Origin of the sequence: Pseudomonas oryzihabitans NBRC 102199 (genome assembly GCF_000730625.1) — a bacterium.
GTDB lineage: Bacteria > Pseudomonadota > Gammaproteobacteria > Pseudomonadales > Pseudomonadaceae > Chryseomonas > Chryseomonas oryzihabitans.
In genome coordinates this window covers 1-55353 of the sequence record NZ_BBIT01000008.1, presented here as the reverse complement: position 1 = coordinate 55353, position 55353 = coordinate 1, and the positions used below count along the sequence as shown (strand labels likewise).

Annotated in this window: 51 protein-coding genes (1 of these 51 only partly in view); 32 read left to right on the top strand and 19 right to left on the bottom strand. The window is 67.2% G+C overall.

All coding sequences use genetic code 11. The annotated features are described in order from the left end of the window. Positions 1 to 150, bottom strand: the 5' portion of a protein-coding gene (ydiJ, locus tag POR01S_RS10355; RefSeq protein WP_042135658.1) for a D-2-hydroxyglutarate dehydrogenase YdiJ. The gene continues 2880 nt to the left of window position 1, outside the view; the window shows 150 of its 3030 coding nt (coding positions 1-150); the start codon lies at positions 148 to 150; the stop codon falls past the left edge of the window. A 151-nt stretch (positions 151 to 301) separates the two neighbouring features. On the opposite strand from ydiJ, the gene POR01S_RS10350 reads away from it, so the two are divergent. After that, a complete protein-coding gene (locus POR01S_RS10350; protein ID WP_027596841.1) occupies positions 302 to 1207 on the top strand; it encodes a LysR substrate-binding domain-containing protein in 906 nt (301 codons plus the stop codon). Further along, positions 1204 to 1911 carry a GntR family transcriptional regulator gene (locus POR01S_RS10345; RefSeq protein WP_027596840.1) on the top strand — a complete coding sequence of 236 codons (708 nt, stop codon included), beginning with the start codon at positions 1204 to 1206 and terminating at the stop codon, positions 1909 to 1911. Before POR01S_RS10350 ends, POR01S_RS10345 begins: the two co-directional genes overlap by 4 nt. Positions 1912 to 1974: 63 nt before the next feature. Here POR01S_RS10345 and POR01S_RS10340 read toward each other — a convergent pair whose 3' ends face one another. Beyond that, positions 1975 to 2928, bottom strand: coding sequence for a PDR/VanB family oxidoreductase (locus POR01S_RS10340; RefSeq protein WP_042135651.1), 954 nt, complete (start codon positions 2926 to 2928; stop codon positions 1975 to 1977). A gap of 10 nt (positions 2929 to 2938) precedes the next feature. Continuing rightward, positions 2939 to 3997 (bottom strand): aromatic ring-hydroxylating dioxygenase subunit alpha, encoded by a 1059-nt coding sequence (locus POR01S_RS10335; RefSeq protein WP_042135649.1) that lies wholly within the window; start codon positions 3995 to 3997, stop codon positions 2939 to 2941. A gap of 377 nt (positions 3998 to 4374) precedes the next feature. Here POR01S_RS10335 and POR01S_RS10330 point away from each other — a divergent pair, with 377 nt between their 5' ends. From POR01S_RS10330 to POR01S_RS10315, 4 genes are all read left to right on the top strand, one after another. After that, entirely contained in the window at positions 4375 to 5718 is a 1344-nt protein-coding gene (locus POR01S_RS10330; protein ID WP_042135647.1) for an MFS transporter, read from the top strand. A gap of 106 nt (positions 5719 to 5824) precedes the next feature. Further along, positions 5825 to 6655, top strand: coding sequence for a p-hydroxycinnamoyl CoA hydratase/lyase (locus tag POR01S_RS10325; protein WP_042135645.1), 831 nt, complete (start codon positions 5825 to 5827; stop codon positions 6653 to 6655). Between the two features lie 39 nt (positions 6656 to 6694). Then, the gene (locus POR01S_RS10320; protein ID WP_042135642.1) at positions 6695 to 8143 is read left to right on the top strand and encodes an aldehyde dehydrogenase; all 1449 of its coding nucleotides are present in this window, start codon (positions 6695 to 6697) and stop codon (positions 8141 to 8143) included. Between the two features lie 75 nt (positions 8144 to 8218). After that, a complete protein-coding gene (locus POR01S_RS10315; protein ID WP_042135637.1) occupies positions 8219 to 10087 on the top strand; it encodes a feruloyl-CoA synthase in 1869 nt (622 codons plus the stop codon). A 446-nt stretch (positions 10088 to 10533) separates the two neighbouring features. Here the strand turns inward: POR01S_RS10315 and POR01S_RS10310 are convergent, their stop codons facing one another. Further along, entirely contained in the window at positions 10534 to 11268 is a 735-nt protein-coding gene (locus tag POR01S_RS10310) for an IclR family transcriptional regulator (RefSeq protein ID WP_037007228.1), read from the bottom strand. 764 nt (positions 11269 to 12032) lie between these two features. Between POR01S_RS10310 and POR01S_RS10305 the strand changes: the two genes are divergently transcribed. The 3 genes from POR01S_RS10305 to POR01S_RS10295 are packed head-to-tail and all read left to right on the top strand — an operon-like array spanning position 12033 to position 14943. Further along, positions 12033 to 12986 carry a tripartite tricarboxylate transporter substrate binding protein gene (locus POR01S_RS10305; RefSeq protein ID WP_042135634.1) on the top strand — a complete coding sequence of 318 codons (954 nt, stop codon included), beginning with the start codon at positions 12033 to 12035 and terminating at the stop codon, positions 12984 to 12986. Then, a complete protein-coding gene (locus POR01S_RS10300; protein ID WP_027596833.1) occupies positions 12974 to 13435 on the top strand; it encodes a tripartite tricarboxylate transporter TctB family protein in 462 nt (153 codons plus the stop codon). The genes POR01S_RS10305 and POR01S_RS10300 overlap by 13 nt, the downstream gene beginning before the upstream one ends. Beyond that, positions 13435 to 14943 (top strand): tripartite tricarboxylate transporter permease, encoded by a 1509-nt coding sequence (locus POR01S_RS10295; RefSeq protein WP_042135632.1) that lies wholly within the window; start codon positions 13435 to 13437, stop codon positions 14941 to 14943. Before POR01S_RS10300 ends, POR01S_RS10295 begins: the two co-directional genes overlap by 1 nt. A 44-nt stretch (positions 14944 to 14987) precedes the next feature. Here POR01S_RS10295 and POR01S_RS10290 read toward each other — a convergent pair whose 3' ends face one another. Continuing rightward, positions 14988 to 15854 carry a LysR family transcriptional regulator gene (locus POR01S_RS10290; RefSeq protein WP_042135630.1) on the bottom strand — a complete coding sequence of 289 codons (867 nt, stop codon included), beginning with the start codon at positions 15852 to 15854 and terminating at the stop codon, positions 14988 to 14990. Positions 15855 to 15974: 120 nt separating this feature from the next. On the opposite strand from POR01S_RS10290, the gene POR01S_RS10285 reads away from it, so the two are divergent. Further along, the gene (locus POR01S_RS10285) at positions 15975 to 17177 is read left to right on the top strand and encodes an alpha-hydroxy acid oxidase (RefSeq protein WP_255211823.1); all 1203 of its coding nucleotides are present in this window, start codon (positions 15975 to 15977) and stop codon (positions 17175 to 17177) included. Here the strand turns inward: POR01S_RS10285 and POR01S_RS10280 are convergent. The 4 genes from POR01S_RS10280 to POR01S_RS10265 are packed head-to-tail and all read right to left on the bottom strand — an operon-like array spanning position 17161 to position 21011. Next, positions 17161 to 18228 carry an amidohydrolase family protein gene (locus POR01S_RS10280; RefSeq protein WP_042135627.1) on the bottom strand — a complete coding sequence of 356 codons (1068 nt, stop codon included), beginning with the start codon at positions 18226 to 18228 and terminating at the stop codon, positions 17161 to 17163. The genes POR01S_RS10285 and POR01S_RS10280 overlap by 17 nt on opposite strands. Positions 18229 to 18270: 42 nt before the next feature. Continuing rightward, positions 18271 to 19149: an ABC transporter permease gene (locus POR01S_RS10275; RefSeq protein WP_027602768.1), complete on the bottom strand. Its 879-nt coding sequence runs from the start codon at positions 19147 to 19149 to the stop codon at positions 18271 to 18273. Further along, positions 19142 to 19966: an ABC transporter ATP-binding protein gene (locus POR01S_RS10270; RefSeq protein WP_027596827.1), complete on the bottom strand. Its 825-nt coding sequence runs from the start codon at positions 19964 to 19966 to the stop codon at positions 19142 to 19144. The genes POR01S_RS10275 and POR01S_RS10270 overlap by 8 nt, the downstream gene beginning before the upstream one ends. Before the next feature lies 1 nt (position 19967). Then, positions 19968 to 21011 carry an ABC transporter substrate-binding protein gene (locus POR01S_RS10265; protein WP_042135625.1) on the bottom strand — a complete coding sequence of 348 codons (1044 nt, stop codon included), beginning with the start codon at positions 21009 to 21011 and terminating at the stop codon, positions 19968 to 19970. A gap of 217 nt (positions 21012 to 21228) precedes the next feature. On the opposite strand from POR01S_RS10265, the gene POR01S_RS10260 reads away from it, so the two are divergent. Both POR01S_RS10260 and POR01S_RS10255 read left to right on the top strand, forming a co-directional pair. Continuing rightward, complete coding sequence (locus POR01S_RS10260) at positions 21229 to 22149, top strand: SMP-30/gluconolactonase/LRE family protein (RefSeq protein WP_042135623.1); 921 nt, start codon at positions 21229 to 21231, stop codon at positions 22147 to 22149. 53 nt (positions 22150 to 22202) lie between these two features. Then, entirely contained in the window at positions 22203 to 23558 is a 1356-nt protein-coding gene (locus POR01S_RS10255) for an MFS transporter (RefSeq protein ID WP_042135620.1), read from the top strand. A 381-nt stretch (positions 23559 to 23939) separates the two neighbouring features. On the opposite strand, the gene POR01S_RS10250 is transcribed toward POR01S_RS10255, so the two are convergent. Continuing rightward, positions 23940 to 24614, bottom strand: coding sequence for an RraA family protein (locus tag POR01S_RS10250; RefSeq protein WP_042135619.1), 675 nt, complete (start codon positions 24612 to 24614; stop codon positions 23940 to 23942). A 215-nt stretch (positions 24615 to 24829) separates the two neighbouring features. On the opposite strand from POR01S_RS10250, the gene POR01S_RS10245 reads away from it, so the two are divergent. The 3 genes from POR01S_RS10245 (at position 24830) to POR01S_RS10235 (ending at position 28203) form a co-directional block, all read left to right on the top strand. Continuing rightward, entirely contained in the window at positions 24830 to 25807 is a 978-nt protein-coding gene (locus tag POR01S_RS10245) for a hydroxyacid dehydrogenase (protein ID WP_027596823.1), read from the top strand. Between the two features lie 80 nt (positions 25808 to 25887). After that, positions 25888 to 27219: an MFS transporter gene (locus POR01S_RS10240; RefSeq protein ID WP_042135617.1), complete on the top strand. Its 1332-nt coding sequence runs from the start codon at positions 25888 to 25890 to the stop codon at positions 27217 to 27219. Positions 27220 to 27270: 51 nt separating this feature from the next. Next, on the top strand, positions 27271 to 28203 hold the full coding sequence (locus POR01S_RS10235; RefSeq protein ID WP_042135614.1) for an amidohydrolase family protein: 933 nt from the start codon (positions 27271 to 27273) through the stop codon (positions 28201 to 28203). A gap of 271 nt (positions 28204 to 28474) precedes the next feature. Here POR01S_RS10235 and POR01S_RS10230 read toward each other — a convergent pair whose 3' ends face one another. Both POR01S_RS10230 and POR01S_RS10225 read right to left on the bottom strand, forming a co-directional pair. Next, positions 28475 to 28939 carry a MarR family winged helix-turn-helix transcriptional regulator gene (locus POR01S_RS10230; protein ID WP_027602773.1) on the bottom strand — a complete coding sequence of 155 codons (465 nt, stop codon included), beginning with the start codon at positions 28937 to 28939 and terminating at the stop codon, positions 28475 to 28477. Between the two features lie 54 nt (positions 28940 to 28993). After that, positions 28994 to 30721, bottom strand: a complete 1728-nt coding sequence (locus POR01S_RS10225; protein WP_042135613.1) for a sigma-54-dependent Fis family transcriptional regulator — start codon at positions 30719 to 30721, stop codon at positions 28994 to 28996. Positions 30722 to 30948: 227 nt separating this feature from the next. Between POR01S_RS10225 and POR01S_RS10220 the strand changes: the two genes are divergently transcribed. The 3 genes from POR01S_RS10220 (at position 30949) to POR01S_RS10210 (ending at position 34244) form a co-directional block, all read left to right on the top strand. Next, positions 30949 to 32421 (top strand): benzaldehyde dehydrogenase, encoded by a 1473-nt coding sequence (locus POR01S_RS10220; protein ID WP_042135611.1) that lies wholly within the window; start codon positions 30949 to 30951, stop codon positions 32419 to 32421. Between the two features lie 40 nt (positions 32422 to 32461). Next, the gene (locus POR01S_RS10215; protein ID WP_042135610.1) at positions 32462 to 33229 is read left to right on the top strand and encodes a coniferyl-alcohol dehydrogenase; all 768 of its coding nucleotides are present in this window, start codon (positions 32462 to 32464) and stop codon (positions 33227 to 33229) included. A gap of 70 nt (positions 33230 to 33299) precedes the next feature. Next, entirely contained in the window at positions 33300 to 34244 is a 945-nt protein-coding gene (locus tag POR01S_RS10210; protein WP_042135607.1) for a SphA family protein, read from the top strand. Positions 34245 to 34246: 2 nt separating this feature from the next. On the opposite strand, the gene POR01S_RS10205 is transcribed toward POR01S_RS10210, so the two are convergent. After that, the gene (locus tag POR01S_RS10205; RefSeq protein ID WP_007159057.1) at positions 34247 to 34732 is read right to left on the bottom strand and encodes a DUF4124 domain-containing protein; all 486 of its coding nucleotides are present in this window, start codon (positions 34730 to 34732) and stop codon (positions 34247 to 34249) included. A gap of 180 nt (positions 34733 to 34912) precedes the next feature. On the opposite strand from POR01S_RS10205, the gene lpxO reads away from it, so the two are divergent. From lpxO to POR01S_RS10185, 4 genes are all read left to right on the top strand, one after another. Beyond that, positions 34913 to 35812, top strand: a complete 900-nt coding sequence (gene lpxO, locus POR01S_RS10200; RefSeq protein ID WP_027596814.1) for a lipid A hydroxylase LpxO — start codon at positions 34913 to 34915, stop codon at positions 35810 to 35812. A gap of 122 nt (positions 35813 to 35934) precedes the next feature. After that, on the top strand, positions 35935 to 36549 hold the full coding sequence (gene imuA, locus POR01S_RS10195) for a translesion DNA synthesis-associated protein ImuA (protein ID WP_042135605.1): 615 nt from the start codon (positions 35935 to 35937) through the stop codon (positions 36547 to 36549). Positions 36550 to 36556: 7 nt separating this feature from the next. Beyond that, positions 36557 to 37966 (top strand): Y-family DNA polymerase, encoded by a 1410-nt coding sequence (locus tag POR01S_RS10190; RefSeq protein ID WP_042135603.1) that lies wholly within the window; start codon positions 36557 to 36559, stop codon positions 37964 to 37966. Beyond that, complete coding sequence (locus POR01S_RS10185; protein WP_042135601.1) at positions 37963 to 41037, top strand: error-prone DNA polymerase; 3075 nt, start codon at positions 37963 to 37965, stop codon at positions 41035 to 41037. The genes POR01S_RS10190 and POR01S_RS10185 overlap by 4 nt, the downstream gene beginning before the upstream one ends. Positions 41038 to 41149: 112 nt before the next feature. Here the strand turns inward: POR01S_RS10185 and POR01S_RS10180 are convergent, their stop codons facing one another. The 3 genes from POR01S_RS10180 to POR01S_RS10170 form a co-directional block, all read right to left on the bottom strand. Then, complete coding sequence (locus POR01S_RS10180; RefSeq protein WP_007159052.1) at positions 41150 to 41422, bottom strand: HU family DNA-binding protein; 273 nt, start codon at positions 41420 to 41422, stop codon at positions 41150 to 41152. A 397-nt stretch (positions 41423 to 41819) separates the two neighbouring features. After that, the gene (locus tag POR01S_RS10175) at positions 41820 to 42191 is read right to left on the bottom strand and encodes a YkgJ family cysteine cluster protein (protein ID WP_027602781.1); all 372 of its coding nucleotides are present in this window, start codon (positions 42189 to 42191) and stop codon (positions 41820 to 41822) included. Between the two features lie 106 nt (positions 42192 to 42297). Continuing rightward, positions 42298 to 43206 (bottom strand): LysR family transcriptional regulator, encoded by a 909-nt coding sequence (locus POR01S_RS10170; RefSeq protein ID WP_027596810.1) that lies wholly within the window; start codon positions 43204 to 43206, stop codon positions 42298 to 42300. 102 nt (positions 43207 to 43308) lie between these two features. Here POR01S_RS10170 and POR01S_RS10165 point away from each other — a divergent pair, with 102 nt between their 5' ends. Further along, entirely contained in the window at positions 43309 to 43707 is a 399-nt protein-coding gene (locus POR01S_RS10165) for a DoxX family protein (protein ID WP_042135598.1), read from the top strand. A 23-nt stretch (positions 43708 to 43730) separates the two neighbouring features. After that, on the top strand, positions 43731 to 44507 hold the full coding sequence (locus POR01S_RS10160; RefSeq protein ID WP_042135596.1) for a DODA-type extradiol aromatic ring-opening family dioxygenase: 777 nt from the start codon (positions 43731 to 43733) through the stop codon (positions 44505 to 44507). Between the two features lie 70 nt (positions 44508 to 44577). Here the strand turns inward: POR01S_RS10160 and POR01S_RS10155 are convergent, their stop codons facing one another. Continuing rightward, the gene (locus POR01S_RS10155; RefSeq protein ID WP_007159047.1) at positions 44578 to 45171 is read right to left on the bottom strand and encodes a Yip1 family protein; all 594 of its coding nucleotides are present in this window, start codon (positions 45169 to 45171) and stop codon (positions 44578 to 44580) included. A 291-nt stretch (positions 45172 to 45462) separates the two neighbouring features. On the opposite strand from POR01S_RS10155, the gene hpxO reads away from it, so the two are divergent. The 3 genes from hpxO (at position 45463) to POR01S_RS10140 (ending at position 48538) form a co-directional block, all read left to right on the top strand. Next, positions 45463 to 46620, top strand: a complete 1158-nt coding sequence (gene hpxO / locus POR01S_RS10150; RefSeq protein WP_042135595.1) for an FAD-dependent urate hydroxylase HpxO — start codon at positions 45463 to 45465, stop codon at positions 46618 to 46620. 75 nt (positions 46621 to 46695) lie between these two features. After that, positions 46696 to 47709: an ABC transporter substrate-binding protein gene (locus POR01S_RS10145; protein ID WP_027596806.1), complete on the top strand. Its 1014-nt coding sequence runs from the start codon at positions 46696 to 46698 to the stop codon at positions 47707 to 47709. A gap of 46 nt (positions 47710 to 47755) precedes the next feature. Further along, positions 47756 to 48538: a phosphate/phosphite/phosphonate ABC transporter substrate-binding protein gene (locus POR01S_RS10140; protein WP_042135588.1), complete on the top strand. Its 783-nt coding sequence runs from the start codon at positions 47756 to 47758 to the stop codon at positions 48536 to 48538. Positions 48539 to 48806: 268 nt separating this feature from the next. Here POR01S_RS10140 and POR01S_RS10135 read toward each other — a convergent pair whose 3' ends face one another. Beyond that, positions 48807 to 49640 carry an MBL fold metallo-hydrolase gene (locus POR01S_RS10135; protein WP_042135586.1) on the bottom strand — a complete coding sequence of 278 codons (834 nt, stop codon included), beginning with the start codon at positions 49638 to 49640 and terminating at the stop codon, positions 48807 to 48809. A gap of 284 nt (positions 49641 to 49924) precedes the next feature. Between POR01S_RS10135 and POR01S_RS10130 the strand changes: the two genes are divergently transcribed. The 5 genes from POR01S_RS10130 (at position 49925) to POR01S_RS10110 (ending at position 53770) form a co-directional block, all read left to right on the top strand. Further along, on the top strand, positions 49925 to 50884 hold the full coding sequence (locus POR01S_RS10130) for an ABC transporter substrate-binding protein (RefSeq protein WP_042135584.1): 960 nt from the start codon (positions 49925 to 49927) through the stop codon (positions 50882 to 50884). Position 50885: 1 nt separating this feature from the next. After that, on the top strand, positions 50886 to 51737 hold the full coding sequence (locus POR01S_RS10125; RefSeq protein ID WP_042135583.1) for an ABC transporter permease: 852 nt from the start codon (positions 50886 to 50888) through the stop codon (positions 51735 to 51737). Beyond that, positions 51734 to 52549, top strand: a complete 816-nt coding sequence (locus tag POR01S_RS10120) for a quaternary amine ABC transporter ATP-binding protein (protein ID WP_052382650.1) — start codon at positions 51734 to 51736, stop codon at positions 52547 to 52549. The genes POR01S_RS10125 and POR01S_RS10120 overlap by 4 nt, the downstream gene beginning before the upstream one ends. A gap of 111 nt (positions 52550 to 52660) precedes the next feature. Further along, positions 52661 to 53413 carry a TerC family protein gene (locus POR01S_RS10115; RefSeq protein ID WP_007159038.1) on the top strand — a complete coding sequence of 251 codons (753 nt, stop codon included), beginning with the start codon at positions 52661 to 52663 and terminating at the stop codon, positions 53411 to 53413. Between the two features lie 132 nt (positions 53414 to 53545). Then, positions 53546 to 53770 carry a hypothetical protein gene (locus POR01S_RS10110; RefSeq protein ID WP_007159037.1) on the top strand — a complete coding sequence of 75 codons (225 nt, stop codon included), beginning with the start codon at positions 53546 to 53548 and terminating at the stop codon, positions 53768 to 53770. A 56-nt stretch (positions 53771 to 53826) separates the two neighbouring features. Here POR01S_RS10110 and POR01S_RS10105 read toward each other — a convergent pair whose 3' ends face one another. Further along, positions 53827 to 55248 (bottom strand): short-chain fatty acid transporter, encoded by a 1422-nt coding sequence (locus tag POR01S_RS10105; RefSeq protein WP_042135581.1) that lies wholly within the window; start codon positions 55246 to 55248, stop codon positions 53827 to 53829. Positions 55249 to 55353: the final 105 nt, after the last annotated feature.

Sequence of the window (55353 nt, the reverse complement as noted above, 5' to 3'; positions counted from 1 at the left end):
GCGCTGGTAGATGGAGTTGTCGGTGGCCATGACCGTGCGGCTGGCATGATCCAGCGCGATCTCGCCCTGGAAGCCGCTGGCGGCCAGGGTGGTCAGGAAGTCGGTGTAGGCGGCGGCGAGGGGCGCCGGGGCCGGCAGGCGGGCGATCATGTTCATCAGGCGGGCTCTCTGGCGGCGGACGGCCGTCTCCTTCAGCGAGCGAAGGAATGGCGTCGACCTTTTCTGGCTATAGTAGGCATTCTCACCACAGCGCGGCGGCGCCACAACCGAAGATTCCGCCGCCTATGCCGGAAGATCCTGAATGAATCACCGTCGCCTGACGCCCTCCATGTCGCTGCTGCTGGCCTTCGAGGCGGCGGCGCGCCATGAGAGCTATACCCGGGCGGCCGAGGAGCTGTCGCTGACCCAGAGCGCCGTCGGTCGCCAGGTGCAGGCCCTGGAACAGTTGCTGGGATTGACGCTGTTTCGCCGCGAGGGGCGGCAGATCGTCCTTACCGATGTCGGTCGCGCCTACAGTCGCGAGCTGGGCCTGGCCCTGGGGCAGATTCGCAGCGCCACCCTGCAGGCCATGGCCTTCGCCTCCGGCCAGGGCACCCTGCGCCTGGCGGTGCTGCCGACCTTTGGTTCCAAGTGGCTGCTGCCGCGCCTGGGCGACTTCTATGCCGCCCACCCCGGCATGCTGGTGCACCTGCATTCGCGCATCCAGGCGGTGGATTTCGCCGCCAGCGAGATCGACGCCGCCATCAGCGTCGGCAGCGGCGACTGGCCGGGGCTCCGTGCCCATCCGCTGCAAGCCGAGCACCTGGTGGTGATCGCCAGCCCGGCGACCCTGGCGGAATTGCCGGACGCCACGCCTGCCACCCTGGCCGACCAGCTGCTGCTGGGCGTGGCCAACAATCCCCAGGCCTGGGGCGAATGGTTCCGGCATCACGAGCTGCCGCATCGGGCGATGCGGCCGGGGCCGAGTTTCGAACTGACCTCGCACTTGATCCAGGCGGTACGCGCCGGCATTGGCATCGGCCTGGTGCCGCGGGTACTGGTGGAAGACGAACTGGCCCAGGGCGAGTTGCTGGCCTGTGGGCCGGCGCTGGTCAGTCGCCGCAGCTATTACCTGGTCTATCCGCCGCGCAACGAGGGGCTGCCGTCGCTGCAGGCCTTTCGGCAGTGGCTGCTGGCCGAGATCAATGAAGGAGAAGGACAGCCATGAGCAAGCCGGGACAGCGGGTACTGGCCGCTCTGCGGCAGATGATCCTGTCCGGCGAACTGGGCGCGGGTGAGCGCCTGGCGGAGATTCCCACCGCCGAACGCTTCGCCGTGTCGCGCATGCCGGTGCGCCTGGCCCTGCGCACCCTGGCCGAGGAAGGCCTGCTGGAGCGCAGCGGTGCCCGCGGCTATCAGGTGCGGGCGCTGACCGGTGCCGATCTGGAGGGTGCCGTGGAGGTGCGCGGGGTGCTGGAGGGCCTGGCCGCGCGCCAGGCCGCCGAGCGTGGCCTGGACGCGCCGACGCGCGCCCGGCTGGAAGACTGCCTGCGCCGGGGCGATCTGCTGTTCGCCAAGGGGCATGTGCTGCTGGAGGATCTGGAGGAGTACCACGATCTCAACCGGGCCTTCCACCAGGCCATCGTCGCGGCGAGCGGCAATCCGGCCATCGGCCTGGCCCTGGGCCGCCACGAGCATCTGCCCTTCGCCTCGGTGAGCGCCCTGGCGGTGGATGCCGACAATCTCGAGCGCGAATACCGCCGCTTCAACTTCGCCCATCTGCAGCACCATGCGGTCTTCGATGCCCTGGTGCGCGGCCAGGGCGCCCGTGCCGAGGGCATCATGCGCGAGCACGCCCAGGCGACCCTGGGCTATGCACGCTGGTTTGGTGGGGAAGAGGGGGAGGCGGGGGCGGTGCGGGTGTTGGTGTAGGCCGGTTCCCTCACCCCGGCCCTCTCCCAGGGGGAGAGGGGGAGGCTAGGAGGGCTCGGGTCGTCAGAGATCCAGCACCAGCCGCTCGCCCTTGGCGCGGGAGCAGCAGGGGGTGAAGCGGTCGTTGGCGGCGTGCTCGGCCGCGGAGAGAAAGAGGTCGCGGTGCTCGGGTTCGCCGTCAAGCACCGGGGTCAGGCAGGTGCCGCAGAGGCCCTGACCACAGGACACCGGCAGGACGACCCCCATATCGGCCAGGACCTCGACCACGCTGCGCTCGGCCGGTACCTGCACACGGCGCCCGCTGCGCGCCAGCTCCACCTCGAAGGGCCGCTGCTCGCCCTGGGCGGCGGGATCGGCGGCGAAGAATTCGCGATGGATCTGCCCGGGTTGCCAGCCCTGGGCCTGGGCGGCGTCCACCACCGCGGCCATGAAGCCGGCCGGACCGCAGACATAGAGATGGTCGTCCGGCGCCGCCGGGCCGAGCAGGTGCTGGAAGTTGGGTCTCAGCGCCGGATCGTGCTGGTCGAAATGCACCCTGACCTGCTCGGCATAGGGCCGCGCCTTGAGCCAGGGGATGAAGGCCGCGTGTTCGCGGTCGCGCACCAGGTAGCGCAGGGTGAAACGCGCGCCCTGCCGATAGAGCTGTTCGGCCATGGCCAGGAGGGGGGTGATGCCGATGCCGCCGGCCAGCAGCTGGGTGCGGCGCGCGCTCGGCACCAGGGCGAACAGATTGCGTGGCTCGCTGACCTGCAGCCGATCGCCCACTTGCAGGCGATGCATGGCCTGGGAGCCGCCGCGGGAGTCGGGGACGAGCAGCACGGCGATGCGATAGCGGGTCGGGGCGGGTTCGGGCGTGGCGCACAGCGAATAGTGGCGCAGCAGGCCGTCGCCCAGGGCGATCTCCAGATGGGCGCCGGCGGCGAAGCCGGGCAGGGGGCCGCCGTCGGCGCGGGCCAGGTCGAAGGCCAGGATGGTGGGCGCCTCGCGCTGCACGGCGGTGACGATCAGGTCGAGCATGGGAGGTCTCCTAGGCGATCTGCCGGACCGGGATGCCGGTGGCGGCCTGTTCGGCGGCCAGCAGGCGGTCGATGATCTGCCGCGACTGCACGCCGCCGGCATCGATGTTGAGCTTGAGCAGGCCGCGCTCGGGATAGCGCAGGAGGTTCTGCTGCTGGCGTTCGAGCATCTCCAGGTCTTCGCCGAAGATCTTGCCCTGGCCCTCGCGGATGCTGGCGGTGAGCTCGGCATCGTCCGGCTTGAAGTTGCGCGCCATGCCCCAGAAGTACCAGATGGAGGTCTCGGTCTCGGGGGTGATGAAGTCCACCACCACGCTGGCGGCCTTGACCGCCGCCGGGGCGTCGTAGCCGCCATGGCCGGCATGGGCCACGCCTACCTCGATCATGACGTGGCTGGGCGGGGTGAAGCGGCAGATCTGCCAGCGATCCACCGGGACGTCATCGGCCAGGCCGTTGCCGCGCAGGGCCATGCGCCAGAAGGGCGGGGCGGCGATGTTTTCCATGTGCCGGCTGGTGATGACCTCGTCGCCTTCGACGCGGGTGGCCGGCGGCGCCTCGTCGATCTCCTTCTGGCCGATGCTGGAGGCGTGGACATAGGTCTCGTGGGTGAGATCCATGAGATTGTCGATCATCAGCCGGTAGTCGCACTGGATGTGATAGAGGCCGCCACCATAGGCCCAGTCCGGGCTCTCGGCCCATTCCAGGCGGGGGATCAGCGCGGGATCGGCCTTGGCCTGGTCGCCCGGCCAGACCCAGACGAAGCCGTGCCGCTCGACGGCGGCATAGGGACGTACCGCGGGAAAGACGCCGACCCGCTGCCCCGGCATGCCCAGGGTCTTGCCGCCGCAGCCCATCTCCAGGCCGTGATAGCCGCAGACCAGGGTGCCGTCGCGGACGAAGCCCAGGGACAGCGGCGCGCCGCGGTGCGGACAGAAGTCTTCCAGGGCCACCACCTGGCCGTTGGCATCGCGATAGAAGACCAGGGGTTCGCCGCAGATCTGGCGGCCTAGGGGTTTGTCCTGCACTTCGTCGGGGGTGCAGGCGACGTACCAGGCGTTCTTCGGGTACATGAATGGGACCTCTTGTTGTTGTCTATTGGATCCAATAATCGATTGAGGTCTTTAGGGGTGTCAATGCGGCTGCCAGGTCGTCGAGCGCGATTGCTGCTCGATAATCGCCCGCTAATTGGTCAAAGATAAGGGTTCTTGTAGGACGGAATAGCCTTGATCGGCCAGCGCTTTCCGGGCAGGACAGAGGTGGCGCCTGGATTCGATTGGGCAGCGGTATCTTGTGGATTGGATCCATATTTGCCAGCGTTAGCGGGCTGAGATTCCAACAACAAGAACCCAAGGATGCTCGCCATGTCAGTACGCCTCGCTCTCTTTCCGTCCAATCCCGGGCGCGTCCCGCGCGGTCGCCGTCACCTGTTCGTTGCGCGAGGTGGGCTATGACCGATCTGCGCGAGATCGTCGACCGGGGGCCTATGCGCGGCTTCCAGTACCTGGCCGTGCTGGTGTGCATCCTGCTCAACATGATCGATGGCTTCGATGTGCTGGTGATGGCCTTTACCGCGGCCTCGGTTTCCCGCGAGTGGGGACTCTCCGGCGCTCAGGTCGGGCTGCTGCTCAGCGCCGGCCTGGTCGGCATGGCGGCCGGTTCGCTGCTGCTGGCGCCGCTGGCCGATCGCTGGGGGCGCCGCCGGCTGATCCTGGTCTGCCTGCTGCTCTCGGGGATCGGCATGCTGCTCTCGGCGCTGGCGGGGTCGCCGCTGCAACTGGCACTGCTGCGCGGCCTTACCGGCTTGGGCGTGGGGGGAGTGCTGGCCAGCAGCAACGTGATCGCCAGCGAATATTCGGCGCGCCGCTGGCGGGGCCTGGCGGTCAGCTTGCAGGGCATGGGCTATGCGCTGGGAGCGACCCTGGGTGGCTTGCTGGCGGTCTGGCTGCTGTCGCACTGGGGCTGGCGCGCGGTCTTCTGCGCGGGTGGCCTCATCACCCTGGGCGCCCTGCCACTGGTGCTCCTTGGTCTGCCGGAATCGCTGGATTTTCTGCTCACGCGGCGGCCGGTCAGCGCCCTGGTGCAGGTCAATCGCCTGGCCCGGCGACTTGGCCAGCCTGAGCTCGCCGCGCTGCCACCGCAGGTGCAAGGCCCCGGCGCCGCCGGCACCGTTGGCCGGCTGCTGGCTCCGGCCTTGCGGCGGACCACCCTGCTGGTGTGGACGCTGTTCTTTCTGGCCATGTTCGGCTTCTACTTCATCATGAGCTGGACGCCCAAGCTGCTGACCACCCTGGGGCTTTCCGAGCAGCAGGGGGTGGCCGGTGGCGTGCTGCTGAGCGTGGGCGGCATCTTTGGCGCCGCCCTGGTGGGTCTGCTGTTCGCTCGCCTGCCGCTGTCCCGGGCGCTGGGCGGCTTCATGCTGACCACCGCGCTGCTGCTGGTGGCCTTCGCCCATATGGGCAGTTCCTACCTGGGCGCCCTGGCCATGGGCCTGCTGATCGGGCTCTTCGCCAATGGCTGCGTCGCCGGACTCTATGCGCTGCCGGCGCTGGCCTATGCCGCCGAAGTGCGCGCCACCGGGGTGGGCTGGGGCATCGGGATTGGTCGCCTGGGCGCCATTCTCTCGCCGGTAGTAGCAGGACTGCTGCTCGATAACGGGTGGCCGCCGCTGCGGCTGTACCTGGTCTTTGCTGGCGTCTTCGTCGCGGCGGGGCTGCTGCTCCTGCTGACCCGCCCCGAAGGACGGCCGGCGTCAGCGGGTTTTAGCGTGTCCGCGGGCAAGGCGCTGGGCTAGCCGCTTTTGCCAGGGTCATCGTTTTGCCAAAAATAGTTAATTGACTTAACTAATTCCCTGGCGTAGCTTCAGTGCCATACCCACCCAACAACAAGAGGCACACGCCATGGGCAGTTACGACGGACGCTGGCAGACGGTCAAAGTGGACATCGAGGACGGTATCGCCTGGGTGACGCTCAATCGTCCGGAAAAACGCAATGCCATGAGCCCCACCCTCAACCGCGAGATGGTCGAGGTGCTGGAAACCCTGGAGCAGGACGCCACTGCCGGCGTGCTGGTGCTGACCGGTGCCGGCGAGGCCTGGACCGCGGGCATGGACCTCAAGGAATACTTCCGCGAGACCGATGCCGGCCCGGAGATCCTGCAGGAAAAGATTCGCCGCGAAGCCTCCCAGTGGCAGTGGAAGCTGTTGCGCATGTACGCCAAGCCGACCATCGCCATGGTCAACGGCTGGTGCTTTGGCGGCGGCTTCAGTCCGCTGGTGGCCTGCGACCTGGCCATCACCGCCAACGAGGCCACCTTCGGCCTGTCCGAGATCAACTGGGGCATCCCGCCGGGCAACCTGGTGAGCAAGGCCCTGGCCGACACCGTGGGCCATCGCACCGCCCTCTACTATGTGATGACCGGCAAGACCTTCAGCGGTCCCGAGGCCGCGGCCATGGGCCTGGTCAACCAGAGCGTGCCGCGCGACCAGTTGCGCGAGGTGACCACCGCCCTGGCCCGCGAGCTGCTGGACAAGAATCCGGTGGTGCTGCGCGCCGCCAAGGTCGGCTTCAAGCGCTGCCGCGAGCTGACCTGGGAGCAGAACGAGGACTACCTCTATGCCAAGCTCGACCAGTCGCGCCTGCAGGATCCGGAAGGCGGTCGCGAGCAGGGCATGAAGCAGTTCCTCGACGACAAGAGCATCAAGCCCGGTCTGCAGACCTACAAGCGCTAGATCGCCACCGCCCCACATACAACAACAAGAGGTAGCGCCATGGTCGAGGTATCCCTGCTCATCGGCGGCGCCAGCCGCCCGGCCGGCGACGGTCGCAGCTATCAGCGTTGCCATCCGGTGACTGGCGCGGTGGTCTCCACGGTGGCCGCCGCCACCCTGGACGATGCCGACGCCGCGGTGGCCGCGGCCCAGGCCGCCTTTCCCGCCTGGGCGGCGTTGCCGCCAGGCGAGCGCCGCCGCCGTTTGCTGGCGGCAGCCGATGGCCTGGCGGCGCGCAGTGGCGAATTCGTCGCCCTGGCCGGGGAGACCGGAGCCATGGCCAACTGGTACGGCTTCAACGTCCACCTGGCCGCCAACATGCTGCGCGAGGCGGCGGCCATGACCACCCAGATCCAGGGCGAAGTCATCCCTTCCGACGTTCCCGGCAGCTTCGCCATGGCCTTGCGCCAGCCCTGTGGCGTGGTGCTGGGTATCGCGCCCTGGAATGCTCCGGTGATCCTGGGGACCCGCGCCCTGGCCATGCCGCTGGCCTGCGGCAATACCGTGGTGCTCAAAGCGTCGGAGCAGAGTCCGGGCGTGCACCGGCTGATCGGCCAGGTGCTGCAGGACGCCGGGCTGGGCGACGGCGTGGTCAACGTCGTCACCAACGCCCCGGAGGATGCCCCGGCCATCGTCGAACGGCTGATCGCCAACCCGGCGGTGCGGCGGGTCAACTTCACCGGCTCCACCCGGGTCGGTCGCATCGTTGGCGAGCTGTCGGCGCGCCATCTGAAGCCCGCCGTGCTGGAACTGGGCGGCAAGGCGCCGCTGCTGGTGCTGGAAGACGCCGACCTGGATGCCGCGGTCGCCGCGGCAGCCTTTGGCGCCTACTTCAACCAGGGGCAGATCTGCATGTCCACCGAGCGCCTGCTGGTCGACAGCCGTATCGCCGACGCCTTCGTCGAGCGCCTGGTGGCCAAGGTGCGCACCCTCAAGGCGGGTGATCCCAGTGCAGCCGACTCGGTGCTGGGCTCGCTGATCGACGCCAGCGCCGGCACCCGCATCAAGGCCATGATCGACGACGCCGTGGGCAAGGGCGCCCGGCTGGTCTGTGGTGGCCAGCTCGACGGCAGCATCCTCCAGCCGACCCTGCTGGATGGCGTCACCGCCGAGATGCAGCTCTATGCCGAGGAATCCTTCGGACCGGTCGCGGTGGTGATCCGTGCCGAGGGCGACGAAGCCCTGCTGCGCCTGGCCAACGACTCCGAATTCGGTCTCTCGTCCGCCATCTTCAGCCGCGACACCGCTCGCGCCCTGGCGCTGGCCCAGCGGGTGGAGAGCGGCATCTGCCATATCAATGGCCCCACGGTGCACGACGAGGCGCAGATGCCCTTCGGCGGCGTCAAGTCCAGTGGCTACGGCAGCTTCGGTTCGCGCGCCTCCATCGACCACTTCACCCAGTTGCGCTGGGTGACGCTGCAGACGGGGCCACGTCACTACCCGATCTAGCGTCCGCAGTCCCTAGCTCCTGTTGCAACAACAATAAGAGGCGCCTCCGGGCGCCAGCCCAGAGGAGAATTCAAGGTGAGTCACGTCACGCAAACCCGCGCGCCCGCCGATCAGCCGCTGCGCTATCGCCCGGTGACCCTGGGCCACCCCGGGGTCACGGTGGAAGAGCGCGGGGGGCTGCTCTACATGGCCTCCCAGGAAGCCCTGACCCCACCGCCGCCGCGGCTGCTGGATCGCCTGCTGCACTGGGCCGAAGTGGCACCGGACCGCACCTTCTTCGCCGCGCGGGACGCCGGCGGCGCCTGGCGCGAATTTTCCTATGGCGAGATGCTGCAGCGAGTGCGCCAGCTGGCCGCCGCGCTGCTGGAGTTCGGCCTCTGCGCCGAGCGTCCGCTGGCGATTCTCTCCGGCAACGACCCCGAGCACCTGCAACTGGCCATGGCGGCGCTCTATGCCGGCATTCCCTTCTGCCCGGTGTCACCCGGCTATGCGCTGCTGTCCCAGGACCACGCCAAGCTGCGCCATGTCTGCGGTCTGCTGCAGCCGGGGCTGGTGTTCGTCAGCGACGGCCCGGCCTTCCAGAAGGCGCTGGATGCCGTACTGCCCGCCGACGTACCGGTGATCGCGACCCGCGGCCAGGTGCAGGGTCGCAGCACCCTGGCCTTCGCGGCGCTGCTCGCCCGCGGCGAACTGGCCGCCGCCGAGCGCGCCTTCGCCGCCACCGGGCCGGACAGCATCGCCAAGTTTCTCTTCACCTCAGGTTCCACCAAGCTGCCCAAGGCGGTGACCACCACCCAGCGCATGCTCTGCGCCAACCAGCAGATGCTGTTGCAGACCTTTCCGGTGTTCGGCGAAGAGCCGCCGGTGCTGGTGGACTGGCTGCCCTGGAACCACACCTTCGGCGGCAGCCACAACCTGGGGATCGTGCTCTACAACGGTGGCACCTTCTACCTGGACGAGGGCAAGCCGACGCCCCAGGGCTTTGGCGAAACCCTGCGCAACCTGCAGGAGGTATCGCCCACCGCCTACCTCACGGTGCCGCGCGGCTGGGAGGAGCTGGCCAATGCGCTGGAGCGCGACGCCAAGTTGCGCGAGCGCTTCTTCGCCCGCATGCGACTGTTCTTCTTTGCCGCGGCGGGGCTGTCGCAAAGCGTCTGGGATCGCCTGGATCGCATCGCCGAGGCCCACTGCGGCGAACGCATCCGCATGATGGCCGGCCTGGGCATGACCGAGGCCTCGCCCAGTTGCACCTTCACCACCGGCCCGCTGTCGGTGGCCGGCTATGTCGGGGTGCCGGCGCCGGGCTGCGAACTCAAGCTGGTACCGGTGGACGGCAAGCTGGAAGGGCGCTTCCGCGGTCCGCACATCATGCCCGGCTACTGGCGCGATGCCGCCCAGACCACCGCCTGCTTCGACGAGGAAGGCTTCTACTGCTCGGGCGATGCGCTCAAGCTGGTCGATCCGGCCAATCCGCAACTGGGCCTGATGTTCGACGGCCGCATCGCCGAGGACTTCAAGCTGTCGTCCGGGGTGTTCGTCAGCGTCGGTCCCCTGCGCAATCGCGCGGTGCTGGAGGGGACGCCGCTGGTGCAGGACGTGGTGGTGGCGGCGCCGGATCGCGAGTGCCTGGGGCTGCTGGTCTTTCCGCGCCTGGCGGACTGCCGGCAACTGGCCGGGCTGGACGATGGGGTCGATGCCGCCACGGTACTGGCCAGCGCCCCGGTGCAGGACTGGTTCGCCGCCTGGCTGGGGCGCCTCAATCGCGAGGCCTCGGGCAACGCCAGCCGCCTGGAATGGATCGCCCTGCAGGAAGAGCCACCATCCGCCGACCGCGGCGAGATCACCGACAAGGGCTCGCTCAACCAGCGCAGCGTCCTGGCCCATCGCGCCGAGCGGCTGGACGCTTGCTACCGGGGAACGGCGCCGCTGTTGATCAGGGCGTAATTCGGCGGCTGGGGTTGCCCTCACCCCAGCCCTCTCCCAGAGGGAGAGGGGGCGTTCAGTGCCACTGCGCGATTTTCGTAGGTTGCGGTTGAGCGTAGCGAAGCCCCACAAGGGGGTGAGTGGCTGACGACATCCCTCATCCTAGCCCTCTCCCAGAGGGAGAGGGGGCGTTCAGTGCCACTGCGCGATTTTCGTAGGTTGCGGTTGAGCGTAGCGAAGCCCCACAAGGGGGTGAGTGGCTGACGACATCCCTCACCCCAGCCCTCTCCCAGAGGGAGAAGGAGCGTTCAGTGCCACTGCGCGACGTTCGTAGGTTGCGGTTGAGCGTAGCGAAGCCCTACAAGGGGGGCTGACGACATCCCTCATCCCAGCCTCTTCCGTGGGAGAGGGGCGTTACGCGAGGGCGGCGGAGACTGGCGCCAGGGGCCGCCGGCCCTTATGGCCGATCACTCATCCTTGCGTGGCTTGCGCTTCGCCTGATCCGTGCCGTACAGGGGCTTGCCGCCCAGGCTGCGGGTGAGTTCATCCGCGGCTTCGCGCAGGACCTCGTACAGGGTCTGGGCGCGTTCCAGGCTGAGGCGATTGGCCGGTCCCGAAATCACCAGAGCACCCAGCAGCTCTTCCTGGGCGTCATAGATGGGCAGGGCGACGGAAGAGGCGTGCGGATCGGTGGCGCCGCAGGAGTAGAAGGGGATGATCCCCGCCTTGGCCACCGCGTAGGGCGTCTGCAGGGCCTGGGCACCGGCCGCCTGGTCCATGGGACGCATGTCGCCGGGTTGGAGGTGCAGACGCAGGCGATGCGGGGAATTCACCCGGTACTGACAGAGTCGGTAGGCGCCGTGTCGTACATAGAAGGAGGCGGTTTCGCCACTCTCTTCGGTGAGCTGATGCAGCCGCGGCATGATGTGGCGGCCGACATCGTGAGAATCCTGATAGACGGCATTGAGGCGCACGACCTCGCTGGCCAGGATGTAGTTGCCATCGGCGAGCCGGGTCACCAGGCCGTATTTTTCCAGGGACACCACCAGGCGCATGATGGTGCTCTTGATCAGACCGGTGCGATTGGCCAGTTCGGCGAGACTCAGGGCGGCATCGCCGATGCGAAAGGCAGTGAGAACGGTCAAGACGCGATCAGCAGAGGCAACGCCGGAAACGCCTGGGCGAGGACGGTTGGTGTTCAAGCGAGTGTTCCTAAAGGGCAGCTATCGCCCCATTATCCGCGAGCGCCCGGTGTGCGCCTAGTGAGTCACTCACACCGGTCAGCTGTCCAGGCGTTGCTATCCGCCTTTATTGATAGCTAGACATTTCAATGGCAATGGCCCACCCGCCCCGAGATGAGCGTCCACCAATGCCCCGATCATGCCGTCAGGGCATTGCTTTGCTTGCGCCGCCGCTCAGATCGCCGCGCTGCGTTCCTTGATCTCCTAACGCAGGAGCCGGTCGTTCTCGAAGTAGTCCACCGGGCAGTCCAGGCTCTCTCCCCCCGGGAATGCCGAAGAGGTATTCCACCCTCGTTTCCAGGCAACGAATGACCAGGCCGGCGGCCCTCATCATGGGTCCTGTATTCCTTTTTGAAGTGGGAAGGGCGTTCCGGGCTGGCGAGTGAAGCTGTGGGAATTCATGAGCGATCCTTTAAAAAAGAAATGTCATTTCAAAGTGTATTTTTTGACGGTTTCAGGAGCTTGGCTCACGCTCACCGTTAAGCCATAAAAGGCTTGATAGGACTTTTTTGGTTACGAATTTTCGGCGGCGTAGCCAATGCCCTGTCTCGTTTACGAAATGGCATTCCATTATCTTGCTTCTACGGGCGCCGGCCGAGAGATCTTCCTTGCGGCCGGAAACGCTATCCCGTGATCAGCCAACGCCGGCAGCGTCGCCCTGGACGCCGCTGCCGCGCGTGACGCCTGGCCACGTCCATTCCAACAAAAACAATCGAGAGCTATCCATGACCAAGACCGCGAGTGCTGTGCTTGCCTCTTTCCTGGCGCTGTCCCTCAGCTCCTTCAGTGCGCAGGCCGCCTGGCCGGAAGACCGGCCGATCGAATTCCTGGTCGCCTATGCCCCCGGTGGCAGCACCGATGTCATGGCGCGCGCGATGCAGCCCTATCTGGAGAAGCGCCTGGGCGCAAAGATCGTCATCGTCAACCGCCCCGGCGCGGCGGGCGAGATCGCCTACACCATGCTGAGCAAGGCGAAACCCGATGGCTACACCTTCGCCTTCATCAATACCCCCGGCTTCCTGAGTACCCGCGTGCAGCGCAAGGTCGGCTACGACCCGGCGAAGATTCGCCCGGTGGCGCGCATCGTCGACGATCCCACGGTGCTGGCGGTGCCCAAGGATTCCTCCTACCAGACCCTGGCCGACTTCACCGCGGCCGCCAAGGCAGCGCCCGGCAAGTTCTCGGTCGGCACCTCCGGCGTCGGGACGGATGACCACCTGATGATGGTGGAGCTGCAGCAGCTGACCGACATCAAGCTCACCCACGTGCCTTTCAGTGGCGCTTCCGAATCCCGCACCGCCCTGATGGGCGGCCATATCAGCGCGGCCGGGCAGAACATCAGCGAGATGAACGCGGACGACGACTTCCGCGTGCTGGCCCAATTCTCTGCCGAGCGCATGCCGCAGCAGCCCAATCTACCCACTGCCAGGGAGCAGGGCGTCGACCTGGTCATGACCTCCGAACGGGGCATCGCCGCCCCGTCCGGGGTGCCCGAGGCCATCGAGCAGCGGATGGCGCAGGCCGTGAAAGAGGTCATCGAGGATCCGGCCTTCGTCAAGCAGGCCGGGGACCTCTCGCTGCCGCTGGCCTATCTGTCCGGCGAGGACTGGGCAGCCCAGATGCCGGCGCAGCTCGCGGGTTACCAGAAGCTGTGGAGCGTCTCGCCATGGGTGCAGTGACACGCGCGGCGCGCGGTAGCCGCCCCGACTTGCTCGCCAGTGCCATCTTCATCGGCCTGGGGGCGCTGGTGCTCTGGTCGTCGAAGGATCTGCCGTTCGGCAGCGCGGCCATGATGGGGCCGGGCTATCTACCGGTATTGGTCGGCTCGCTGGTGATCATCCTCGGCGTCGTCATCGGTCTGCTGGGTCTGTGGCAGCACGCGGAATCCATCGGCGCCGTACAGCTCAGGCCTTTATTGATCCTGTTGGCTTCCGTCGGCGGCTTCGCCCTGGCGGCCGAGTATGCCGGCTTCATCGTCGCGGCGGCCGGGCTGGTGATCTTCGGCAGCATGGCCGACCGCGAGTGGCGGCTGCGCGAGGTGCTGATCTCCAGCGTGGTGCTGACCCTGTTCGGCGTGCTGGTCTTCATCTATGGACTGGATGTCCAAATGCGTGTGGGGCCTTTCTGATGGAGATCTTCGACGCGCTCTACCTGGGCTTCTCCGAAGCCATGAGCCCGACCAACCTGGCGTTCTGCCTGATCGGCGCCCTGCTCGGAACCCTGATCGGCGTGCTGCCCGGCATCGGGCCCACGGCGACGGTGGCGATCCTGCTGCCGATCACCTATTTCCTGCCACCGCTGGCCGCCCTGATCATGCTCGCCGGCATCTTCTACGGTGCGCAATACGGCGGCTCGACCACGGCGATCCTGGTCAATCTGCCGGGCGAGGCCTCGGCGGTGGTCACGGCGCTGGACGGCCATGCCATGGCCAAGCGCGGACGGGCGGGAGCAGCGCTTGCCATCGCCGCCCTGGCGTCCTTCTTCGCCGGGACCGTCGCCACCGTGGCCCTGGCGGTGGCCGGCCCGGTGCTGTCGCGCTTCGCCCTGTCCTTCGGGCCGGCGGAATACGTGGCGCTCACCGTCTTCGGTCTGCTGGCGGCGACCATCCTGGCCAGCGGATCGGTGATCAAGGCGGTCGGCATGGTCTGCCTGGGACTGCTGCTCGGCATGGTGGGCATGGATGTCAGCAGCGGCACCACGCGCCTGACCTTCGGTTCCACCGACCTCTACGACGGCATCGACTTCGTGGTGATCGCCGTGGGCCTGTTCGGCATCGCCGAGATCGCCGTCAACCTCGAATCCCGCGAGGCCCGCGGCACCCTGGCCGGCAAGATCACCCGGCTGTGGCCCACCCGCGAGGACTTCCGCAGGGCCTGGCCGGCTACCCTGAGGGGCACGGCGTTGGGGACCTTCCTCGGCGTCCTGCCGGGCGGCGGTGCGACCCTGAGCGCCTTCAGCGCCTATTCGCTGGAAAAGAAGGTCTCCAAGACACCGGAGCAATTCGGCACCGGGATGGTGGAGGGCGTCGCCGCGCCGGAGTCGGCCAACAACGCCGGCGCCCAGTCGTCCTTCATCCCGCTGCTGACCCTTGGCATTCCGTCCAACTCGATCATGGCCATGATGCTCGGCGCCATGATGATCCATGGCATCACCCCGGGGCCCTCGGTGATCACCAACCAGCCGGCGCTGTTCTGGGGTCTGATCGCCAGCATGTGGATCGGCAACCTGATGCTGCTGGTCATCAACCTGCCGCTCATCGGCGTCTGGGTGCGGCTGCTGCAGGTGCCGTATCGGCTGCTGTTCCCGGCCATCCTGCTGTTCTGCTGCGTCGGGGTCTACAGCGTCAACAACCGCGGCTTCGATGTCGCCCTGGTGATCATCTTCGGGCTGCTGGGCTATCTGTTCCGCAAGGCCAAGTGCGAGCCGGGTCCGCTGCTGCTGGGTTTCGTCCTCGGCCCCTTGCTGGAGACCAACCTGAGACGCGCCCTGCTGATTTCCCAGGGGGATCCGTCCGTGCTCGTCCAGCGGCCGATCAGCGCCACCCTGTTCGCCGCCTCGGCCATCCTGCTGGTGATGATGGTGTTGCCGGCGTTTCGCCGGAAGCGGGAGGAGGCCTTCCAGGAGGAGGAGGCCTGAGCGGGGAGGGGGCGACGGGCTGAGCTCGCCGCCCCCTCGGCGTGCTAGCGGCAGGCGACGTCGAAGGCCTGGGCGATGGTGTCGAGCAAGGCGCTTTCGGAGTCCTGCTTGCGACGCGCCATGGCGAGTTGGCGAGTGGGCGCGGCGGTGCCGAGGGAGACCTCCCTTATCTCATAGGGCCCCAGGTGTTCCGGGCGCAGTCGCGGCAGCACCGAGACGCCCAGACCCAGGCCGACCATGGCGACGATGGCGTCGGCGCTGGGGACATCGAGCAGGGCCTCGCACTGGGGCACCAGGCCATCGACGAAGCGCGCCGCCAGGCGACCGACCACCAGCTTGCGATCCAGCCTGATCCAGGGATAGCGCCGCAGATACGCCTCTGGCTCCAGGGGCGCGAGCTGCGCTGGCACCACCAGTACCAGCGGCTCGCGGAGCAGGTCATGCCAATGCAGCCGGGCCGAGCCGCCGCCTGGTGGTCTGATCAGGATGGCGGCATCCAGGCGATCCGCTTTCAGGGCGGCGATCAATTCGGGCGTATTGTGCCGCTCCAGTTGCAGGGTGATGCCGGGAGCGCGTTGCTGCAGTTCGGCGACCGCCTTGGGGAGCAGGGTGGTCAGGACCGAACCCGTCACCCCGAGACGGACGCGACCGGTCAGCGGCTGGGCGCGCTGATTGCGCAACTTCTCGAGATCGGCCAACGGCCGGGCCATGGTGTCGATCAATTGCCGGGCGAACCCCGTGGCTTGCACCGCCCGACCCGAGCGATCGAACAGTGACTGGCCGAAGTAGGCCTCGAGCTGCTTGATCTGCAGGCTGACAGCGCTGGGGGTCAGGCTCACCGCCTCCGCGGCGGCGGCGAAGGAGCCGCGCTCCACTGCCGCCTGCAAGGTCAGGAAGGCTTCGATCTTCATGAGTTTTTCTCGTCTTTGGATCGACGAAGAATAACTTTTCTTGGCGGGTCGGGCGCCTAAGATGGCCAAAACGACCAGGCCAGCGGCATGAACCAGACGAGCAGACTGCAAGACTATCCCTTGGCGTCCCACACCCTGCCCAAGGGCAGCGGCGGCTACCGGATACCCCGACGCCTGCAGGCGATTCTGTCCCTCGATGACTTCGAGGTGGCCGCTCGCCGCCACCTGCCCACGCCGCTGTTCGCCTACGTCAGCGGTGGCGCGGAAGAGGAAAAGTCGCTGCACGGGAACCGCTCGGGATTCGATCGCTATGCCTGGGTCCCGCGCGTCTTCACCGATACCTCGGCGCGCAGCCTCGAAACGACGCTCCTGGGGCAGCGCTACAGCGCGCCCTTCGGCATCGCGCCCATGGGCATCAGTGCCCTCACCGCCTTCGAGGGTGACCTCATCCAGACCCGGGCGGCCAGGGAGGCCAATATCCCGGCGATCATGAGCGGCTCCTCCCTGCTGCCGATGGAGGCGGTGGTGCAGGAAAATCCGGACGCCTGGTTCCAGGCCTATATGCCGGGCGAAGACGCCAAGATCCTCGCTCTCCTCGAGCGGGTGCAGCGCGCCGGTTTCAAGACGCTGATGGTCACCGCCGACGTACCGGTGTCGGCCAATCGGGAGAATCTGATTCGCGCACGCTTTTCCACGCCGTTGAAGCCGGATCTGCACCTGGCCTGGGAGGGCATCACCCACCCGCGCTGGCTGCTGGGTACCGCCTTGCGCACCCTGCTCCGGCGGGGCATGCCGCACTTCGAGAATTCCGGCGTCGGCCGTGGCGCGCCCATCGTGTCGGCCAATGTGATGCGCGATTTCGGCGCCCGCGATCATTTGAGCTGGCGGCATCTGGCGCTGATCCGCCGCCACTGGCCGGGCACCCTGGTGGTCAAGGGCATCCTCGATCCGGCGGATGCCGTGCGCGCCCGGGAGGTCGGCGTGGAGGGCATCATCGTTTCCAACCACGGCGGACGCCAGCTGGATGGCAGTGTCGCGCCCCTCGCCATCCTGCCGCAGGTGGTCAAGGCGGTCGGTTCGGATTATCCGGTGATGATCGACAGCGGCTTCCGCCGCGGCGGTGACATCCTCATGGCGCTCGCGCTGGGGGCGACCTTCGTCTTCGTCGGTCGACCGATGAACTATGCCGGTGCCGTGGGCGGCCAGCCGGGCATCAAGCATGCGATCGGCATCCTGGCCACCGAACTGTCGCGCAACATGGCGCTGCTGGGGATCCAGAGTCCCGGCGAGGTCCGTCGCGACAGCCTCAGGATCGTGCGGTAACCACGGCCGATCTGCTATTTGATGATAGGCGGTAGGTATCCTTGGCCGTGCCGCTGAACAGCGCTGCTCGGTCATCCTTGTCCCAGCCCTGGGTCAGGCGCTTGAAGGCGTTCCAGAGCACCCCGTAGGAAAACATGCCCTTGTCCACGGGGAAGTTGCTTTCGAACAGGCAGCGCTCGGCGCCAAAGGCTTCCACGCAGGTCAGCACATAGGGCCGCCACAGGTCCGCCAGCTCCGCTGAGCTGGGCGGCGTGGCTCTCTCGTCGAAGGCGAAGCCGCCGACCTTCATGCCCAGGCCACCCAGCTTCAGGCGCAGGTTGCTGCACCTGGCCAGTTCCCGGATGGCCAGGGACCAGGTCTGGAACACCTCCTGGCGTTGGTGCGTATAGGGTCCGGCGCCGAGCGGGCCGCCGAAATGATCGAGGACGATCAACTGGTCGGGGAATCTGCGGGCGAGGGCCAGGACCTCGTCGAGCTGGGTGTGGTACGCCCAGATGTCGAGCGAGAGGTCATGCCGGGCAAGACAGGCCACGCCTTCGTGGAAGCGCTCATCCATGAGGATGCCCGCCGGCGGTGGCCGTGGATTGGACACCAGCCGTGGATCGCCATGCCAGGCAGTGGCGTTGCGGATGCCGCGCAGGCGTCCGCCGCTGCGTGCCTGCATTTCTTCCAGAACCGGGACGATCCCCTCGCCCTGGCGGAGGTCGGCGCCGGCGACGATGGCGGCGCAGAGCCGGCTCTCGCCATAGAGACCGCTGGCGCTCTGGGCCGCTATTCCGGCCGCGAATTCCACTTCCCCCACGGCGTCGAAGGGCGCGGCCCGGTCCGCGCTGTACATCGACCGGCACTGCACATAGACCGAGGCCAGGATGCGATGGCCGCTACCGGTGTCCGCCAGGTACTCGGGCAGCAGGTAGCGCTGGCCGGGTCGGTCCCAGAGGTGGTGATGGGCGTCGATGATGGGCAGCTCGGGCTCCAGGATAGGTTCCTGGACCTGGGCCAGCCAGGCCTCGCGGACCGGGGCGTGGGGGGAAGCCGGAGCCTCAGCCATGGCGACGGCTCCGGAGAAGGCTTTTGGATAGTGAGGGGCGAGTCAATTCTGCATGCCCCAGCGGCGCACCGTGAGCACCTCGATGCTGCGGAACACCAGGCCTTCCACCACCAGGCCGATGATGATGACCATCAGCAGGCCGGCGAAGACATTGGAGGTCTCCAGGGCGTTGCGGTGCTGGAAGACGTACCAGCCCAGGCCACCCGAGTTGCCGGAGACACCGAACACCAGCTCGGCGGCGATCAGGGTACGCCAGGCGAAGGCCCAGCCGATCTTCAGGCCGGCGAGGATCGAAGGCACCGCCGCCGGGATCAGCACCTTGGCCACCAGGCGGATGCCGCGCAGCCCATAGTTGCGCCCGGCCATGCGCTGGGTCTGGCTGACCGAGAGGAAGCCCGAATAGGTGTTGAGCGCCACCGCCCAGAGCACCGAATGGACGATGACCAGCATCAGACTCTGCACGCCGAGACCGAACCAGAGCATGGCCAGCGGCAGGATGGCGATGGCCGGCAGCGGGTTGAACATGGCGGTGAGGGTGGCGAGGATATCGGTGCCCACCCGGGTGGACACGGCCAGGGTGGTGAGCAGCATCGCCAGGGCGATGGCCAGGCCATAGCTCACCATCAACACCTTGAGCGAGCTGAGCACGGCGAGGGGCAGGGCGCCATTGACCAGATCGGTCCACAGCGCGACGACGGTGTCGCTGAAGGTCGGGAACATCAGCGGGTTGTCCAGGTAGCGGGCATAGACCTCCCAGATCAGCGCCAGGGCGATCAGCACCAGGGTGCGGCGCACGCCGGCCTGGGCGAACAGGCGCTCCGCCAGACCCAGCCGCCGGGCGATGTCGCCGACCTGGCCGGGGGCGACCGGGGTGTATTCGAGGTCCGGGCGCGGTTGCAGGATGACGGCGGGCTTAGTCATGGGCGGTCTCGCTGGCGTTGGGGCCGAACAGCATCTGGCTGATGCGATTGTGGAAGGCGGTGAAGCCGGCGGCGCCCTGCTGACGGAAGCCGTACTGGCTGGCATCGAGCTCGGCACGGACCTGGCCGGGATGAGGGCTGAGCACCAGGATGCGCGAGCCGAGCAGGATGGCCTCCTCGATGGAGTGGGTGACGAACATCAGGGTGAAGGGCGACTGCTCCCAGAGCCCGAGCAGTTCCTCTTGCATGCGCCGCCGGGTGAGGGCGTCGAGGGCGGCGAAGGGTTCGTCCATTAGCAGGATGGCCGGCTCCATGGCCAGGGCGCGAGCGATGGCCACGCGCTGCTTCATGCCACCGGAGAGCTGGTGCGGATAGGCATCGACGAATTTCTCCAGGCCCACCTTGACCGCGGCAGCCCGGGCGCGGTCGCGCAATTCGCCGGCGGGGAAGCGCCGGGTTTCCTGGAGCGGGAAGAGGATATTGCCGAGTACGGTCTTCCAGGGCATCAGCTGGTCGAATTCCTGGAACACCATCATGCGATCCGGACCGGGTTCGCGGACGTCCTGGCCCTGGAGGCGGATGTGGCCCGCCGCCGGTTCGAGAAAGCCGGCGACGCTCTTGAGCAGGCTGGATTTGCCGCAGCCCGAGGGGCCGAGCAGGATGAAGCGGTCGTATTCGCGGACCGCGAAGGACACCTGGTGCGTCGCGGTGATCAGCTGTTCGCGGGTCTTGTATTGCAGGGTCACGTTGTCGACCTGCAGCAGGCAGGCAGGGCTATCCGGTACGGCGGTGGGTGCGGAGGTCGGTACGGCGTTCATGTCAGTTGCCCTCGCCGGTGGCCACGGGATCGAAGAAGACCTGCTGCCAGCGTTGCGGTGCCTCCTTGAGAGCACCGCTGCCGACCATGAAGGTGGCCAGAGTCATGACGCCGATAGGCTGCACCGACCATTCGCCACTGACGCCACGCAGCATCTCTTCCACCTGATCGAGACTCAGGCTGGAGGGCTCCGACTGCAGGAAGAGTTCGGCAGCCTTGCGCGGCTCGGCCTTGATGAAGTCCTGGGCCTGGCCGATGGCGGCGACTACGGCGGCGCTGAGTTTAGGGTTGCGCTTGACGAACTTGCCGGTGGTGGTCAGCACCCCGCTGGTCATGCGCAGGTCGAGTTCCCTGGAAAAGTCGAAGAGCTTGGTGACCTTGGCGTCCTTGGCCAGCAGATAGCTGTAGGGGTTGGGGCCGATGTAGCCGGTGATACCGGCCTTGTTGAGCAGGCTGGCGGTGGCGTCGGGATGGGGCAGGGCCACCATCAGGTTGTCCAGCCGGTGTGCCTGGCCCGGGCCGAAGGTGCGCTCGGCGGCCATCTGCAGCAGCAGAGCCTGCTGGCCGGTGGGAGAGCTCACGGCGATCTTCTGGTCGGCCTTGAAGTCCTTGAGTGATTTGATCGAAGGGTCGTTGACGAACAGGGCGTTGTCGCCGGCGACAAGGGCGCAGAGCGCGCGGATATCGAGTGACTTCTGTGTCTTTTGCCAGGCCACCAGGGTACCGGGCAGGCCGTAGCCGCCGATGTCGATGTTGCCGCTGATCAGGGCGTCGTTGATGGCCGGCGAACCGCTGATGCGCTTGATCTCGAACTGGGTGTCGGGCTGTCCGGCGGCCTTGGCCTGCTCGCGAAAGAAGCCCAGCTTGTCCGCCAGGGTCACGGGCAGATAGGCGTAGCCGTACTGGATGGCCAGGGTGACCTGGCTCTGTTCGGTCTGGGCCTGAGCGGGGAGGACGGTAGCCAAGGTGAGGCTGGCGGCCAGACCCAGGACGCGGGCGAGCTGACGCAGGGCGGGACGGGATGAGCGGCCGGACGGGTGCAGCATGGCGTTCTCCTTGTTATTTTTGAAATGCCATTTCTTTTAAGGAGTATTTAGAAAAGCCTTGCCTGTCAAGCAGCCTTGAGGATGCAGCCTTCGTTAGCTGAAAACTTTTGCTTGCAATTGGCCTTGAGTGTTTTATTTTTGCAACGGCATTTCGTTAAAAATAAAATTGCATAGCCTTTTTTGCCGAGGGGCTTCAGCCTCTCTCAGGTGCCTGGTCATGAGCTTTTTCGCTGCGCCGCCGACTATCCAAACCTCTGTCTTCACCCGCCTGCCCGATCGCTATCGCCAGCCGAAGCGCACGGCCTGGGCGGATGCCAACCGCCAGGGCAGGGCGATCGATTCCTTCCTCGAAGGGCCTTCCTTCGATCGACAGGGCAATCTCTATGTCACCGACATCCCCAATGGACGCATCTTCCGCATCGATCCCCAAGGGGAGTGGGAACTGGTCTGCGAGTACGACGGCTGGCCCAATGGCCTGAAGATCCATCGTGACGGGCGCATCTTCATCGCCGACTACAAGCGCGGCATCCTGCTGCTCGATCCGCTGCGCGGCGAGGTGGAGACGCTACTGGGCAGCGCCGGCTCGGAAGGCTTCAAGGGGGTCAACGACCTGGTGTTCTCGCCGGCCGGGGATCTCTACTTCACCGACCAGGGCCAGACCGGCCTGCAGGATGCCAGCGGCCGGATCTATCGCCTGAGCGCCGACGGCCAGCTCAGCTGTCTGTTGAACACGGTGCCCAGCCCCAATGGCATCGTCTTCGATCCGCGGCTCAACCACCTGCTGATCGCGGTGACCCGGGCGCAGCAGATCTGGCGTATTCCCCTGGGCAACGGCTCGCTGATCGGCAAGGTCGGGGTCTTCGCCCAGCTCCACGGTGGCCTCGGTGGTCCGGACGGCCTGGCGCTGGATGAGGAGAGCAACCTCTATATCGCCCATACCGGTTTCGGCTCGGTCTGGCAGCTGTCGCAGGTGGCCGAGCCCCTGGCGCGGTTGAAATCCTGCGCGGGCATCAGCAACACCAACCTGGCCTTCGGCGGCCCCGAGGGGAGCAGTCTGTTCATCACCGAATCCGAGACCGGCAGCATCCTGCGGGTGGAGACCAGCGTACGGGGACTACCCCTGTTCTCTCATCTGTAAACAGCGCTCCGGCGCCCTTGTCAGCTCCACAATAATTACAACAGAGGTTATCCATGAGTCAGACCCCGCTGGGCGGCCAGCCGCCCTTGACCGATGCCGAAGGCGAACAGGTATTGCATCGCGCCCTGTGGCGCATCCTGCCGTTCATCTTCGCCTGCTATGTGATCAGCTACCTGGATCGCACCAACGTCGGCTTCGCGGCCATCAGCATGAACAAGGACCTGGGCCTGACGGCAACCATGTTCGGCTGGGCAGCGGGTCTGTTCTTCTTCGGTTATTTCATCTTCGAGATTCCCAGCAACCTGCTCATGCAGCGCTTTGGCGCGCGGATCTGGATTGCCCGGATCATGATCAGCTGGGGCCTGATCTCCATGGCCACGGCCTTCGCCACCGGCCCGGTCAGCTTCAGCATCCTGCGCTTCCTGCTCGGGGTGGCCGAGGCCGGCTTCACCCCGGGGGTCTATCTCTACTTCACCTACTGGTTCCCGGGGAAGTGGCGCGCCAAGGCGACCGCCGCCTTCCTGTTGGGCATCCCCACCGCCAACATCATCGGCTCGCCGCTGTCGGGCTTCCTGCTGGACATCCATGACTTCATGGGGTTGAAGAACTGGCAATTCCTGCTGGTGGTGGAAGCCTTGCCAGCGGTGCTGCTGGGTATCCTCTGTCTTTTCGTGCTGGTGGATTCGCCGGCCAAGGCGCGCTGGCTGTCGACTCGCGAGCGCACCTGGCTGACCGAACGACTGGCCCGCGAGCAGCGCGAGATAGGCGCGGCCCATGGCTCCACCCTGCGCGCTGCCCTCACCAATCCCAAGGTCTTCGTGCTGGCCGCCATCAACTTTTGCGGCATCGTCGGCTCCGTGGGGATCGGGATCTGGATGCCGCAGATCATCAAGAGCCTGGGCATGCAGAACACCACCGTGGGACTGGTGGCGACCATCCCCTATATCCTCGGCGCCGTCGCCATGACCCTCTGGGCGCGGCAGGCCAACCTGAGTGCGCACCGACTGCCCTATGTGGCCGGCGCGCTGGGGCTGGCCGCCTGCGGTCTGGTGGGCGCTGCGCTCTCGGCCGATCCGCTGTTGCGCATGAGTTGTCTGAGCGTGACGGTGGCCAGCATCCTGTCCTTCCAGGCGACCTTCTGGGCCATTCCCTCCAGCTTCCTGACCGGTCGGGCGGCAGCGGGCGGATTGGCGCTGATCGTCTCCATCGGCAACCTCGGCGGCTTCGTCGGGCCCTTCGCCATCGGCCTGGTCAAGGATGCGACCCAGAGTTACTCCGGTCCCTTCTACGTGGTGGCCTCGGTAATGGCGCTGGGTGTCGTCATGATGCTCTGGCTGGGCGACCCGAGTCGCCGGGCGCCGGTGAAGCCAGTTGGTGGGACCGGGTTGGAGCCTGCGGGTCGCACCTGATTCAGGGGCGAGCCAGGAAGGGGGCGGCGATGAGCCGCCTTCTGCTTTTGCGGCTGGCTGCTCTTGGGCGAGAGGCCAGCGCTCCGGATAGGACCGGGCAGGAGATGCTGGCGGGATGCCGGCAGCTGGCGTCCTCGAACGTTGACGCCTCTCGATGGCGCGTCTCTTCGCAGCAAGGGGGCTGGCCGCCTTGCCCTATGCTCCTGACACGTCGCGAGGCTGGTTGGCTTGAGTCGTCGAGGTGCGACCCTACTGTCCCGGTTACTGCGCGACCTGTCGTGCCCGTCCAGAAGGGACAGGTTGAGTTCGACGAGCGCCAATGGACCCGATGCACAATAAAAAAGGCAGCACCAGGCTGCCTTTCTTCATTCGGGATACGGACTAGGGGAGGGCGCAACCCTTCTTCTTGAGCGATTCCAGCACCCAGCTACGGTCATTGGTGCCTTCGGCGATCTGCCGCATCTGCTTTTCTTCCGCCGCGTGCTTGGCGGTGGCGCGGTCATAGACCTCGGCGACCTGGTCGTAGGGCACGCAGAGCAGGCCGTCGTCGTCGCCGATGATCAGATCGCCCGGCTCGATGACCATGCCGTCGATGGCGATGGGGATGTTGATCTCGCCCGGGCCATCCTTGTAGGGGCCGCGGTGGGAGATGCCGGCGGCGAACAGGGGGAAGTCACCCGCGCCGATGTTGGCGGCATCGCGGATGGCGCCATTGATGACGATGCCGGCCACGCCGCGCTTGACCGCATAGGCCACCATCATCTCGCCGATCAGGGCATTGGTCAGGTCGCCACCGGCATCCACCACGATGACGTCGCCCGGCTCGGCGATGTCCAGGGCGTAGTGCAGCATGAGGTTGTCACCCGGGCGCGCCTTCACGGTCAGTGCCGGGCCGGCCAGCACGCCCTGGCGGTGCATGGGACGCAGGCGCGAGCCGCCGGCGGTCATGCGGTTCATCGAGTCGCTGACATTGGCGACCGGAACCTCACGATAACGCGCGACCCATTCGGCTGCGACCTTGCGTTGGGCATTGAGAACTCTGAATCCGATGGTCATGGGCATTTCTCTTGTGGGCTTTGTTGGATGCCGCTGGAGCGGGTGTCGAATTTCAGAATGGCATTTCTTTTTTAAACATTCAACGGTCGGATGGGTGGCGTTAAATTCCAGGTTACGTTCAGTATTGCAACGCTATTCCATTATGCTAAGGTCAAGGCCTGCTCATCTGGCTGTCCGCTCGACGGACGACGTCATAACAACAAGGGATAACCCACATGACCCGCACCCTGCTTCTCACCGGCCCCGAACTCGCGCCCGACGCCATGGCCCTGGCTGCCGCCCACGGCATCCGCGTGGTACCCACCCAGCCCTACATGCCCCATGACGAGCTGGTCGCGCTGATCCGCCAGGAGCAGCCCGACGCCATCATCGTCCGCCAGGGCAAGCTGACCCGCGAGATGATCGAGGCCTCGGCCAAGCTCGAGATCATCGCCAAGCACGGCGTCGGCTACGACACCATCGATCTGCAGGCGGCGGCCGACCGAAACATTCCGGTCACCATCGCCCTGGGCGCCAATGCCCAGTCGGTGGCCGAGCACGCCTTCGCCCTGATGTTCAGCGTGGCCCGGCAGACCCCCTGGCTGAACGCGCGGATGCATGCTGGGCACTGGGACAAGGCCCAGGCCAATGGCACCGAGTTGTTTGGCAAGACCCTCGGCCTGGTGGGCCTGGGTTCCATCGGCAGCGTGCTGATGGACCTGGTGGCGCCGCTGCGGATGCAGGTGCGGGTCTACGATCCCTACCTTCAGAGCCTGCCGGTGCGTGACCACGTGCGCCGGGAGGAGAGCTTCGATAACCTGTTGGCCGAGTGCGACATCATCAGCCTGCATTGCCCGCTCACCGAGGCCAATCGCCACCTGTTCGGCGCCGCCCAGTTCGCCCGGATGCGTCCCGGCAGCCTGCTGATCAATACCGCCCGCGGCGAGTTGATCGACACCCAGGCGCTGGTCGCGGCGTTGCGCGACGGCCAGATCGGCGGTGCCGGCCTGGATACCTTCCACCCCGAGCCGCCGCCGGCCGACAGCGCCCTCTGGGGCCTGACCAACCTGGTCGCTACGCCGCACGTGGGCGCCAACACCACCGAGGCCCGCGACCGGGTCGGGCTGGTGGCGGTGCAGCAGGTACTCGATCGCTGGAACGGCAAGGCGGTGGAAACCCGTGCCGTGGTCAATCGTCACCTGATCGCGGCCTGATCCTCGCGTCAGGGCGGGCGGTCTCCTTCCCGGAGCCGCTCGCTACGTCTATCTCCACAACAATAAGACGGAGAGCCTGCATGACCTCTTCCACGTCCGAAATCAGTGAACTGGAACGCGCGACGATGCGCCGCGTCGCCTGGCGCCTCCTGCCGTTCCTGATCGTCTGCTACCTCATCGCCATCATCGACCGTGGCAACATCGGCATGGCCTCGCTGCAGATGAACCAGGATCTCGGCCTGACGCCGGCGATCTTCGGTTTCGCCAGCAGCCTGTTCTTCTTTTCCTATTTCCTGGTGGAGGTGCCGAGCAACCTGGCGCTGCAGCGCTTCGGTGCGCGCATCTGGATCGCCCGGATCATGATCACCTGGGGCCTGATCTCGGCCGGTACCGCCTTCGTCCAGGGCGCCAACTCGCTCTATGTGATGCGCTTTCTGCTGGGCGCCGCGGAAGCCGGCTTCTTCCCTGGCGTGCTGCTGTACCTCACCTACTGGCTGCCCTCCAACTATAGAGCGCGCATGGTCGCCATCTTCATGGTGGCGATCCCGGGCGCCAATTTCCTGGGTTCACCGCTCTCCGGCCTGCTGCTGAGCCTGGACGGCTGGATGGGCATGCGTGGCTGGCACTGGCTGTTCATCCTGGAAGGCATTCCGGCGGTGCTGCTGGGTATCGCCTGCCTGTTCGTGCTGACCGACCGTCCGGAGCAGGCCAAATGGCTGAGCGACGAGCAGCGCAACTGGCTGACGCTCAAGCTGGCCGAGGAGCGCAATCGCAAGACCAGCATCGGCCATATCTCGCTGTGGCAGCTGCTCAAGCACAAGGATATCTGGGTAATGGCGCTGATCTATTCCGGCGCCTCGGCGGCCGGTAGCACCATGAGCGTCTGGGCACCGCAATTGCTCAAGTCCTTTGGCCTGTCCAACCTGGAGGTCGGCCTCACCAATGCCATTCCCTATGGCCTGGCCTCGGTGGCGATGGTCCTCTGGGGGCGCAGTTCGGATCGCACCGGCGAGCGTCGCTGGCACACCTCGCTCACCATGCTGTTGATCGCCGTGGGCCTGCTGACGGGCATGTTCACCTCGTCCCTGGCCGCCACGGTGATCCTGCTGAGTCTGGTGCTGATCGGGGCCTATTCGATGAAGGGGCCGTTCTGGGCACTGGCCTCGGGCTGGCTGTCGTCCTCCACCGCAGCGGCGGGTCTGGCCGCCATCGGCGCCCTGGCCAACCTCATCGGCGGCGGGGTGATGGTCAACGTCTATGGCGCCATCCATGGCGCCACCCACAGCCATGCCCTGGCGGTACTGCCGCTGGCCACCCTGTGCGCCATCAGTGGCCTGCTGGTGCTGGTCATGGGCCGCAAGGCCGCGCGCGCCAAGGCAGATGCCCAGGCCGTAGCGACCAACGCCGGTTAAAGCTGATCGCTGCCGGCCCGTCCGGGCCGGCAGCCTTTCAAGGAATCCATCATGACCTTCAATCGTCGGCGCTTCCTGAAAGCGAGCGCCCAGGCCAGTGCCGCCCTGTGCCTTTTCGATGCCCTCGGCGTCCAGGCCGCCACTCCGTTCTCCAGTATCCAAACGGCACCGAGACTCAAGGCGCCGGCCGGCAGTGTCGACTGTCACATGCACCTCTATGACGACCGCTACCCGGCGGCGCCGGGCGCCAAGCTGCTCCCGCCCAATGCCTCCCTGGACGACTATCACCAGCTGCAGGCGCTGCTGGGATTGCAGCGGATGGTCATCGTCACCCCGTCCACCTACGGCACCGACAATCGCTGCATGCTCGACGGCCTGGCGCGCAGCCAGGGCCAGGCCCGCGGTGTAGCTGTCCTCGACCAGAGCATCACCGATGCCGAGTTGCAGGCGCTGCACAAGGCCGGGGTGCGCGGGATCCGTTTCAACCTCAGCTATGGGGGCGCCGACCTGGCCGATCTGGAGCCCCTGGCGGCGCGGGTCGCCGAACTGGGCTGGAATGTCCAGGTGGTCGCCACGGGCAATCAGCTGACAGAGCTGGAGAGTCGGCTGCAACGGCTGCCGGCGCGGTTGGTGATCGACCACATGGGCCATGTGCCTCAACCGGAGGGGATGAATTCGGCGACCTTCGCCGTGGTGACTCGCCTGCTGGACGGCGAGCGTACCTGGGTGAAGCTGTCGGGCCCCTATATCAGGTCGCGCAGCGGTGCGCCGGACTACGCCGATGTGGGCGCGGTGGCCCGGGAGCTGGTGCGTCGCCATCCGGAGCGGCTGCTGTGGGGTAGCGACTGGCCGCATCCCACGGTCGCGACCGGCAACAAGCCGGACGACGGGCGCATCTTCGAGCTGCTGGCCGACTGGGCGCCGGATGAGCAGATACGCAACGCCATCCTGCGCGATAACCCGGTCAGTCTGTACGGTTTCTGACGCTCATCGTGATGTTGCCGGAGCTGATGTAACTGAACATCTGCTCGGATAGCCCCCTCTCCCCTCGGGAGAGGGTTGGGGCGAGGGCGCCCCCTTGCCACCAAGTCTCCAGTGGAAAAGGCTGCGCCGTTTTCCACGCTACGTGATGTATCCCCGTAGCGACAATACAGTTGCTCCTATAGGGATAGTGCTCTTGTAGGAGCGGCAACGATAGGGGGCGCATACCTGAGTGATGGCGGGAGGCAGAGGACACCCGGATAGGCGTGGCGTACTACCCCAACTCCCCATTGAGCTTGCGCAGCAGCCGCAACAGCTCGGCCCGCTCGGCGTCGTCCAGCGGGGCGCTGGCGGCGCGGTCGCTGGCGGCGGCGCGTTCCTTGAGTTCGCCGACCAGGGCGCGGCCCTGCTCGGTGAGGTGCAGGGCATAGGCGCGGCGATCCTGGGTGCCGCGCACCCGCTCGGCCAGACCCTGGCGTTCCAGCTTGTTCAGCAGTAGGACCAGTTGCGGCGGCTCGATGGCCAGGCGCCGGGCCAGGTCGGCCTGCATCAGGCCGGGCTCCTGCTCGAGGATCACCAAGGCGGTGAACTGGGCGGGGCGCAGGTCATAGGCGGCCAGGCTGTCCACCAGGTGCTGGAACATCTTCATCTGGGCGCGGCGCAGGGCATAGCCTACGGCGGTGTCCAGCCAGGGGGTGGCGGCAGGGTCCAGGGGCGTGGCGTCGTCGGGGGAACTCATCGGCGGGAAGGGCTTCCGTCGGAGATGGCGAGGGGAGGGTATCAAGGGGTCATTCTAGTCCAGATCCTGGCGGGCGCGGCGATGGCGATAGGCGAACTGGGCGCGGCTCAGGCCGAGCAGGCGCGCCGCGGCGGCCATGTTGCCCTGGCTGCGCGCCAGGGCTTCGTCGAGCAGCTCGGCTTCCAGCTGCGCCAGCGGCAGCGGGCGTTCGCCGTCCACGCCCAGGCGCTCCAGCCAGCCGGTGGCAGGCGGCGCCTCGTCGACGAGCTCGGCCGGCAGCGGCTCGCCGCGAAACAGGTGGGGCAGGTCGATGAGTTCGCCCGGATCGCTGGCGATCACCCCGCGCTCCACCAGATTCTGCAATTCCCGCACGTTGCCGGGAAAGTCGTAGCGCAGCAGGGCCTTGAGGGCGCGCATGGTCAGGCCTACCGGCGGCCGCTCGTAGGCGGCGCAGAAGCGCCGCAGGAACAGGTCCACCAGCAGGGGCACGTCGTCGCGCCGGTCACGCAGGGGCGGGATGCCGATGGGATAGACGTTGAGGCGATAGAAGAGGTCTTCGCGGAAGTCGCCGCGACGTACCGCCTCGCGCAGATCCAGGTTGGTGGCGGCGATCACCCGGACGTCCACCCTGAGCGTGCGGCTGCCGCCGACCCGCTCGATCTCGCGCTCCTGAAGCGCGCGCAGCAGCTTGCCCTGACCGGGCAGGCTCAGGCAGGCGATCTCGTCGAGGAACAGGGTGCCGCCCTGGGCCCGTTCGAAACGTCCGGCGCGGGACTGGTTGGCGCCGGTGAAGGCGCCGCGCTCCACGCCGAACAATTCGGCTTCGATGAGATTCTCGGGAATGGCCGCGCAGTTGAGGGCGACGAAGGGGCCGTCGGCGCGGCGGCTGAGGCGGTGCAGGTGGCTGGCGAACAGTTCCTTGCCCACCCCGGATTCGCCGGTGAGCAGCACCGTGGCCGGCGTCGGGGCGACCCGCTGCAGTGCTTGGAAGGCGCTGTTGAAGGCCGCTGAAGCCCCTACCAGCGGCTGCTGGCCGTCGGCGGCGTGGGGCAGGGGCGCGGGCAGGCGTTCCGCCGGCGTCAGCGCCGGAGCGCCGTCGCCGGCCGCATTGAGATAGCGCAGGTCTTCCGCCACGTCGGGCCAGCGTTCGGCGTTGCGACCCTCGACCCGGCAGACGGCATGACCCATGGCGCGGCATTCCACCTCGCGAAAGATCACCAGGCGACCGAACAGGCTGCTGACGTAGCCGATGGCATAGCCGATCTCCATCCAGCAGGCCGGATCGCTGCCCTGACCGTGGGCGATCTGGTGCTCGTCGCATTCGGCCGAGTGATGCCAGAGGAATTCACCGCCATAGCGCCCCTGGTCGACATCGAATTCAAAATGCAGCGGCTCGACCCGCACCAGGCCTTCCAGGCCATGCAGCCGGGTACCGGCGGCAAAGATCGCCGCGGCGTCGGCCTGGGGCCAGCGCTTGCGCACCAGCTCGGCGTCGCGCACCCCGGAAAGATAGCCGACCCGGGTCAGCAGGCCGCGGGCGCGTTCCTGCCCCAGGGCGCCGATCAGCTCGCGCCGCAGGGCACCAAAGGCGGAGGCGTGTACCAGCAGCATGCGCTGGTCGTTGAGCCAGATGCGGCCATCACCGGGGGAGAAAAACAGGCACTCGGCCAGTTCCGCCTGGGTCGGGCTGGCGCTGCCATCCCAGGCGGCACTGTCGCCACGCTGGAAGCCGGTAGCGGCCTGCTGCAGATCGCTGAGGGACAGACGTTCGGAACGGGCCATGGCACGACCTCTCGGGTGAATTGCGCAAATGCGCAATCGAGGAAAAGGTTATACCTCATAACTTTATCTTTTGAGCAAGGCATTTGCCGGTCGAGCCTGCTACCTGCGTCCGCTCAAGCCAGCAAGTCCTTGATTGAAAGACTCTTTTTCCTGCCAGCCCAGCCTGGGCACAGCCCTTGCTCCCTTGCCTGTGCCCACCGCGGCCCGATAACAACAAGGAGAAGGCTATGAGCAGATCATCCACGCCGTTCCTGGACGGCGCCCCCTGGCGCGAGCGGATCTTCGATGGCGACTGGATCGCCGCCCAGGGCGGCACCCTGGAGGTCATCGAACCTGCCACCGGCCAGCCCCTGCACCGCACCGGTCTGGCCAGCGTCGCCGACATCGACCAGGCCTGCGCCAAGGCGGCCCGGGCGCAACCGGCCTGGGCGGCCTGGACCGCCCGGCAAAAGGCCGGGCTGTTCCTGGCCGCCGCCGCGCACCTGGAGATGAATCGCGCCGAACTGGCCCCCCTGATCGCCCGGGAGACCGGTGGCATCCTGCCCAAGGCCGAGCTGGAATTGCGCGAAGCCGGGGTCATCCTGCAGCAGGTCGCCGGTCAGTTGCTGCAGGCCCATGGCGTGGTCCTGCCCAGCGAGCGCGGGGCCCTGTCCTATGCCCGGCGCCTGCCCCATGGCGTGGTGGGGGTGATCTCGCCGTTCAATTTCCCGCTGATCCTTTCCCTGCGCGCCGTGGCCCCGGCGCTGGCCTGCGGCAATGCCGTGGTGCTCAAGCCGGATCACCAGACGCCGGTGAGTGGCGGCATCCTCATCGCCCGGCTGTTCGAGGCCATCGGCCTGCCCCGGGGCGTGCTGCAGGTGCTGCCCGGGCGTGCCGAGGCCGGCGCGGCGCTCTGCGCCCATCCCCAGGTGCGGATGATCGCCTTCACTGGCTCGACCCAGGCCGGACGCCAGGTGGCGGAAAGCGCCGGGCGCCACTTGAAGAAGGTGGCCCTGGAACTGGGTGGCAAGAATCCGCTGATCGTGCTCGACGACGCCGATCTCGACCGCGCCGTCGGCTGCGCCGCCTGGGGCAGCTTTTTGCACCAGGGGCAGATCTGCATGGCCACCGGGTTGATCCTGGTGCACCAGCGCCTCGCCGCCGCCTTCACCGAACGCCTGGCCGCCCGCGCCGCCGCCCTGCGCCTCGGTGATCCGCTGGAACCCACAACCCAGCTGGGTCCGCTGATCAATGCCCGGCAACTGCAACGGGTACAGGGCATCGTCGCCGACAGCCTCGCCGCCGGTGCCCGGCTGGAGCAGGGCGGCCGGCACGAAGGGCTGTTCTATGCCCCGACCGTACTGAGCGGCGTCCGTCCCGGCATGCGCGCCTTCGACGAAGAGATCTTCGGACCGGTGGCCAGCGTGGTGACCTTCGCCAGCGAGGCCGAGGCCGTCGACCTGGCCAATCGCACCCCCTACGGCCTGGCGGCCGGCGTGCTCTCCGGCTCCCTGGCCCGCGCCCGGGCGCTGGGCGAACGGCTGGAGTGCGGAATGCTGCACCTCAACGACCAGACGGTGAACGACGAGGTGGTCAATCCCTTCGGCGGCCGTGGCCAGTCCGGCAACGGCGGCAGCGTCGGTGGCCTGTGCAACTGGGACGACTACAGCCAGTGGCAGTGGGTGACCGAGCATAACGAGCCGCCACGCTATCCCTTCTAGCCCCTGTTCCATCCCCCAATAACAACAAGAGGAAAATCCCATGACCCTGAATGGCAAGACCCTGGTCGTCACCGGCGTGGCCTCCGGCATCGGCGCCGAGCTGGCGCGGCTGGCGCGCTTCCAGGGCGCCACCGTGATCGGCGTCGACCGCAACCAGCCCCAGTTCAGCCTGGACGACTTCCACCAGGCCGACCTGGGCGACCCCGACAGCATCGCCGCCCTGGTCAGTCGCCTGCCGGCGCGCCTGCACGGCCTGTGCAACATCGCCGGGGTACCGGGCACGGCGCCCCGGGAGACGGTGGCGCGCGTCAACTACCTCGGCCTGCGCTTGCTCAGCCAGCAACTGGTCGCGCGGCTGGGGCCGGGCGGCGCCATCGTCAATGTCGCCTCCATCCTCGGCGCCGAATGGCCAGAGCGCCTGGAACAGCACCGCGAGCTGGCGCAGATCGCCGACTTCGCCCCGGCCCAGGCCTGGCTGGAGCGTCATCCGGTGGACCAGGCCACCTGCTACCAGTACTTCAAGGAAGCGCTCATCGTCTGGAGCTTCGTGCAGTCCCAGACCTGGCTGCGCGAATTCGGCGTGCGCCTGAATTGCGTGGCGCCCGGGCCGGTATTCACCCCCATCCTCGGCGACTTCGTCAGCATGCTCGGCGAAGAGCGCGTCGCCCGCGACAGCCAGCGCATGCTGCGCCCGGCGCTGGCCGACGAGGTGGCCGCGGTGATCGCCTTTCTCTGCAGCGATGCCTCGCGCTGGATCAACGGCGCCAACCTGCCGGTGGATGGCGGTCTCGCCGCCAGTTACGTCTGACCCGGATCGCCGCGCCGGCCGGTGCGGCGATCGCGTTTTCCCACAACAAGAACAACTCTAGGACGACGTCATGCGCACACGTTTCGGATTCGGTCTGCTGGCCGCGGCCAGTCTCGCCTCCACAGTGGCCCAGGCCTATGACCTGCCCGGTCTCAATCTCGGCTCCACCAGCTTCTACGACGGCGCCCCGGCGCCGGACGGTCCTGGCTGGTACTGGGAGGAGTACCTGATCTACGGCAAGACCAGCCGCTTCAACGACCAGGACGGCCGCAAGCTGCCCCTGCCCAAGCAGGAGCTGACCACCTTCGCCCCGGTCAGCCAGATCATCTATGTCGGCCAGTCCCTGGCCAACGGCGCCATGCCCGGATTCACCGCCATCCTGCCCTGGCTGGCTCACGCCAATGTCGATGACGGCCTCGGCGGCCAGGCGCTGAGCGCCCGCGAAGGGGTAGGGGACCTGACCCTGGGCGCCTTCCTGCAACTGCCCACCACCACCCGCCCCGACGGCGGACCGCGCTGGGCGCAACGCCTCGAGGCCGAGATCGTCGCCCCCACCGGGCGCTACGACCGCGACCGGGCGATCAATCCGGGCAGCAATTTCTGGTCCTTCAATCCCTACTACGCCACCACCTACTGGCTGACGTCCCAGTGGTCGGTGACCGGACGCTTCTGGTACCTGTGGAACGGCAAGAACGACCAGCCGCTGCGCAGCTTCGGCGCGGTCTCCGACACCCAGGCCGGCCAGGCGCTGCACGCCAACTTCGCCACCCAGTACGCGCTGAACGATCGCCTCAGCGTCGGTCTGAGCGGCTACTGGCTGCGGCAGATCACCGACACCCAGGTCGATGGCCATGACGTGAGCGGGCGGCGGGAAAAGGTCTGGGCCTGGGGTCCGGGCTTCACCTACGCCTTTTCCCGGGAGAATCTGATCACCGTCAACAGCTACTTCGAGCAGGACGCCGAGAACCGCACCGAGGGGCGCAAGTTCGTCGTCAACTTCCTGCACAAGCTCTAGTGCTAGCGATCGATGGGAATGCCCCGGTTCGGCGGCGGCGGAGGCGCCGGCGGCTGGGGCTGCTGCGCCTGGGGATGGGGCACCATGTGCCAGGTCTCGTTGCGCGGCCGGCGGTCGATGTAGACCGGCACCGGCTGATAGATGATGCCGGAGCCGCGCACCTCGCTTTCCTGGCGAAAGCTGGAAGAGGACGAAGAGCCACCGACCACGGTGACGTCGTCGACCGGACGTTGGCGGCTGGAAGCGGGGGCGGGTACCACGGTGACCTCCCGCGGCGCGGCGGCCGGCGGCGGCGTGGCAGGCCGGGGCGGCGGCGTGAAACCGTTGCTCTCGGGCAGGCTCTGCAGCGGAATGGTGGTGATCTGACTATTCGTCGGGCAGGCGCCCTGGGTATAGGTCGTCCGGCCCTGGTCGTCCACGCACTTGTAGACATCCTGAGCGGCCACGACGCCACTGGCGAGCAGCAGGCCATAGAGCAGCGAACGCATGATGAGGCCCTCCGGGCACTCGAATTGTCACCTGCAGGATACAAGATGCCCGCTACGGCTCCCAGTGCTGCTGTCCGGCTCGACACCAGGCATTCAGCTTATCGTCAGACTGTAAAGACTAGGCCCGGCCCGAGGTGAGGCGTATAACATCCGGAAACATTCTTTTCAGGGCAGCGACGCGTGAAGTGGTTCGTGATTGGCGGTTTTTTTCTCTGTGTTTTGTATGTGCACTTTCGCGGCCGGGTGCGCCATCGCTTGCTGCGTCAGCTCAGTGACCATTCGACCTTTCTGGCGCCGCTGAACACCTTCATGTTCCTGACCTCGCGGGTGCCCAACGCGCCCTATCACCCGGTGGAGCGCTTTCCCGAACTCCAGGTGCTGCAGGACAACTGGCAGCTGATCCGCGACGAGGCCCTCGACCTGCTGCGCGCCGGCCAGATCAAGAAATCCGCCGAGCACAACGATGCCGGCTTCAACTCCTTCTTCAAGAGCGGCTGGAAGCGCTTCTATCTGAAGTGGTACGGCGACAGCCATCCTTCCGCCATGCAGCTGTGCCCCAGGACCACCGAATTGCTGCGCGGCATCGGCACGGTCAAGGCGGCCATGTTCGCCGAGTTGCCGCCCGGATCGCGGCTGGTGCGCCATCGCGATCCCTATGGCGGCTCCCTGCGCTATCACCTGGGCCTGGCCACGCCCAATGATCCACGCTGCTTCATCGAGGTGGACGGCCAGCGCTATCACTGGCGCGATGGCCAGGCGGTGGTATTCGACGAAACCTTCATCCACTACGCCGAGAACACCACCGACCAGGATCGCATCATCCTGTTCTGCGACGTGGAAAGGCCGCTGCGCTATCGCTGGGCAAGCGCCTTCAACCGCTGGGTCAGTGGCACCCTGCTGGCCTCGGCGGCCTCGCCCAATGACGCCAGCGACAAGACCGGCGGCCTCAATCGCGCCTTCCGGCACCTCTATCGCATCCGCCAGCGCGGCAAGGCGCTGAAGAAGCGCAACCGCTTCCGCTACTACCTCGAACAGTGGCTGTTGCTGGCCGCGCTGGTCGGCGTGGTGATCTGGATCTGAGCGATCCCTGCAACCGCAAAGACAGCGGTTCGACTTGACCCCGATGCGAATCGCCTCTAATACTGTATGCATATACAGATAGAGGCGATGGCCATGGACAATATCCCTGCAGGTCTGGCGGCATGAGCGGCGGCGCCAGCCTGGCCCGGCTGTTCGAGGAGCGGCGCCTGTGGAAGGGGCAGACCAGTCCCGACGCCCGGCGCAGCGACCAGCCCACCGGGGTCGCCGCCCTGGATGCCCATTTGCCCGGTGCCGGCTGGCCGGAAGCGGCCCTGACCGAATTGCTGCTCGCCGGTCCCGGCCATGGCGAGTTGCGGCTGCTCTGGCCGACCCTGGCGCGCCTGAGCCAGGCCGCCGAGCGCATCGCCCTGATCGGGCCGCCGCTGTTGCCCTATCCCCTGGCCTGGCAGGCGGCCGGCGTGGCGCTGGATGCCCTGGTGGTGATCCACGCCCAGGGCGCCGAGGTGCTCTGGGCCGCCGAGCAGTGCCTGCGCTCCGGTTGCTTCGGCGCGGTGCTCTGCTGGCCCGAGCGGGCCGACGATCGCCAGCTGCGCCGGCTGCAGGTCGCCGCCGAGAGCGGCCGCACCCTGGCCTTCGCCCTGCGCCCGGCCGCCGCCCTGGACAATCCTTCGCCGGCGGCCTTGCGCCTGGAACTCAGGGCGCCGCTGGAACGGCTGCACATCCGCAAATGCCGCGGCGGTCAGCCCGGCGTGCTCGATCTGGCCGGCGGCGCTTGAGCTTGCCATGCGCTGGGCCTGCATCCTCTTTCCGCAGCTGGCGCTGGATGCCGTGCTGCGCCGTCATCCCCAGCCGGAGCGGCCGCTGGTGCTGCTTTCCGGTCCGCCACAGCGCCGCCTGCTGCAGGCGGTCAATCCGGCCGCGCGAGCCCTGGGGCTGCGCCCCGGCCTGACCCTGGCCGCCGCCCAGGCGCTGACCCGCGACTTCGAGCAGCAGGAATACGACCCGGCGCTCATCGAGACGGCCGAGGCGCTGCTGGCGGCCTGGGGCTACGGCTTCAGCTCCCAGGTCAGTCGCCACTATCCGCGGGCGCTGCTGCTGGAGATCCAGTCCAGCCTGCCGCTGCTGGGGCCCTGGCCACGGCTGGAGCGGCGCCTGCGCCAGGAGCTCCAGGGCCTGGGCTTTCGCCACCGGCTGGCGCTGGCGCCCAATCCGGTGGCGGCGCGCATGCTGACCAATGTCGCCGATGGCCTCATCGCCGCGCCGGACGATCTGCCGCGCCTGCTCGATCGGCTGCCCGTGGAGCGCGCCGGTTTCGCCCCCCAGCAGGCCCAGGCGCTGGTGCGCATGGGCATCCGCCGCCTGGAGCAACTCAAGGCCCTGCCCAGGCCCGCCCTGGCCCGGCGCTTCGCCCCCGAGCTGCTGCAGCAGCTGGATCTGCTGGGCGGCAGTCGCAGCCTGGCGCTGGAGTTCTATCGGCCGCCCGATCGTTTCGTGGCGCGGGTGGAGCTCAATTTCGAGGTGGAATCCCACCAGGCGCTGCTGTTCCCCCTGCGTCGCCTCACCGCCGATCTGGCGGTCTGGCTGGCCAGTCGCGACCGGGGCGTGCAGCGCTTCCTGCTCTGGCTGGAGCATCGCCAGGGGCCGGCCACCACCCTCACCATCGGCCTGCTGGCCCCCGAACGCGATGCCGCCCTGCTGTTCGAATTCGCCCGCGGTCGCCTCGAACAGCTGCAGGTGGTGGCCCCGGTGCTGGCGCTGCGCCTGGAAAGCGAGGAGTTGCCGCTCTTCGTGCCGGAACGCCATGGCCTGTTCGACGAGCGTCCCGCCCAGGCCGTGGGCTGGGAAGTGCTACGCGAACGCCTGCGTGCCCGGCTGGGCGAGGAAGCGGTGCTGGGGCTCGGCATCCAGGCGGATCATCGTCCCGAGCGCGCCCTGGTCTGGCGCCACGAGCGGCGTCTGGAGACCGCCTTGCCCGGCCTGCGTCCGGGTTGGCTGCTGAGCGAACCGCGCCCCCTCGACGGCCAGCCACGCCGGGTCCTCGCCGGTCCCGAGCGCATCGAAAGCGGCTGGTGGGACGGGGGCGATCAGCGGCGCGACTACTACCGCATCGAGGTGGCCGACGGACGCCAGGCCTGGGCCTTTCGCCGCTATGGCGAGGAGGCGCCCTGGTGGATCCAGGGCTGGTTCGCATGAGCGGCTATGCCGAGTTGCACTGCCTGTCGAATTTCAGCTTCCAGCGCGGTGCCTCCAGTGCCCTGGAATTGTTCGAGCGGGCCAAGGCGCTGGGCTACACAGCGCTGGCCATCACCGACGAATGCACCCTGAGTGGCAGCGTCCGCGCCTGGCAGGCGGCGCGGCAGGTCGGGCTGCCCCTGATCATCGGCAGCGAGCTGACCCTCGACGACGGTCTGCGCCTGGTGCTGCTGGTGGAGGATCTGCCGGGTTACGAGTGCCTCTGCGCGCTGATCACCCGGGCCCGCCGCCGTGCGCCCAAGGGCCGCTACCAGCTGGGTCGCGCGGATCTGCAGCCGCCCATGCCCGGCCTGCTGGCGATCTGGCTGCCGGGCGGCGAACCCGCGAGCGAGGAGGGCGCCTGGCTCAGGAGCGTCTTCGCCGAACGCCTCTGGCTCGGCGTCGAATTGCTGCGCGGCGCCGACGATGCCGCTCGACTCCTGCAGCTGCAGGCGCTGGGCACGCAGCTGGGCGTGCCGGCAGTAGCCTGCGGCGACGTGCACATGCACACCCGCGGACGCCGTGCCCTGCAGGATGTGCTCACCGGCATCCGCCATCACCTGCCGGTGGCCGAGGCCGGCTATCACCTGCATCCCAACGGCGAGCGCCATCTGCGGCCGCTGCCGGTGCTGGAGGGCCTCTATCCCGCGGCGCTGCGCGCCGAGACCCTGGCGATCGCCGCCCGCTGCCGCTTCGACCTGGGCGAGTTGCGCTATCGCTATCCCCAGGAGGTGATACCCGCTGGCGAGACGGCCGGCTCCTGGCTGGCCGAGCTGACCCGCCGCGGCCTGGCCTGGCGCTGGCCGGAGGGGGCACCGGCAAGGGTCACCGACCAGGTGGCCCGGGAGCTGGCGCTGATCGCCGAGAAGGGCTACGAGAACTACTTTCTCACCGTGCACGACATCGTCGACTATGCCCGCCGCCAGCACATCCTCTGCCAGGGCCGTGGCTCGGCGGCCAACTCGGTGGTCTGCTACGTGCTGGGCATCACCGAGCTGAATCCGCTCACCGGCAATCTGCTGTTCGAGCGCTTCATCTCCCGCGAGCGCGACGAACCGCCCGACATCGACGTCGACTTCGAGCACGAGCGCCGCGAAGAGGTCATCCAGTACGTCTTTCGCCGCTATGGGCGCGAGCGCGCTGCGCTCACCGCGGTGGTCAGCACCTACCATGCCGCCGGCGCCCTGCGCGATGTCGGCAAGGCGCTGGGCCTGCCGGGCGACCAGCTCGACGCCCTGTCCGGGTGCGCCGGGCGCTGGACCGACGAGATCCCCGGCCCCGCGCGCCTGCGCGAAGCGGGTTTCGATCCCGACAGCCCCCTGCTGCAGCGGGTGCTCATCCTCGCCGGCCAGTTGATCGGCTTCCCCCGGCACCTTTCCCAGCACCCTGGTGGCTTCGTCATTTCCGAAGCGCCCCTGGCCACGCTGGTGCCGGTGGAAAACGCCGCCATGCCCGAACGCACCCTGATCCAGTGGGACAAGGACGACCTCGATGCCGTGGGCCTGCTCAAGGTCGACATCCTCGCCCTGGGCATGCTCAGCGCCCTGCGCCGCTGCTTCGACCTGGTCGCCAACTGGCGCGGCCAGCGCTGGACCCTGGCCAGCCTGCCCCAGGAAGATGCGCCCACCTACGCCATGATCTCCCGCGCCGACACGGTGGGGGTGTTCCAGATCGAATCCCGCGCCCAGATGGCCATGCTGCCGCGACTGCGGCCACAAACCCTCTACGACCTGGTGATCGAGGTGGCCATCGTTCGCCCCGGGCCGATCCAGGGCGACATGGTGCATCCCTATCTGCGCCGCCGGAATGGCGAGGAAGAGGCCGACTATCCCCATGACGAATTGCGGCCGGCGCTGGAACGCACCCTGGGAGTCCCGCTGTTCCAGGAACAGGTGATGCAGATCGCCATGGTCGCCGCCGAGTATTCGCCGGGCGAGGCCGATCAGCTGCGCCGCTCCATGGCGGCCTGGAAGCGTCATGGCGGCCTCGAACCCCACCGTCAACGCCTGCACAACCGCATGGTCGAACGCGGCTATCGCCCGGAATTCGCCGCGCGCCTCTTCGAGCAGATCAAGGGCTTCGGCAGCTACGGCTTTCCCGAATCCCATGCCGCCAGCTTCGCCCTGCTGACCTATGCCAGCTCCTGGCTCAAGTGCCACGAGCCGGCCGCCTTCGCCTGTGCCCTGGTCAACAGCTGGCCGATGGGTTTCTACAGTCCCGACCAGGTCCTCCAGGACGCCCGGCGCCACGGCATCGAGGTGCGCGCGGTGACCGTGCAGGTCAGCGACTGGGACTGCCGGCTGGAGGCGGGGATCGGCCATCAGCCGGCGATCCGCCTGGGCCTGCGCCTGGTGCAGGGGCTGGCGGAGGCGGTGGGTCGGCGCCTGGTGGCGGCACGGGGTACGCAGCCCTTTCGCGATGTCGAGGACCTCTGTCGCCGGGCCGAGCTGGATGCCCGGGCGCGCGGACAGCTGGCCGAGGCCGGTGCCCTGGCGGAGCTGGCCGGTGATCGCCACCAGGCGCGCTGGGCCATGGCCGGGGTGGAGCGCCAGCTGCCGCTGTTCGCATCGGCGGACAGCGCCCTGGAGGAACGACCAGCCCTGCCCGCGCCCAGTGTCGCGGAAAACGTCCATGCCGACTACCGCATGCTGGGCACCACCCTGGGGCCGCATCCGCTGAGTCTGCTGCGCGGCGAACTCCAGGCGCGGCGCTGTCGGGATTTCCGGCAGCTGGACGAGATCAAGCCCGGTGCCCTGGTGCGGGTAGCCGGACTGGTGCGCGGCCGACAGCGCCCGGGCACGGCCAGCGGGGTGATCTTCGTGACCCTGGAAGACGAGCACGGCATGCTCAATGTGGTGGTCTGGCGCGCGGTGGGCGAACAGCAGCGTCGATCCCTGCTGCAGGCACGGCTGCTACAGGTCGAGGGGCATCTGGAACGGGAGGCGGGGGTGCAGCACCTGATCGCCGGTCGCCTGACCGATCTGAGTCCGCTGCTCGACGAGCTCATGGTGTCGAGTCGGGATTTTCACTAGGACGGAGAGGGGAGAGGGGGAAAAGCGGAGGAGGGAGAGAGCGGGTGGAGCGGGGGACTGTCTTCCGAAGCGCTCTGGAGCGCCCGGAAGACAAGAATCGACCAACGCAGTCTTAGCTGACGGCGTCTTTCAGGCCTTTGCCGGGCTTGAAGCCGGGCAGCTTGGCAGCGGCGATCTTGATGGTGGCACCGGTCTGCGGGTTGCGGCCTTCGCGAGCAGCGCGCTCTTTTACTGCGAAAGTTCCGAAACCGACCAGGCTGACGCTGTCGCCTTGCTTCAGGGCGTCGGTCACCGCAGTGGTGAAGGCGTCCAGGGCTTTGGCAGCGGTGGCCTTGGGCAGGTCGGCAGACGCGGCAATGGCGTCGATCAGCTCAGCTTTATTCATGTAAAAACTCCATGTGTGAGTATTGGCCAGGCAGTATAGCGGCAGCTTTGCCTTGCGTAGAGCCTTTGTGAGCCTCTACGTGGCCGGTTGAAGCAGCCTTGTTGTTCGGCGCTACAGGATACGCATAGCGGGCGAAAGAGCGATAGGGTATTCGATCAAGCAGGGCCGTGAAAACCTGATCCGCACTGCATTTTCCACGCTTTACAGCCCAGCCGTCGCCTTTTTGGGCAGCGGCGATGGCCGTTTGGTTTCCTCTAGGCGCTGAACGAAAAGTCGCCGAGCGATGGTGAGGCGAGGCGAAAAACCTTGAGAAAGCGGAGTTTACGAGTGGTAAATGAGCATTCCGAAAGGTTTTTCAACGAAGCATCACCGAGCGCAGGCAGTTTTCGTACAGTGCCTAAGCTACGCGATCGGGCGATAGATGCGGCTGCAACGGCGGCGTCAGGGGCGGCAACCCATAGGCGGCGCGGGCCGCATCGCAATGGGGATTGGCTTCGCCGTTCTCCCAGGCGGCGGTGAACTCGCGGCAGGTGCTGGAACGGTTCTCGTAGACGGTGCAGCGCGTGCCGCAGCCGACCTCGCCGAGCAGGGCGGTGCAGCGTACCGGCTTCTGCTCGGTACCTTGCATGGCCACCAGATGCGGGCTGATCGCGACGGTCAGGTGATCGGGCACCAGGCCACCGGCCGACTGGCATTCGCCCCAATAGAAAGACACGCGGAAATGGGCGCAGCAGGCGCCACAGCTGAGGCAGGGATTCTCGGTCGACATGGACGACAGCCATCGCAGAAACCGGCAGCGCCGGCGGGACAGACGGGGATTCTAGGCAAGCCCCGCGAGGCTGCGAAGCCCCTCCCAACGACCGTTCGGCGGCGACCTACGGCAGTGCTTTTCGCGGCCCGGGCGTGACCAGATGTCGCTGCAGCCAGGCGATGAACAGCCGTACCTTGGCCGGCACCAGGCGCCGATGGGGATAGAGGGCATGGATGGCGATGGCCTGGGTGTACCAGGGCGCGAACAGTCGCTCCAGGCGACCTGCCGCAAGGTCATCACCCACCAGGAAATCCGGCTGGCGAATGATGCCATGGCCGTCCAACGCCGCCTGGTGCAGGACGCTGCCGTTGTTGGCGCGCAGCGGCCCGCTGACCTTGATCTGCAGGCGCTCGTCGTCGCGCCGGAATTCCCAGAGATCGCCGTCGCTGGCATAGCTGTAGAGCAGGCAGCGGTGCTCGCGCAACTCGGCAGGATGCTCGGGGCGACCGTGGCGCTGCAGATAGGCGGGCGCGGCGCAGATGAATAGCTCGACCGCTCCCAGGGGCTGCGCCACCAGGCTGGAATCGCTGAGGTCGCCGATGCGCACGGCCAGATCGAAGCCTTCCTCGACCAGGCGCACCTGGCGATCGCTCAGCTCCAGGTCGATGGCGACTTCGGGATATTCGTGCAGGAAGCTGCTCACCAAGGGCGCCAGGTGACGCACGCCAAAGGTCAGGGGCGCACTGACCCTGAGACGCCCGCGGGGCCGTTCGTGGCCTTCCTGCAGGCGCTGTTCGAGGGCCTCCAGATCACCCAGCAGGGGCACCAGTCCTTCATGGAGGGTGCGCCCGGCTTCGGTCAGGCTCAGGGTACGGGTGGTGCGCTGCAGCAGCCGGGTACCGTAATGCCGTTCAAGGGCGGCCAGGTGCTTGGTCAGCACCGAGCGGGACAGCTCCAGCCGCTCCGCCGCCGCGGTCAGGCTGCCCAGTTCGACGATCTTGACGAAGGCCTGCAGAGCTTTCAGGGTATCCAAGGATTGTTTCCATAACGTGCACAGTTCATTCCCAGCGTGCACCTTTATTCGCGTCTTGGAAACAGGACAATGGGGTCATCTTTCCTCAGTTCGAGAATCAGCATGACCGACCGTACCTCTTCCTATGCTCCCCTGTTGCTGCGCCTGGCCCTGGGCGCCATGTTTTTGGCCCATGGCCTGACCAAGCTGCTGGTGTTCACCCTGCCGGGCACGGCGGGTATCTTCGCCTCGGTGGGCTTTCCCGGCTGGCTGGCCTATCCGGTCACCTTCTTCGAGCTGGGCGCCGGCGTGCTGCTGATCCTGGGCGCCTGGGTGCGTCCGGTCGCGGCAGTCGCCGCCGTCCAACTGTTCGCGGCGGCGACGGTCCATTTCGGCAACGGCTGGTCCTTTTCCAATCCCCACGGCGGCTGGGAATATCCGGTCTTTCTCGCCGTGACCGCTGCCGCCCTGGCGCTGCTGGGCGCGGGCCAGCTCTCCTGGGATGCACGCAAGCGCTCCTGAATCCTGCTCGAGAGGTCGCTACCATGTCGCTTCCCACCCTGTTCGTTTCCCACGGCTCGCCCATGGAGGCGCTCGACGCCGGTGCGGCGGGAGCGGCCTGGCGCGCCCTGGGGCGGTCGCTGCCGACCCCGGCCGCCATCGTCGTGGTCTCGGCGCACTTCGACACCCGGATACCGGTATTCGGCAACGCCACGTGGCCAGCTACCGTCCATGACTTCTATGGCTTTCCCGAGGCCCTCTATCAGCTGGATTATCCCGCACCTGGCGCTCCGACCCTGGCCGAGCAGCTGGCCCAGGGCCTGCGCGAGCAGGGCTGGGAGGCCGAGACGGGCGAGCAGGGACTGGATCATGGCGCCTGGGTGCCCTTGCGCTATCTCTATCCCGACGCGCAAATTCCCGTGGTGCCGCTGTCGATGAGCGCCGCCCGTGGACCGGACTACCATTTTGCCCTGGGCCGGGCACTGGCCAGGGTGCTACCGGCGGATACCCTGCTGATCGGTTCGGGCAGCCTGACCCACAACCTCGGTGACTTTCGCCGTGGCGGCGCCGAGTCTCCCGGCTATGTGCGGGACTTCCAGCTCTGGATCCAGAGCCGCCTGCGCGAGCGGGATCTGGACGCCTTGCTCGACTACCGGCGTCAGGCGCCGCAGGCCCGTCAGGCCCATCCTACCGACGAGCACCTGTTGCCGCTGTTCGTCGCCCTGGGCGCGGCCGATCCCGAGGGCACCTTCAGCGTCCATCACGATGGCATCGCCCATCGCATCCTGGCCATGGACCTCTACGGCTTCTCCCGCCACTAGCCCCCTGACGACAAAAAGCCCGGATCAATTGACGGATCCGGGCTTTTTGCTATGTCAAAACGACGTTCGATCAGCCAAACAACTCGGGTCCATACCCCCACATCAGCACCGTGGTGGCCATCAGCACCTCCAGCACCAGCACCCCGATGGCCAGGGTTGAGCCGGACATGATGAAGCCTTCCCGCTGATCGATATTGAGGAAGGAGGGGATGCCGGTATAGAGCAGGTAGGCCGAATAGGCCAGGCCGACGATCCCGGCGATGGCGCACAGCCACACCAGCGGATAGAAGCCCACCAGGCCGCTCAGCAGCATGGGCGTAGCCACGTAGCCGGCGAACAGGATGCAGCGATTGGCGCTGGGCCGATCCGGATAGCGCCGCGCCAGCCAGTGGATCACGTGCCCCATGGCCACCACCGCCGCCATGATCAGCGCATAGCTGATGACCGCCAGAACCACCGCCGTAGGCAGGTCCAGCACATGGGCCTCACCGCCACCGAAGCGCCAGCCGAAAGTCGTGGTACCCACGAGGGAAGCGACGACGGGAATGGCCGCCAGGAAGGCGACATGATGGGCAAAGAAGTGCCCGACCGTTTCCCCTTCGCGACGAATCTGCTGCCACTCGCGATCGGGATGGGCCAGCAGGCCCCAGACATGATTGATCATGATCCTGCTCCTCACCCGCTGTGGTCGCCGCAAGCGGGCCTCTGTGGATGGCGAACGCTGGGTACAACGCGACTGGCGACTACCTTAGGAGTATAGAAGAGCTCTGGAATGCGTCATGCGAGCCGACGAAGGGCAGCCTGCCTGGAAACGAAGCGACCAATGGTCAAGGGGCACCACCCTGGTGCGTTTCTGGGCCCCTGGCAAGCGGGCAACGCCCGGGCGGCAATACTTGACCACTTGGTCAGGAAATTGCTTGCCCAAGGCATCTGTTACCGGTCAACGAGGTCCGTCATGCCATCTCTCGACATCATCATCGCCGGCGCCGGCATGGGCGGTCTCACCGCCGCCCTGGCGCTGCAACAGGCCGGCCACCGGGTCCGCCTGTTCGAGCGCGCGCAGGATCTGGCCCCCATCGGCGCGGCCATCTCCATCTGGCCCAACGGCGTCAAGGTGCTGGAGCAGCTGGGGCTCGGGTCCGCCATCGCCGCGGTCAGCGGCGACATGCAGACCATGAGCTATCGCGACCATGAGGGACAGTTGCTTACCCGGTTCAGCCTGCTGCCGCTCTACGAGGCCGTGGGCCGACCGGCGCGCCCCATCGCCCGCGCCCACCTGCAGCGCCTCCTGCTCGAAGCGGTGGGCGCCGAGCGGGTGACCCTGGGCGTCGGCTGCGAGGGCTTCGAGCAGGATACGGCCGGGGTGACCGTGCTGCTCGGCGATGGTCGGCGCGAACGGGCCGACCTGCTGATCGCCGCCGATGGTACCCACTCGCGCCTGCGGGAGCGGGTGGTTGGCCAGGCCATCACCCGCGAGTATTGCGGCTACGTGAACTGGAACGGGCGGGTGCAGATCGCACCGGATCTGGCCGAGGCCCAGGACTGGGCGCAATTCGTCGGGGCGCATCAGCGGGTCTCGCTGATGCCCATGGGCGGCGATGAATTCTATTTCTTCTTCGACGTACCCCTGCCCAAGGGCACGCACAACGACCGCAGCCGTTACCGCGCGGAATTGGCCGAGCACTTCGCCGGCTGGGCGCCGCCGGTGCAGCGCCTGATCGAGCGGCTGGACCCCCAGGGCGTGGCCCGGGTGGAGATCCACGATACCCGGCCGTTGCCGACCCTGGTGCAGGGGCGGGTGGCGCTTTTGGGCGATTCCGCCCATGCCATGGCCCCGGACCTGGGGCAGGGCGGTTGCCAGGCCATGGAGGATGCCTGGGTGCTGGCGCGCTGTCTGGACGCCGAACAGGATCCCCTGGCCGCGCTCCAGGCCTATCAGGCCGCGCGGCTGGAGCGGGTGGCCGGCATCGTCGAGCGGGCACGCAAGCGTTGCGAGATCACCCACGGGCATGAGCCCCAGGCCACCCAGGCCTGGTACGCCGAGCTGGCCCGGGAAACCGGCGAGACGGTGATCGCCGGCCTGCGCAAGACCGCCGAGGGCGGTCCGCTGTGAAATAGCTCTGGGCCGCGGGGACGAATGGCAGTGCCGGGGGTCGAAAGGCCCACGTCCTCGTCGGAGAGTTAGCCCATGCGCCTGCGTCTCGCCCTGACCCTTGCCAGCCTTACCATCACCCCGCTGGCCTTTGCCGCCGACGGCGGCTGTCCCTATCCGCAGACGGTGAAGTTCGCCGGCCCCAACTGGGAGAGCGGCATGTTCACCACCGAGGTGCTGCGCCTGCTGGTGGAAAAGGGTTATGGCTGCCAGACCGACAGCGTGCCGGGCAACACCGTGACCTTGGAAAACGCCCTGGCGCAAAACGACATCCAGGTCACTGGCGAGCAGTGGGCCGGGCGCAGTCCGGCCTGGCGCGCGGCGGAAAAGGCCGGCAAGGTCTTTGCCGTCGGCGAGACGGTCAAGGGCGCCACCGAAGGCTGGTGGGTACCGGAATACCTGGTCAAGGGCGACCCCGCGCGTGGCATCCAGGCCAAGGCGCCGGACCTCAAGAGCGTCGCCGATCTGCCGCGCTACAAGGAGCTGTTCCGTGATCCGGAAGAGCCTGGCAAGGGCCGCTTCCTCAACTGTCCGACCGGCTGGACCTGCGAGATCGTCAACAGCCAGAAGCTCAAGGCCTACAAGCTGACCGACAGCTACACCAACTTCCGCACCGGTACCGGTCCCGCGCTGGACGCGGCCATCGCCACCGCCATGCGCCGTGGCGAGCCGGTGCTCTTCTACTATTGGTCGCCGACCCCGCTGATGGGCCGCTACAAGCTGGTCCAGCTGGAAGAGCCACCCTTCAGTGAGAAGGCCTGGGAGACCCTGTCGGATCCGAAGAATCCTGATCCGCTGCCGTCGCGCTCGCTGCCGGCCAAGATCACCATCGGCGTCTCCCGCGACCTGCACGACAAGGCACCGGCCCTGGTGGCGCTGTTCGAGAAGGTCGAATTCCCCCTCGACCAGTTCAACGGCATCCTCGCCGGCATGGCCGAGAAACGCGAAGACGCCCAGGTGGTGGCCAAGCGTTTCCTCAAGGAGCATCCGGAGGTCTGGACGACCTGGCTGCCGGCGGAAAACGCCGAACGGGTAAAGGCGGCGCTCTGAGTGCGGTGATAGGGGATAATGGCGGTTTTCCGTGCTGGAGCCGCCCATGACCGTCGCCGCCCTTACCATGTACGTCGAGCCTGCCGAGGTGCGCGACGCCTATCGCCAGCTGGCCGAAGCCGTGGCGCTGCGCCTGGGCGAGACGCTCGACCCCGCGCCCGAGGACCTGCCGGCGCTCTGGACGCATCCCGAGCTGCTGCTGGCGCAGACCTGCGGCTATCCCTGGGCCACCCGCCTGCGCGGCCAGGTGCGCCTGGTGGCGGCGCCGCGTTATCGCTTCGCGGGCTGCCAGGCGGCCGAGCACTGCGCCTTCATCCTGGTGCCCGAGACGCTGGAGGCGACCAGCCTGGCCGATCTGCGCGGCAAGCGCGTGGCGCTCAACGGCCTGGATTCCAACACCGGCATGAATCTGCTGCGCCACGCCATGGCGCCCCTGGCGGAGCGGGCCCGCTTCTTTGGCGAGATGATCGTCAGCGAGAGCCATGCCAACAGCCTGGCGCTGTTGCAGCAGGGTCATGCCGATGTGGCCTCGGTGGATGCCGTGACCTACGGCTATCTGCAGCGCGCCCAACCCGAGCGGGTCGCCGGCCTGCGCCTGTTGCAACGCACCCGCCCCAGTCCGACGCTGCCCTTCATCACCGCCGCCAGTCGTTCGGATGCGGACGTGGAAGCCCTGCGCGCCGCCTTGAACGACAGCCTGGCCGCCGATCCTGCCTTGGCCGACATCCTGGCCATCGAGGGTGTCACAGCGGTGGATGAGACGACCTATCTACCGCTGCTGGACTGGCGGCGAGAAGCGGTGGAGCAGGGTTATCCGGTGATTGCCTAGGTTGGTTGGGACGGCCCTGTCGTCGCAACCAACCTGAAGGATTCGGCCCTGGCATTGTTGCCGTTGCGCTCTGATCAATCGCGGCCATGGCGGTCCGCCGATGCGGCCGCTCCTACGGGAGCATCAGCCCTCTGTAGGAGCGGCCCATGGCCGCGATGAGTAGCCGCTAACGGGTACGCGCGTAGGTTGTTTGCGACGGCTCCATCATCGAAACCCAACACGGGGGAGCTGCCTGGCCACTGTTGGGCTCCGCTGCGCTCAACCCAACCTACGGTGTCCCTGCCTGCAACCGCTTGAACTCCACCAGATCATGGCTGCAGAACAGCGTCAGCCCCAGGTCCTGGCGCAGGGAGAGTTCGCGCAGGCGGGCCTGGTTGTCCAGGCGGCTGGCGCGGTCGGCTTCCATCAGTCGCTGGTAGAACCTCAGCCCCGGCGTGCAGTGGCGTTCGGGCTGACGCATCTCGTCGCGGTAGAAATAGGCGTCGCCGGCGTGCAGCAACCAGCCCCCGTCGTGCTGGACGGCGATGCCGGCATGGCCCGGGGTGTGGCCGGGCAGGGGGATCATCAGAATTTCCGGCGGCAGGCCGGGCAGGTCGCGCACGCTGGCGAAGCCGTGCCAGGCCTCGCCCCGGGGCTCGTGGAAATGCCAATGGCGGATGCCTTGCCACTGCGCCGGACTGTAGCGGCGCCGACCGATGAAGCCGTGGCGCTGGCGCTGCGCATCCCACTCCCGCTGCAGCACATGGACCTGGGCCTGGGGAAAGTCGTCCAGGCCGCCGGCGTGGTCGAAATCCAGATGGGTCAGCACGATATGGCGGACATCGCCCGGACGAAAACCCAGGCGGCGGAGCTGCGCCAGGGCGCTGAGTTCGGGATCGTACTGGATACGATTCATCAGCCGGAAGAAGGGACTCAGGCGCCGGCCGCGCTCCCGCAGATCGGCTTCGCCAAAGCCGGTATCCACCAGCACCAGGCCGTCCCGGTCGGTTTCCACCAGCAGGCAGTGACAGGCGAGGTGGGCGGCGAGTCCGCGGCTGAAGCCGTCGTACAGCGCCCCGCCCAGGGGGCACATGCAGCCGCAGTTGAGGTGATGGATACGCATGCTCGGCTCCGCGAAGGTGACCTCCGGTAGAAGAGGCGCGCGTGGGCAAAGTTCGAGCGCAGCGGCCATTCGCGCGGGTGTCGCAGCCAGTGAAGAGAGATCGACCGACCCGGGTGGCGACGATCGATCGACCGGAGCAGGCTCCCGGATTCAGCAGCGCCGAGGCGGGTAACGGCAGTGCCAGGGCCTCTGGCTGAACCCTGAGCCATTGGCGCTGACCAAGATAGGATCGCCAGCGGACCGGCTCTGCCGCCCTGGCCCTCCCAGTGCAGACGGAGCCACCCATGCCCACAGCCTTTCCTCGCCGTTCCCTCCTGGCCGCCGGCCTTTCCCTTGGCCTGCTCGCCGCCGGTACCGCCCAAGCCGACAGCTGGTGCGCCAGCAAGCCGGTCAAGTTCGCCGGGGTGAACTGGGAGAGCGGCATGCTGCTCACCGAACTGATGGGCTTCGTCCTGCAGCACGGCTACGACTGCAAGGTGGATAGCATCCCGGGCAACTCCATCACCCTGGAGCAGGCCCTGGGCAACAACGACATCCAGGTGTTCGCCGAGGAGTGGATCGGCCGCAGCGAGGCCTGGAACAAGGCCGCCGCGGCCGGCAAGGTGGTCGGCGTGGGCGCGCCCATCGAAGGCGCCACCGAAGGCTGGTACGTGCCGCGCTATCTGGTGGAAGGCGAGGGCGCCAAGGCGCCCAAGCTGAAGAGCATCGCCGACCTGGGCCAGTACGCCGAACTGTTCCGCGATCCGGAAGAGCCGGGCAAGGGCCGCTTCTACAACTGCCCGGCCGGCTGGACCTGCGAGCTGGAAAACACCCAGATGCTGCAGAGCTACGGCCTGAGCGACAAGTACACCAACTTCCGCCCCGGCACCGGTCCGGCGCTGGATGCGGCCATCGTCTCGGCCACCAAGCGCAAGCAGCCGATCCTCACCTATTACTGGTCGCCGACGCCCTTGCTGGGTCGGGTCGACATGGTCCAGCTCAAGCCCCGTGACGGCGAAGCCAAGCGCATCCAGGTGCAGGCCGGTCTCTCCAAGCCCTTCCACGATGGCGCCCCCGAACTGGTGGCCGTGCTGAGTCGGGTCAATGTGCCCATCGAGCTGCTCAACCGCACCCTGGCCGAGCAGGCCGAAACCAAGCAGGACGCCCCCGCCGCCGCCAAGGCGCTGCTCAAGGCCCATCCGGAACTCTGGCAGGCCTGGGTGACCGACGCCGCGGCGCGCAGCAAGATCCAGGCGGCGCTCTAGGATGTTTCCCGAAGGCCTGACCTTTTCCTTCGCCGACGCCGTCAATCGTGGCGTCGACTGGCTGGTGACGCGCTACGGCGACGTCTTCCGAACCATCTCCGACACCCTGCTGCAGGCCATCGTCTGGCTCGAGGGCCTGCTGCGCGGTACCCCCTGGTGGGCGCTGTTGCTGATCGTCGCGGTCCTGGCCGCCCACGCCACCCGCCGGGTGGTGCCGACGCTACTGATCACCGGCCTGTTGTTCCTGGTCGGCGCCCTGGGGCTGTGGGACAAGCTGATGCAGACCCTGGCCCTGGTGCTGGTGGCCACCGCCATCGCGGTCATCATCGGTGTGCCCCTGGGAATCCTCTGCGCCCGTAGCGCCCGCCTGCGCCTAGTGCTGATGCCGCTCTTGGACATCATGCAGACCATGCCCAGCTTCGTGTACCTGATCCCGGTGCTGATGCTGTTCGGCCTGGGCAAGGTGCCGGCGATCTTCGCCACGGTGATCTACGCCGCGCCACCGCTGATCCGCCTCACCGATCTGGGCATCCGCCAGGTCGATCGCGAGGTCATGGAAGCGGTCAACGCCTTTGGCGCCAGTCGCTGGCAGCAGCTGTTCGGCGTGCAGCTGCCGCTGGCGCTGCCGAGCATCATGGCCGGCATCAACCAGACCACCATGATGGCGCTGTCCATGGTGGTGATCGCCTCCATGATCGGCGCCCGCGGCCTCGGTGAGGAGGTGCTGGTGGGCATCCAGACCCTGGACGTGGGCAAGGGCCTGCAGGCGGGCCTGGCCATCGTCATCCTCGCCGTGGTCATCGACCGCATCACCCAGGCCTATGGTCGCCAGCGCCATGAGGTGGAACGATGAAGATCGTCGTCGAGCGGGTTTCCAAGGTTTTTGGCAAGCGCGAGCAGGCGGCCCTGGCGCTGCTGCGCGAAGGGCACGACAAGGCCGAGATCCTCGCCCGCACCGGTTGCGTGGTGGGGGTGGACGATCTCTCCCTGGAGATCGCCGAGGGCGAGATCTTCGTCATCATGGGCCTTTCCGGTTCCGGCAAATCGACGCTGGTGCGCCACCTCAACCGGCTGATCGATCCCAGCAGCGGGCGCATCCTCATCGATGGCCAGGACATCCTCCAGCTGCCGCTGCCGGCGCTGCGCGAATTGCGCCGCCAGCGCATCAGCATGGTGTTCCAGAGCTTCGGCCTGCTGCCCCATCGGCGAGTGCTGGACAACGTCGCCTACGGCCTCAAGGTGCGCGGCGAGCCCAAGGCGGTCTGCCGCGAACGGGCGCTGCACTGGCTGGAGGTGGTGGGTCTGGCCGGCTACGAGCGCAAATGGCCGCACCAGCTCTCCGGCGGCATGCGCCAGCGCGTCGGCCTTGCCCGCGCCCTGGCGGCCGATACCGAGATCATCCTGATGGACGAGGCCTTTTCCGCCCTCGATCCACTGATCCGCGCCGAGATGCAGGAGCAACTGCTGGAGCTGCAACAGCGCCTGCACAAGACCATCGTCTTCATCACCCATGACCTGGACGAGGCCCTGCGCCTGGGCAATCGCATCGCCATCCTGCGTGACGGTCGGCTGGTGCAGGTGGGCACCCCGGCGGACATCCTCGGCCAGCCGGCCGACGACTATGTGGCGCGCTTCGTTCAGCGGCGTACCGCTGCGACAGTTTGAAACAATTGCGGCAGAGGCCTTCACGAGCATTTCACAGATGCGAGGCTCTGATGGTGAGACCTGCGGCCTGACCCTGTCAGGCCTTTCTCTTCCCACTGGAACCGCGCCGCAATGGACTATCTGCTACAACTCGCCGCCGACCCGACCGTCTGGGCTGCTCTCGCCACCTTGATCGTGATGGAAGTGGTGCTGGGCATCGACAACCTCATCTTCATCTCCATCCTGACCAACAAGCTGCCCGCGCACCAACAGCAGAAGGGCCGCCGCATCGGCATCAGCCTGGCGCTGATCCTGCGCCTGGGTCTGCTCGGTACCGTGGCCTGGATCGTCCAGCTCACCGAGCCCATCATCGAAGTGTTCGGCAAGAGCTTTTCCTGGAAGGACCTGATCCTCATCGCCGGTGGCCTGTTCCTGCTGTGGAAGGCGACCAAGGAGATCCACCACAACGTCGATCCCGAGCCCGACAGCGCCCTGAGCAAGGGCGGCGAGACGGCGACCCTGGCCTTCGGTTCGGCCATCGTGCAGATCCTCCTGCTGGACCTGGTGTTCTCGGTGGACAGCATCATCACCGCCGTCGGCATGACCGAGCACCTGCCGGTGATGGTGATCGCGGTGGTGGTGGCGGTGACCGTCATGTTGCTGGCGGCCGACCCCCTGGCCAGGTTCATCAACGACAACCCCACCGTCGTGATGCTGGCGCTGGGCTTCCTGATCATGATCGGCATGACCCTGATCGCCGAAGGTTTCGGCGCCCATGTGCCCAAGGGCTATATCTACGCGGCCATGGCCTTCTCGGCGCTGATCGAGGGCCTGAACATGCTGTCGCGGCGGGCCAAGCGTCGCCAGCAGGCTGCCGGCAAGTGAGGGCAGGGCGTGCTGGAAAAGGCCTTGTTACATTCCGGCACGCCTATTGCTAACAATAACTGGCAAGTCTAGGCACTATCGGTCAAGACCTTTGTCATAGCAGCGTCACACGTGAGGTTTACAACTGAAGTCATGAACATACAAGCCCAAGCCCAGAACGCCATGCATGCCCTCAGCGCCGCTTTCGCGCCGATGAGCTGCGTCATCGACGCGCCCAGCAAGCGTGGTTTTTCCTTCATCGTCGTCAACGAGCATGGCGTGGCCAAGCACACCCGCCGGATCTACCGCGACGAATACAGCAACCCGAGCCGCCTGCAGGCCATCATCGACAGCACCCGCCTGGCCATCGCCGGCTGAGATTCAGCCGGCTCCCGCTCCACCCCTCCCGCTTTACCGTCTGCGCCCCACCCGAGCTACGGGTGTACCGGCGGCAGATAGGCCAACGTTCCCCCCAACAGCCATAGCAGCACCAGCACCAGGGGTGCATGGACCAGCAGCTGCACGAAGGAAAAGCCGACCAGGTCGCGCGCCTTCAGCCCCAGCACGCCCAGCAGCGGCAGCATGTAGAAGGGATTGATCAGATTCGGCAATGCCTCGGCGGCGTTGTAGATCTGCACGGCCCAGCCCAGGTGATACTGCAGATCGTTGGCCACCTGCATGACGTAGGGCGCCTCGATGATCCACTTGCCCCCGCCTGAGGGGATGAAGAACCCCAGCAGGGCCGAGTAGACGCCCATCAGCAGGGCGAAGGTGTCGTGGGTGGCGATCTGGGTGAAAAATGCCGCGATATGGTGCGCCAGAGTCTGGCCATCGGCGCCATTGACCTTGGTCAGGATGGCAGCGATGGAGCCGTACAGCGGAAACTGGATCAGCACTCCGGTAGTGGCCGGCACGGCGCGGGCCACGGCGTCGAGGAAATGTCGCGGCCGCCAGTGCAGCAGGGCGCCCAGGGAGATGAACAGCAGGTTGTAGGTGTTCAGCCCGGAAATGGCCTCGATGGCCGGCTTGCTGGCGAATTCCTGCACCAGCCAGCCCGCGGCCAGGAGCACCAGCAGGATGATCAGGATGGGGCTGTATTCCAGCCATTCGCCTGGACGGGTCGGCTTAGCGGCCGGCTTGGGCGCCGGGGTGACGTCAACGCCACAGGCACGGGCATCGCGCGCGCTGTCCGGCCCTGGCGCGGTGACATAGGCGATCACCGCCGAGACCACCAGCAGCACCAGCAGCAGGGCGCCCGATTGCCAGAGGAACAGCGTCTGGCTGAAGGGAATCACCCCGGTGATGGCGAGGATCGAGGGCGGCAGGCTGGCCGGATTGGCCTGCAGCTGCGCCGCCGACGACGACAGCCCCAGCGCCCAGACCGCGCCCAGGCCCAGGTAGGCCGCGGCGCCGGCGGCGCGATAGTCCATCTTGAGTTCTTCGCGGCGGGCCAGGGCGCGCACCAGCAGGCCGCCGAACACCAGGCTCAGGCCCCAGTTGAGCAGGGAGGCGAGCATGGCCACCAGGGCCACCCAGCACACCGCGCCACGTCCGGTACGGGGCACCCGCGCCAGGCGCTCGATCAGGCGCCCGGCCGGACCGGAACTGGCCACCACATAGCCGCCGATGACCACGAAGGCCATCTGCATGGTGAAGGGAATCAGGCTCCAGAAACCGTCGCCAAAGGCCTTGGCGGTCTTGGCCGCCGGCGCGCCCATGCCGAGGGCAGCCAGGGCCACCACGGCCACGGCGAGCACGGCGAACACCCAGGAATCGGGAAACCAGCGCTCGGCCCAGTTGGAACAGGCCAGGGCGAACCGCGCGCTGCGCGAATCGCGGGAAGGGGTTGAACTCATGGTGGATCCTTTTGTTGTTGTTCTTTAGGGGATAAACAAACGTAGGGTGGAAAACGGCGCAGCCTTTTCCACGCGTTGGGGTCATATCGCGGCCATGGCGGTCCG

Excerpts from the sequence above, each read along its gene's own strand:
- POR01S_RS10240 (WP_042135617.1), top strand. The coding sequence starts at position 25,888 with ATGACCTCTTCCACGTCCGAAATCAGTGAACTGGAACGCGCGACGATG.
- POR01S_RS10330 (WP_042135647.1), top strand. The coding sequence starts at position 4,375 with ATGACCGATCTGCGCGAGATCGTCGACCGGGGGCCTATGCGCGGCTTC.
- POR01S_RS10350 (WP_027596841.1), top strand. The coding sequence starts at position 302 with ATGAATCACCGTCGCCTGACGCCCTCCATGTCGCTGCTGCTGGCCTTC.
- POR01S_RS10165 (WP_042135598.1), top strand. The coding sequence starts at position 43,309 with ATGACCGACCGTACCTCTTCCTATGCTCCCCTGTTGCTGCGCCTGGCC.
- POR01S_RS10210 (WP_042135607.1), top strand. The coding sequence starts at position 33,300 with ATGCGCACACGTTTCGGATTCGGTCTGCTGGCCGCGGCCAGTCTCGCC.
- POR01S_RS10145 (WP_027596806.1), top strand. The coding sequence starts at position 46,696 with ATGCGCCTGCGTCTCGCCCTGACCCTTGCCAGCCTTACCATCACCCCG.
- POR01S_RS10250 (WP_042135619.1), bottom strand. The coding sequence starts at position 24,614 with ATGACCATCGGATTCAGAGTTCTCAATGCCCAACGCAAGGTCGCAGCC.
- POR01S_RS10215 (WP_042135610.1), top strand. The coding sequence starts at position 32,462 with ATGACCCTGAATGGCAAGACCCTGGTCGTCACCGGCGTGGCCTCCGGC.
- POR01S_RS10225 (WP_042135613.1), bottom strand. The coding sequence starts at position 30,721 with ATGGCCCGTTCCGAACGTCTGTCCCTCAGCGATCTGCAGCAGGCCGCT.
- POR01S_RS10190 (WP_042135603.1), top strand. The coding sequence starts at position 36,557 with ATGCGCTGGGCCTGCATCCTCTTTCCGCAGCTGGCGCTGGATGCCGTG.
- POR01S_RS10180 (WP_007159052.1), bottom strand. The coding sequence starts at position 41,422 with ATGAATAAAGCTGAGCTGATCGACGCCATTGCCGCGTCTGCCGACCTG.
- POR01S_RS10120 (WP_052382650.1), top strand. The coding sequence starts at position 51,734 with ATGAAGATCGTCGTCGAGCGGGTTTCCAAGGTTTTTGGCAAGCGCGAG.
- POR01S_RS10135 (WP_042135586.1), bottom strand. The coding sequence starts at position 49,640 with ATGCGTATCCATCACCTCAACTGCGGCTGCATGTGCCCCCTGGGCGGG.
- POR01S_RS10160 (WP_042135596.1), top strand. The coding sequence starts at position 43,731 with ATGTCGCTTCCCACCCTGTTCGTTTCCCACGGCTCGCCCATGGAGGCG.
- POR01S_RS10270 (WP_027596827.1), bottom strand. The coding sequence starts at position 19,966 with ATGAACGCCGTACCGACCTCCGCACCCACCGCCGTACCGGATAGCCCT.
- POR01S_RS10140 (WP_042135588.1), top strand. The coding sequence starts at position 47,756 with ATGACCGTCGCCGCCCTTACCATGTACGTCGAGCCTGCCGAGGTGCGC.
- POR01S_RS10340 (WP_042135651.1), bottom strand. The coding sequence starts at position 2,928 with ATGCTCGACCTGATCGTCACCGCCGTGCAGCGCGAGGCGCCCACCATC.
- POR01S_RS10230 (WP_027602773.1), bottom strand. The coding sequence starts at position 28,939 with ATGAGTTCCCCCGACGACGCCACGCCCCTGGACCCTGCCGCCACCCCC.
- POR01S_RS10245 (WP_027596823.1), top strand. The coding sequence starts at position 24,830 with ATGACCCGCACCCTGCTTCTCACCGGCCCCGAACTCGCGCCCGACGCC.
- POR01S_RS10290 (WP_042135630.1), bottom strand. The coding sequence starts at position 15,854 with ATGAAGATCGAAGCCTTCCTGACCTTGCAGGCGGCAGTGGAGCGCGGC.
- POR01S_RS10205 (WP_007159057.1), bottom strand. The coding sequence starts at position 34,732 with ATGCGTTCGCTGCTCTATGGCCTGCTGCTCGCCAGTGGCGTCGTGGCC.
- POR01S_RS10220 (WP_042135611.1), top strand. The coding sequence starts at position 30,949 with ATGAGCAGATCATCCACGCCGTTCCTGGACGGCGCCCCCTGGCGCGAG.
- POR01S_RS10335 (WP_042135649.1), bottom strand. The coding sequence starts at position 3,997 with ATGTACCCGAAGAACGCCTGGTACGTCGCCTGCACCCCCGACGAAGTG.
- POR01S_RS10130 (WP_042135584.1), top strand. The coding sequence starts at position 49,925 with ATGCCCACAGCCTTTCCTCGCCGTTCCCTCCTGGCCGCCGGCCTTTCC.
- POR01S_RS10275 (WP_027602768.1), bottom strand. The coding sequence starts at position 19,149 with ATGACTAAGCCCGCCGTCATCCTGCAACCGCGCCCGGACCTCGAATAC.
- POR01S_RS10280 (WP_042135627.1), bottom strand. The coding sequence starts at position 18,228 with ATGGCTGAGGCTCCGGCTTCCCCCCACGCCCCGGTCCGCGAGGCCTGG.
- imuA (WP_042135605.1), top strand. The coding sequence starts at position 35,935 with ATGAGCGGCGGCGCCAGCCTGGCCCGGCTGTTCGAGGAGCGGCGCCTG.
- POR01S_RS10325 (WP_042135645.1), top strand. The coding sequence starts at position 5,825 with ATGGGCAGTTACGACGGACGCTGGCAGACGGTCAAAGTGGACATCGAG.
- POR01S_RS10295 (WP_042135632.1), top strand. The coding sequence starts at position 13,435 with ATGGAGATCTTCGACGCGCTCTACCTGGGCTTCTCCGAAGCCATGAGC.
- POR01S_RS10185 (WP_042135601.1), top strand. The coding sequence starts at position 37,963 with ATGAGCGGCTATGCCGAGTTGCACTGCCTGTCGAATTTCAGCTTCCAG.
- POR01S_RS10105 (WP_042135581.1), bottom strand. The coding sequence starts at position 55,248 with ATGAGTTCAACCCCTTCCCGCGATTCGCGCAGCGCGCGGTTCGCCCTG.
- POR01S_RS10300 (WP_027596833.1), top strand. The coding sequence starts at position 12,974 with ATGGGTGCAGTGACACGCGCGGCGCGCGGTAGCCGCCCCGACTTGCTC.
- POR01S_RS10255 (WP_042135620.1), top strand. The coding sequence starts at position 22,203 with ATGAGTCAGACCCCGCTGGGCGGCCAGCCGCCCTTGACCGATGCCGAA.
- POR01S_RS10125 (WP_042135583.1), top strand. The coding sequence starts at position 50,886 with ATGTTTCCCGAAGGCCTGACCTTTTCCTTCGCCGACGCCGTCAATCGT.
- POR01S_RS10305 (WP_042135634.1), top strand. The coding sequence starts at position 12,033 with ATGACCAAGACCGCGAGTGCTGTGCTTGCCTCTTTCCTGGCGCTGTCC.
- POR01S_RS10115 (WP_007159038.1), top strand. The coding sequence starts at position 52,661 with ATGGACTATCTGCTACAACTCGCCGCCGACCCGACCGTCTGGGCTGCT.
- POR01S_RS10110 (WP_007159037.1), top strand. The coding sequence starts at position 53,546 with ATGAACATACAAGCCCAAGCCCAGAACGCCATGCATGCCCTCAGCGCC.
- POR01S_RS10265 (WP_042135625.1), bottom strand. The coding sequence starts at position 21,011 with ATGCTGCACCCGTCCGGCCGCTCATCCCGTCCCGCCCTGCGTCAGCTC.
- POR01S_RS10235 (WP_042135614.1), top strand. The coding sequence starts at position 27,271 with ATGACCTTCAATCGTCGGCGCTTCCTGAAAGCGAGCGCCCAGGCCAGT.
- POR01S_RS10345 (WP_027596840.1), top strand. The coding sequence starts at position 1,204 with ATGAGCAAGCCGGGACAGCGGGTACTGGCCGCTCTGCGGCAGATGATC.
- POR01S_RS10155 (WP_007159047.1), bottom strand. The coding sequence starts at position 45,171 with ATGATCAATCATGTCTGGGGCCTGCTGGCCCATCCCGATCGCGAGTGG.
- POR01S_RS10320 (WP_042135642.1), top strand. The coding sequence starts at position 6,695 with ATGGTCGAGGTATCCCTGCTCATCGGCGGCGCCAGCCGCCCGGCCGGC.
- POR01S_RS10175 (WP_027602781.1), bottom strand. The coding sequence starts at position 42,191 with ATGTCGACCGAGAATCCCTGCCTCAGCTGTGGCGCCTGCTGCGCCCAT.
- POR01S_RS10260 (WP_042135623.1), top strand. The coding sequence starts at position 21,229 with ATGAGCTTTTTCGCTGCGCCGCCGACTATCCAAACCTCTGTCTTCACC.
- hpxO (WP_042135595.1), top strand. The coding sequence starts at position 45,463 with ATGCCATCTCTCGACATCATCATCGCCGGCGCCGGCATGGGCGGTCTC.